Annotated in this window: 45 protein-coding genes, 1 pseudogene and 1 riboswitch (2 of these 47 running past the window's edge); of the genes and pseudogenes, 13 read left to right on the top strand and 33 right to left on the bottom strand. The window is 48.9% G+C overall.

Annotated features, from left to right (window positions below):
* The 3 genes in view from RB297_RS03555 to RB297_RS03545 are tightly spaced (at most 34 nt apart) and all read left to right on the top strand, a layout consistent with a single transcriptional unit that may run on beyond the window.
* Positions 1–761, top strand: partial view of a spore germination protein gene (locus tag RB297_RS03555; RefSeq protein ID WP_096773614.1) — the end only. The gene continues 838 nt to the left of window position 1, outside the view; the window shows 761 of its 1,599 coding nt (coding positions 839–1,599); its start codon lies off the left edge, out of view; it ends in the stop codon at positions 759–761.
* Between the two features lie 34 nt (positions 762–795).
* The gene (locus RB297_RS03550) at positions 796–2,013 is read left to right on the top strand and encodes a Ger(x)C family spore germination protein (RefSeq protein WP_375119756.1); all 1,218 of its coding nucleotides are present in this window, start codon (positions 796–798) and stop codon (positions 2,011–2,013) included.
* A gap of 34 nt (positions 2,014–2,047) precedes the next feature.
* A complete protein-coding gene (locus tag RB297_RS03545) occupies positions 2,048–3,139 on the top strand; it encodes a GerAB/ArcD/ProY family transporter (RefSeq protein WP_375119755.1) in 1,092 nt (363 codons plus the stop codon).
* A 389-nt stretch (positions 3,140–3,528) separates the two neighbouring features.
* Here RB297_RS03545 and RB297_RS03540 read toward each other — a convergent pair whose 3' ends face one another.
* From RB297_RS03540 to RB297_RS03520, 5 genes are all read right to left on the bottom strand, one after another.
* Complete coding sequence (locus RB297_RS03540; RefSeq protein WP_375119754.1) at positions 3,529–4,143, bottom strand: DUF421 domain-containing protein; 615 nt, start codon at positions 4,141–4,143, stop codon at positions 3,529–3,531.
* A gap of 76 nt (positions 4,144–4,219) precedes the next feature.
* Positions 4,220–4,945 (bottom strand): hypothetical protein, encoded by a 726-nt coding sequence (locus RB297_RS03535; protein ID WP_096773610.1) that lies wholly within the window; start codon positions 4,943–4,945, stop codon positions 4,220–4,222.
* Positions 4,932–5,654: a fluoroquinolone export ABC transporter permease subunit gene (locus tag RB297_RS03530; RefSeq protein WP_375119753.1), complete on the bottom strand. Its 723-nt coding sequence runs from the start codon at positions 5,652–5,654 to the stop codon at positions 4,932–4,934. The genes RB297_RS03535 and RB297_RS03530 overlap by 14 nt, the downstream gene beginning before the upstream one ends.
* Positions 5,651–6,505: an ABC transporter ATP-binding protein gene (locus RB297_RS03525; protein WP_375119752.1), complete on the bottom strand. Its 855-nt coding sequence runs from the start codon at positions 6,503–6,505 to the stop codon at positions 5,651–5,653. The genes RB297_RS03530 and RB297_RS03525 overlap by 4 nt, the downstream gene beginning before the upstream one ends.
* A complete protein-coding gene (locus tag RB297_RS03520) occupies positions 6,502–7,134 on the bottom strand; it encodes a TetR/AcrR family transcriptional regulator (protein WP_096774548.1) in 633 nt (210 codons plus the stop codon). The genes RB297_RS03525 and RB297_RS03520 overlap by 4 nt, the downstream gene beginning before the upstream one ends.
* 165 nt (positions 7,135–7,299) lie before the next feature.
* Between RB297_RS03520 and RB297_RS03515 the strand changes: the two are divergent.
* Positions 7,300–8,543 (top strand): annotated as a pseudogene (locus RB297_RS03515) (cation:proton antiporter).
* A gap of 132 nt (positions 8,544–8,675) precedes the next feature.
* On the opposite strand, the gene RB297_RS03510 reads toward RB297_RS03515, so the two are convergent.
* Positions 8,676–10,040, bottom strand: coding sequence for a TrkH family potassium uptake protein (locus tag RB297_RS03510; protein WP_375119751.1), 1,365 nt, complete (start codon positions 10,038–10,040; stop codon positions 8,676–8,678).
* 174 nt (positions 10,041–10,214) lie between these two features.
* Positions 10,215–10,364, top strand: a riboswitch (cyclic di-AMP (ydaO/yuaA leader).
* Positions 10,365–10,500: 136 nt separating this feature from the next.
* On the opposite strand from RB297_RS03510, the gene RB297_RS03505 reads away from it, so the two are divergent.
* Positions 10,501–11,184, top strand: a complete 684-nt coding sequence (locus RB297_RS03505) for a universal stress protein (RefSeq protein WP_375119750.1) — start codon at positions 10,501–10,503, stop codon at positions 11,182–11,184.
* 78 nt (positions 11,185–11,262) lie between these two features.
* Positions 11,263–12,612, top strand: coding sequence for a TrkH family potassium uptake protein (locus RB297_RS03500; protein WP_255250528.1), 1,350 nt, complete (start codon positions 11,263–11,265; stop codon positions 12,610–12,612).
* 118 nt (positions 12,613–12,730) lie between these two features.
* Here the strand turns inward: RB297_RS03500 and RB297_RS03495 are convergent, their stop codons facing one another.
* Together RB297_RS03495 and RB297_RS03490 are read right to left on the bottom strand one after the other, a co-directional pair.
* A complete protein-coding gene (locus RB297_RS03495; RefSeq protein WP_375119749.1) occupies positions 12,731–14,065 on the bottom strand; it encodes a sensor histidine kinase in 1,335 nt (444 codons plus the stop codon).
* Between the two features lies 1 nt (position 14,066).
* Positions 14,067–14,753: a response regulator transcription factor gene (locus tag RB297_RS03490; protein WP_213578506.1), complete on the bottom strand. Its 687-nt coding sequence runs from the start codon at positions 14,751–14,753 to the stop codon at positions 14,067–14,069.
* Positions 14,754–14,985: 232 nt separating this feature from the next.
* Between RB297_RS03490 and RB297_RS03485 the strand changes: the two genes are divergently transcribed.
* Genes RB297_RS03485 through RB297_RS03475 form a run of 3 tightly spaced genes read left to right on the top strand, consistent with a single transcriptional unit; the run spans position 14,986 to position 17,442 of the window.
* Positions 14,986–16,023 (top strand): DJ-1/PfpI family protein, encoded by a 1,038-nt coding sequence (locus tag RB297_RS03485; protein WP_375119748.1) that lies wholly within the window; start codon positions 14,986–14,988, stop codon positions 16,021–16,023.
* A gap of 22 nt (positions 16,024–16,045) precedes the next feature.
* Complete coding sequence (locus tag RB297_RS03480) at positions 16,046–16,684, top strand: DUF2306 domain-containing protein (RefSeq protein WP_375119747.1); 639 nt, start codon at positions 16,046–16,048, stop codon at positions 16,682–16,684.
* Positions 16,681–17,442, top strand: coding sequence for a DJ-1/PfpI family protein (locus RB297_RS03475; RefSeq protein ID WP_096773600.1), 762 nt, complete (start codon positions 16,681–16,683; stop codon positions 17,440–17,442). Before RB297_RS03480 ends, RB297_RS03475 begins: the two co-directional genes overlap by 4 nt.
* Before the next feature lie 183 nt (positions 17,443–17,625).
* Here RB297_RS03475 and RB297_RS03470 read toward each other — a convergent pair whose 3' ends face one another.
* The 13 genes from RB297_RS03470 to RB297_RS03410 all read right to left on the bottom strand — a co-directional run bounded on the left by RB297_RS03470 (position 17,626) and on the right by RB297_RS03410 (position 33,149).
* Positions 17,626–17,862 (bottom strand): DUF896 domain-containing protein, encoded by a 237-nt coding sequence (locus RB297_RS03470; RefSeq protein ID WP_009590590.1) that lies wholly within the window; start codon positions 17,860–17,862, stop codon positions 17,626–17,628.
* 142 nt (positions 17,863–18,004) lie between these two features.
* A complete protein-coding gene (locus RB297_RS03465; RefSeq protein WP_375119746.1) occupies positions 18,005–18,982 on the bottom strand; it encodes a DUF1835 domain-containing protein in 978 nt (325 codons plus the stop codon).
* Positions 18,983–19,082: 100 nt separating this feature from the next.
* Positions 19,083–19,568: an RrF2 family transcriptional regulator gene (locus RB297_RS03460; RefSeq protein WP_375119789.1), complete on the bottom strand. Its 486-nt coding sequence runs from the start codon at positions 19,566–19,568 to the stop codon at positions 19,083–19,085.
* 638 nt (positions 19,569–20,206) lie between these two features.
* Positions 20,207–21,364 (bottom strand): AI-2E family transporter, encoded by a 1,158-nt coding sequence (locus tag RB297_RS03455; protein WP_096773597.1) that lies wholly within the window; start codon positions 21,362–21,364, stop codon positions 20,207–20,209.
* Between the two features lie 260 nt (positions 21,365–21,624).
* Positions 21,625–23,844 (bottom strand): AAA family ATPase, encoded by a 2,220-nt coding sequence (locus RB297_RS03450; RefSeq protein ID WP_375119745.1) that lies wholly within the window; start codon positions 23,842–23,844, stop codon positions 21,625–21,627.
* A gap of 78 nt (positions 23,845–23,922) precedes the next feature.
* Positions 23,923–24,405, bottom strand: coding sequence for a DUF6530 family protein (locus tag RB297_RS03445; protein ID WP_375119788.1), 483 nt, complete (start codon positions 24,403–24,405; stop codon positions 23,923–23,925).
* A gap of 322 nt (positions 24,406–24,727) precedes the next feature.
* Positions 24,728–26,188 carry an ABC transporter substrate-binding protein gene (locus RB297_RS03440; RefSeq protein ID WP_375119744.1) on the bottom strand — a complete coding sequence of 487 codons (1,461 nt, stop codon included), beginning with the start codon at positions 26,186–26,188 and terminating at the stop codon, positions 24,728–24,730.
* A gap of 69 nt (positions 26,189–26,257) precedes the next feature.
* Positions 26,258–27,154, bottom strand: a complete 897-nt coding sequence (locus RB297_RS03435; protein ID WP_009590583.1) for a carbohydrate ABC transporter permease — start codon at positions 27,152–27,154, stop codon at positions 26,258–26,260.
* Entirely contained in the window at positions 27,154–28,080 is a 927-nt protein-coding gene (locus RB297_RS03430) for an ABC transporter permease (RefSeq protein ID WP_009590570.1), read from the bottom strand. Before RB297_RS03430 ends, RB297_RS03435 begins: the two co-directional genes overlap by 1 nt.
* A 30-nt stretch (positions 28,081–28,110) precedes the next feature.
* On the bottom strand, positions 28,111–29,376 hold the full coding sequence (locus tag RB297_RS03425) for a Gfo/Idh/MocA family protein (RefSeq protein WP_228468935.1): 1,266 nt from the start codon (positions 29,374–29,376) through the stop codon (positions 28,111–28,113).
* 33 nt (positions 29,377–29,409) lie between these two features.
* Positions 29,410–30,501, bottom strand: a complete 1,092-nt coding sequence (locus tag RB297_RS03420) for a DUF4832 domain-containing protein (protein WP_375119743.1) — start codon at positions 30,499–30,501, stop codon at positions 29,410–29,412.
* Positions 30,482–31,807, bottom strand: coding sequence for an acyltransferase domain-containing protein (locus tag RB297_RS03415; RefSeq protein WP_375119742.1), 1,326 nt, complete (start codon positions 31,805–31,807; stop codon positions 30,482–30,484). Before RB297_RS03415 ends, RB297_RS03420 begins: the two co-directional genes overlap by 20 nt.
* Complete coding sequence (locus RB297_RS03410) at positions 31,785–33,149, bottom strand: DUF4832 domain-containing protein (protein WP_375119741.1); 1,365 nt, start codon at positions 33,147–33,149, stop codon at positions 31,785–31,787. Before RB297_RS03410 ends, RB297_RS03415 begins: the two co-directional genes overlap by 23 nt.
* 351 nt (positions 33,150–33,500) lie before the next feature.
* On the opposite strand from RB297_RS03410, the gene RB297_RS03405 reads away from it, so the two are divergent.
* Both RB297_RS03405 and RB297_RS03400 read left to right on the top strand, forming a co-directional pair.
* Complete coding sequence (locus RB297_RS03405) at positions 33,501–34,523, top strand: LacI family DNA-binding transcriptional regulator (protein ID WP_096773590.1); 1,023 nt, start codon at positions 33,501–33,503, stop codon at positions 34,521–34,523.
* Positions 34,524–34,689: 166 nt separating this feature from the next.
* Positions 34,690–36,678: a DUF4832 domain-containing protein gene (locus RB297_RS03400; RefSeq protein ID WP_375119740.1), complete on the top strand. Its 1,989-nt coding sequence runs from the start codon at positions 34,690–34,692 to the stop codon at positions 36,676–36,678.
* 122 nt (positions 36,679–36,800) lie between these two features.
* Here the strand turns inward: RB297_RS03400 and RB297_RS03395 are convergent, their stop codons facing one another.
* From RB297_RS03395 to RB297_RS03355, 9 genes are all read right to left on the bottom strand, one after another.
* Positions 36,801–38,093, bottom strand: a complete 1,293-nt coding sequence (locus RB297_RS03395) for a class II aldolase/adducin family protein (protein WP_192572016.1) — start codon at positions 38,091–38,093, stop codon at positions 36,801–36,803.
* Positions 38,094–38,310: 217 nt separating this feature from the next.
* The gene (locus tag RB297_RS03390) at positions 38,311–42,021 is read right to left on the bottom strand and encodes a cobaltochelatase subunit CobN (protein WP_192572017.1); all 3,711 of its coding nucleotides are present in this window, start codon (positions 42,019–42,021) and stop codon (positions 38,311–38,313) included.
* 34 nt (positions 42,022–42,055) lie between these two features.
* A complete protein-coding gene (locus RB297_RS03385) occupies positions 42,056–44,020 on the bottom strand; it encodes a VWA domain-containing protein (RefSeq protein WP_375119739.1) in 1,965 nt (654 codons plus the stop codon).
* Positions 44,017–44,946, bottom strand: a complete 930-nt coding sequence (locus tag RB297_RS03380; protein ID WP_375119738.1) for a magnesium chelatase ATPase subunit I — start codon at positions 44,944–44,946, stop codon at positions 44,017–44,019. Before RB297_RS03380 ends, RB297_RS03385 begins: the two co-directional genes overlap by 4 nt.
* Positions 44,947–44,959: 13 nt before the next feature.
* Entirely contained in the window at positions 44,960–45,745 is a 786-nt protein-coding gene (locus tag RB297_RS03375; RefSeq protein ID WP_375119737.1) for an ABC transporter ATP-binding protein, read from the bottom strand.
* The gene (locus RB297_RS03370) at positions 45,742–46,731 is read right to left on the bottom strand and encodes a FecCD family ABC transporter permease (RefSeq protein WP_375119736.1); all 990 of its coding nucleotides are present in this window, start codon (positions 46,729–46,731) and stop codon (positions 45,742–45,744) included. Before RB297_RS03370 ends, RB297_RS03375 begins: the two co-directional genes overlap by 4 nt.
* Complete coding sequence (locus tag RB297_RS03365) at positions 46,721–47,755, bottom strand: ABC transporter substrate-binding protein (RefSeq protein ID WP_375119735.1); 1,035 nt, start codon at positions 47,753–47,755, stop codon at positions 46,721–46,723. The genes RB297_RS03370 and RB297_RS03365 overlap by 11 nt, the downstream gene beginning before the upstream one ends.
* 333 nt (positions 47,756–48,088) lie before the next feature.
* Positions 48,089–51,280 (bottom strand): FtsX-like permease family protein, encoded by a 3,192-nt coding sequence (locus tag RB297_RS03360; RefSeq protein WP_375119734.1) that lies wholly within the window; start codon positions 51,278–51,280, stop codon positions 48,089–48,091.
* Entirely contained in the window at positions 51,261–52,028 is a 768-nt protein-coding gene (locus RB297_RS03355) for an ABC transporter ATP-binding protein (protein ID WP_096773581.1), read from the bottom strand. Before RB297_RS03355 ends, RB297_RS03360 begins: the two co-directional genes overlap by 20 nt.
* A 241-nt stretch (positions 52,029–52,269) precedes the next feature.
* Between RB297_RS03355 and RB297_RS03350 the strand changes: the two genes are divergently transcribed.
* Both RB297_RS03350 and RB297_RS03345 read left to right on the top strand, forming a co-directional pair.
* Positions 52,270–52,941, top strand: coding sequence for a response regulator transcription factor (locus RB297_RS03350; RefSeq protein WP_375119733.1), 672 nt, complete (start codon positions 52,270–52,272; stop codon positions 52,939–52,941).
* Positions 52,938–53,963, top strand: a complete 1,026-nt coding sequence (locus tag RB297_RS03345; RefSeq protein WP_375119732.1) for a sensor histidine kinase — start codon at positions 52,938–52,940, stop codon at positions 53,961–53,963. Before RB297_RS03350 ends, RB297_RS03345 begins: the two co-directional genes overlap by 4 nt.
* 130 nt (positions 53,964–54,093) lie before the next feature.
* Here the strand turns inward: RB297_RS03345 and bahA are convergent, their stop codons facing one another.
* The 3 genes from bahA to RB297_RS03330 form a co-directional block, all read right to left on the bottom strand.
* Positions 54,094–56,352: a bacitracin amidohydrolase BahA gene (gene bahA / locus RB297_RS03340; RefSeq protein WP_375119731.1), complete on the bottom strand. Its 2,259-nt coding sequence runs from the start codon at positions 56,350–56,352 to the stop codon at positions 54,094–54,096.
* 97 nt (positions 56,353–56,449) lie between these two features.
* Positions 56,450–57,607, bottom strand: a complete 1,158-nt coding sequence (locus tag RB297_RS03335) for a HAMP domain-containing sensor histidine kinase (protein ID WP_375119730.1) — start codon at positions 57,605–57,607, stop codon at positions 56,450–56,452.
* Positions 57,604–57,671: the 3' portion of a response regulator transcription factor gene (locus RB297_RS03330; protein WP_192572026.1), read on the bottom strand. It continues 646 nt past the right edge of the window; 68 of the gene's 714 nt are visible here — the last part of the coding sequence; its start codon lies beyond the right edge, outside the window — the gene reads right to left on this strand; its stop codon occupies positions 57,604–57,606. Before RB297_RS03330 ends, RB297_RS03335 begins: the two co-directional genes overlap by 4 nt.

The following is a 57,671-nucleotide window of genomic DNA, read 5'->3' as shown; positions in this document are numbered from 1 at the left end:
AAATCGCCATTTTGGTTGACGGGACACCGTTTGCGCTGATTGCTCCCATCACCATATTCAAATTGTTTCAATCGAGCGAAGACTACTACCAAAAGTTCGATATCGCCACTTTTTTGCGCCTGTTGCGCATCATTTCCTTTGTGGTGTCGATGCTTCTTCCTTCGCTTTATATTGCCATCTCCACATTCCATCAAGAAATGCTGCCAACGACCCTGCTAATCAGCCTTGCAGCACAGCGGGAAGGCATCCCTTTTCCCGCCGTTGTCGAGGCCTTGGCGATGGAAATTACGTTCGAAGTATTAAGGGAAGCCGGTGTGCGCATGCCCAGGGCGATGGGTTCTGCGATATCCATCGTAGGCGCATTAGTACTGGGTCAAGCCGCTGTACAGGCAGGTTTAGTGTCAGCTGCCATGGTGATCATCGTTGCATTTACCGCCATCGCGAGCTTTGTTGCGCCTTCCGTGAGCATAGCCAACTCCGCCAGACTGCTCCGATTCGGTTTTATGATATTGGCGGCAACTTTAGGGCTCTTTGGGATTATGGCAGGATTACTCGCCATGCTGATCCACCTAGCCGGCTTGCGATCATTCGGTTTGCCGTATCTTACGCCGTTCGCTCCATTTATCCCGTTAGACCAAAAAGACGTGCTGGTGCGAGTTCCATGGTGGGCCATGGTGACAAGACCCACCTTAATCAATCGTAAAAACGCGAAACGGCAAAAAATGAACCAGCGCCCATCGCCTTCCGATGGTAACAAATAGTATACAAACGGTATAAGTCGGAGGTGAAGAACAGATGAACCGGAAGCTTAAACTCCTGATTCTCATGATGACCGCCTCGTTGCTTCTCAACGGTTGCTGGGACAGTAAAGAGTTAAACTCGCTTAGCATTGTCTCGGCGACGTCCATAGACCGCAGCGAAGACGAATGGATCATCTCCTTCCAAGTCGTCATTCCGCAGTCCATCGCCACCCAGACCGGTGGTGGATCCGGGGGAAGTCAATCACCGATCACCATCTTCTCCACCAGGGGCAAGACCATTCGCGAAGCCATGCAGAACGCGAATTTAGAAGCGCCGCGCGCGTTGTTTTTCGCCCATAACTCCATATTGATTATTAATGAACAAGTCGTTCGGAACACAGGCGTACAACAAATCCTTGATTTTTTCCTCCGCCCCATGGAAAGCCGGGAAACCATGTCGGTTCTACTGACCAAGGACAAAGCCTCCAATCTGTTGGAAGTGCTTATTCCGTTGGAGAAAATATCGGGCAATGCGATTCAACGGGTCATTACGCAAGGGCAAGAAAATCTGTCCCAGGTGAAAAATATTAAATTGATCGATTTTGCATCCATGGTCGCCAATCCGTACCAAAGCGCCATGGCACCCGAGTTGAGAGTGTCCGGCAATCAAGAGGAGCAATCCACCTTGGATGCCTTAAAGTCGACCCGCAATCAAGCGGTACTCAAACTTGGGGATTTAGGCGTATTTCGGGGAGACAGACTGGTCGGATGGATGAAGCGAAGAGAAAGCAGAGGCGTCGCTTGGCTTTCGAACAGCGTCAAAAACCTGATCATTGTTACCCCGTGCAGCGATCAAGACGCAACCCGGTTATCGAGTTACCGCGTCACCCATTCCTCGACTCGGGTAGATCCCAGATTGGTCAACGGTTCAGTCAACATGATGGTCCATATTCAAACCAAGGGGGCTCTTGATGAAACCAGCTGTACGATGGATTTGACGAAACCGGAAGTCATTTCGAAACTCGAGGAAGCGATAGCCGAGCAGATCAAGGAAGAAGTCTTGGCTACGTGGAAAAGGATGAAGGATTTGAATGTGGATGTGGTTGGTTTTTTGGATATGATTCACAGAAGATATACGCCGGCCAGCAAACGCCTTTCAAAGTTGGAGCATCCGCTTCAGGAGCTGGAACTCGACCTGAATCTTGAAGTCAACGTGGAGCACACGAATATGATCAATAAACCCTTCTCGAATCTAATTGAACCCAATAAATAGACCGCAATCGATACCTATAACAAGGAGGTCCCCAATGGAGAAGATCGGTAAATACCAAATCATAGCCATGACCATCTTGTTTATGATCGGCAGCACCCCATTGTATGAGCTGGGGATTGAAGCTAAACAAGATGCTTGGCTGGTCGTGCTGGTTGCCATGCTCGCGGGATTGCTGCTGTTGTGCGTCTACCTCTATATCCAGAACAAAAATTCGGAGCATGCACTTCCCCAAATTCTAAATCGGCATTTGGGGAAATATTTGGGCTCCCTTATTACTGCATCCTATATCGTTTATTTTGCGTATGAATCCATGCGAAATACCCGCGAATTCGCGGACATCATCAATATCTCCTTTCTCCCCAGCACACCGCTGTTCATCCTGATTCTCTTGATGGTCTTGCTGTCCGGTTATGCCGTTTGGAAAGGCATTGAGGTATTCTTTCGCGTCACGGAATTTCTGCTTCCTTTTACGATGATCGGATATATCTTGATCGTTCTTATGTTCATCGGTTCGAATATCATTCACCTTGACCGCCTTATGCCCATGCTTGAAAACGGAATCCGGCCGGTGCTGCAAGCAGCTTTGCCGGAGGTGATCAGTTTTCCGTTCGGTCAAATTGTGGTCTTTCTCATGTTTTGGAATCATTTCGATGATAAGAAAACGCTGTCCAAGACATCCTTGTCTTCCTACATATTCGTGGGCATCTTTTTAATGATATTCAACATATTAAACCTTGCGATATTGGATCCCTCCATAACGAGCATATCGACTTTTCCGCTGCTCCGGTCGGTTCGTCTCATCGAAATCGCCGATTTTCTGGAGCGTTTGGACCCGTTGATCATCTTGCTGATCTATATCGGCATTTTCGTAAAAATGACCGCATTCTACCTCGGTGCCGTACTCGGTCTCTCCAGTCTGGTCAAAATCAGCCATAAAAAAACCACCGTGATCGTGGGTGCTATCATCTTTACCATATCGTTCGTTTCCCCGAACTTTATTTATCATATCTGGATCGGGTTCGCTCAAAATTTGAAATACCACTTTCCCATCTTTCAGATCGGACTGCCATTGCTACTTGCTTTGATTATATTAATCAAAGGAGGTCGTTCATCCAAATCCGGCTGATCGGAGGCTCTTAGAATTGCCAGTTAGAGCTTTGAAGCGGTCATCCACACAGTCGACAAACATAAATTTTTCCGGAAGTGGAGTAGTGGCAACACCTAACACATACATTCGTTTGCCCTGAAAGACTGATCAACCGTGAACGGTGATATGGCCAGCCGCTTAGATTTTTCTCGTATAACCAGCGATTTCTCTGAAGAAGAACGAAAGAATGGGATTCGTTATATTTCCTGACGGTGCGATGAAGCGGATATGGATGCATGCAAAACTGGGATATTCTAGCACGATCATCGGATGAATGAGCCTTGATTTTGTGCTTTTTGACAACAGCTTTAGTAATAAAAAAGACCGGCTTCAGCGCCAGTCTCAAACAAATTTATTAAGATCCAATTTTATTGCAGCTGCTTATCTTGAACATGCTTTTCTCCCATTTTGATCTCATCGAAAAAATTTGTATCCGAGGTAGGATGAATTGCGCCATGAACTTCATCTTGGATTCCTGGTTCTTTAAAATATTGGGATAACAATTGCTCAAGTTGATTAATAGTAACAGGCTTGGCGTGATTTTGAAGTTCGTATCCAAGTTGACCGTTGGGTTCGATCGTTGCGGTCTTAACATCGCTAAGTTTTGATATTCCTTGTTGTCTCAGTTTCATTTCAAGCGCGTCAACCGTTAATCTTAATTTTTTCATGTTTTGCAATTCAAATTGGCCGTTCTCGATCACAATTATAGCAGGTCCTTTAATCCATTTTTCAAGTGTATTCCAGCGCACCTGCATGAATTCAACAAGGATCAATACGATTATGAAAACAACGGCTGCTATCATGGTAATGAGTATATTTTCATCTGCAATGGGCTGTACAATAATGGTACCAATCGATATCATCGCTATTGTCGTTGGAACTGTCATTTGAGATATTGATTTACGACCAGATACTCGAAGCACCAACATGCCAAACATGATTAATACAAGGGACTTCCAAACCTCGGACCAAACCTCACTCATACGCTTAACTCCTTATTTGTAATTGCTTGTGTATCCCTTACCCTTTACTATATTTCCAAACATTATTCATATTCAATTATGATTTCCGGTTAACGAAGACAGTTGCCATAAGGTATAAATAGATGAAATGCAAAAGCAAGCCAACCAATAAGAAAACCAATACCAAGAAAGGCTCATTGTTCGTCATCAAAAGGGGAGTCTTAGCCGGCCAATACGTTGGCAGCCACCCACCTAGCACTTGCCAACCCCCTGGCACGAAAGTGGCCACTACAGGTCCTGCTATGAACAGCCCTCCTATTTTAGAAAAGGCTAACCCTTCCACCTTATTCGCTGAGAAAGCGACAAGAATCAACGAAAACAATGGCGCTTCCAGTGCCAGCAGAAGTATAACAAATAAACTGTCTACACCAATCTCTGACAAGTTGGAAAGAGACAAGTATGCGATAGACAAAACGGTACACAGCAGAAAAGGAAGCGCTAATCTATAAAGCAAGTAGCCTTTATTCGATAAAGGGGTCACCGCATAATAAGCAATCATATTCTCGTCGCGTTCGTCAAGCATCAGCAGACCCGTAAGCATTCCTGTTAACATAGGAATGGTAGTGACCAATAACGATGCAGTGAAGCCGCGGTAAGGTTCCAGTTGAAACGAATAGTTAACATCCAACCAATTATCAGCGACGGGATATCCCCATCTCGATAGTAAGAGAAGCATCAACGGGCCGATCAGGACTGCCATAAGAACGGGATCCTTCCACGCAAGACGTAGGTCCTTTAACATAAGGAATTTATATTTGTACATTCTTGGCTCCTCCCTCTCCAATCCGCATCAGCACATGTCGACTGTAGGAATGGTGTGCCCAGAGGTACACCGCAACGTTCCATATCAATAGGATAGTAACAGAATATAGAACGCTTCCCATGGATAGGCCGCCACTAGGAGATACAAGTAACCGGAGTGTTCCTTCGGTCGGAAGGGCGAAAAACAGGCCAGCCTCCCACAATTGAAGGAAACCGAGCAATGGAAGGACGAATGGCAGCCCATAAGCTTGCACCATCAGTATAAACCCGTTAATCGTCCGCTGGCGTGCCGCCACCCCAATCGACAGCAAGGTCATGAAGGATGATGTTAAGACAATGCCGGCAGAAAAAGCAAGCGGATATTTCGGAAGACTGCCGGTCGCCATATGAATCACCCAGCCTGCCGCAAGGGATAACACCGACAAAGAGGCCGCCTTCGCCAGCAGATAATCCCGAATGTGCACCGGCGATACAAACAACGGGTCGTGGACGCCTTGGTCTCTCTCCAGCAGAACCATACCGCCAGCCATGATAAGCCCCAGTGCGGCCGGATCGCTGAAGGTCAGCACAATCGCTGTTGTCTCCTGGTAAGCTTCGGGTACGAAACGAAGCAGAATCCAATAACAGGTACAGACGAATGCATAAACCCAATAGAAACCGTGACGCCACTGAAAACGCAGATCAAAGACAAAAAGGGATAAGCCCTTCATACAAGTTGCCTCCCCGTCACCTCAATAAAAATTTGTTCAAGCGATGCTTCTTGAGAATGTATGGTCTCAGGGCGAAAATCCTGTATAAGCCTAAGAAATTGGCCGTTCTCACCGATGCCATCGAGACAAAATACGGCATCCACTAACTCTACGCCCTTGCGGTATTCGACTCGCACCGTCCTTCTTCCCTTCCGGAGTTTCAATTCCTTTGGCGAATCGACCAGCTTAATTTCGCCGTCGGCGATGAAGGCTACCCGATCACAAAGCTCTTCGGCCGCTTGCATATTATGCGTTGTGATTAGAATTGTCTTGCCGGCAGCCTTTTTGGCAAGAATCAACTCCTTCATTCGTTGGGCATTCATCGGGTCTAATCCGGACGTAGGTTCATCCAGAAATAATATATCCGGGTCATGCTGTAACGCCCGACAGAAATTCAGCCTCATCTTCATGCCCTTGGAAAGCTGGGAAACCTTCATATTCGCGGCTTCCTTCAGATCGACTTGTTCCAGCAGCCTCATTGGATCCTCTGTCTCCCCCTGATAAAGGGAACGAAAGAGTTTTAGATTATCAAGAACTGAAAATTTACTGTAGAAGTTCGGGAATTCAAAAGCCACTCCGATTCGCTCGTAATATTCGGGACCCGTATCCCTGATCTCGTTCCCCAGGACTTTAATACTTCCCTGGTATCCTTTCAAAGCACCGATCAGCAGTTTTTGCGTCGTGCTTTTCCCAGCGCCGGAGGGGCCGAGAAATCCAAAGATTTCTCCAGGCGAAACGACAAAATCAAGCCCCTTCAGGATCGGCTTTTTATGATTGGGATACGTATAATGAAGCCCTTTTACTTCGATCACGACGCCCCCTCCCCCTTCACCGCTTTAGACACTGCAAGCATGCCCGCAGATAATAACTCGACTAACAATTCGATGGTTGATGAAAATTGCTCTTCTCCAATCTCTTTTTTGTGCAGCGTAAGTAGTGCCAAGGATCTGATCATTCCCACGATGGATTCGGGTGCCGTGCCAGATAAAATGCCGGCCTTCTGCCAAGCTGTGATCACAGGCAATAGCGCGTCTTGGTCCTCCATAAAGTTACGCTCGAGCAAGTCTTTCGGCAATTTTCTAAACAATAGCTCCATCTCCCCACGATCCATCATCTGCCGAAGCAGCGGGCTCTCATCCATCATCCCCAATGAATACAAGAGAAACCGTTTAATGCTATCCTTGCTGCTTACCTCTTCAGGAGGGAATAAATCCAGGACGGCATTGCGGATTCGCTGCTCCTCCTCCAGGATCAGTTCATAATATATTTCCTCCTTCGATCCAAAAAACATGTAAAACGAGCCTTGAGCAATGCCGGCAGCTTTCGTTAAATCTTCAACGCTTGTTTTGCGGAGGCCCGACGTTTCAAAATGGTGGCGTCCCTCCGTCAGCAGTTTTTGACGAATCCATTCACGCTCTTCATCCGAGAATTTTTTGGGCATGTGGCATTTCACAACCTTATCCATGTGATTTATGACTCTGTGAATTTTTTTATTTTATATTCATAAAAATACTCCCTCAAAGTCCCGTATGTCAACATATTTGGTGTTATGGGGTCTTTAGGTTACAATAAATGGAGATTTTATCCTTTGGCGAGGGGTGCCGGTATGCATCATTTTAATGAGGTTTTCGTTCAACTGCTGATTTTGCTTGGGATATCGATGGGTGTTATTGCGATAGCCAAAAAAATGAATCAACCTTACTCGATTGCACTGTTATTGTAGGCCTGCTGCTTGGCCTGGTCCATATACCGGTGTTGGATGAGGCCGAATCGTTCATAACCCAATCGAATGTGTTTCAAGCGACCATTATCTCCTTATTTCTGCCTATCCTTCTTGGAGACGCCACGTTAAAGCTTCCGTTCTCGCAGCTTCGTAAACAAGGAAAGCCGGTGATTGCCCTCGCTTTTGGCGGAACCTTGCTCTCTTTCCTTCTTATTGCTCTTGCCATGTATGGTTTTATGGGATTGCCTCTGATTGTTGCATTTACTTTTGCTGCTTTGATGAGCGCCACGGATCCGATCAGTGTCATCTCCATCTTCAAATCTTTAGGGGTACCGAAGAAAATTGTGACGATCATCGAGGGCGAGTCGCTGTTTAATGACGGAATTGCCGTTGTGTTATTTCAAATTTCCTCTGTTTATTTGCTCACGTATATGGAAATGGGTTGGGCGGGAATAGGAAGTGGTGTATTGCTCTTTTTAAAATTTAGTATTGGCGGAATTGCGGTTGGAGGCCTGTTAGGGTACCTGTTCTCGCAGCTCATTCGCTTCTATGATGACTATCCGCTGGAAATAGCCTTCTCTATGCTCCTGTTCTTCGGAAGTTTCTTTATCGCCGAGCATTTCCACGTATCCGGCGTAATTGCCGTTGTCGTGGGCGGCTTGATTTTTGGCAGTTACGGAGCGCGCATCGGGATGTCGGATACAACCAAAATGAACATTAATTCGTTCTGGGACGTCATCACGTTAATCGCGAATTCGTTGATTTTCTTAATGATCGGCCTAGAAATCAAGCATATTAACTTCGCGGAGAAATGGGCGTTAATCGGGACAGCCATTCTCATCGTTCTAATCGGAAGAACATTGGCCGTTTACGTAAGCCTGTACTTCCTGAAATCCTTCCCTTCTTCATGGAAGGTGGTTTTGAATTGGGGAGGGTTAAAGGGCAGCTTGTCGATCGCACTCGCCTTGAGCTTGCCCACAACCTTTGACGGCCGTGACGATATACTCGTACTCACCTTCAGCGTCGTTCTTTTCTCGCTTCTCGTTCAAGGGTTAACCATCAAACTTATGGTTAAGAAGTTTGGATTAGCCAGCCCAGGGAAGGAAACGGACGGGGCGGATAGGTAAGAAACCTCAGTGAAAGCATAACAGAACATAGAACGCGTAAGGTTCAGTTCCGGAGTACTAATTAGACTACTCCAGCTGAACCTTATTTTTCGTATTGACGGTATCGATCCCCTACGTTTATGTACGTTCTTCTTAGCCAATAAGCACTTTCTCTTCAGGCAACCGATATTTTTGTTTGACGACTCTTTGTGACAGCGCAAAGGCCAGAGTTAAGGGGCCGAGTCTGCCGATATACATGGTCAAAATGATGACTCCTTTTCCAAACGGAGACAGCTCGGGCGTCAATCCCATTGATAGACCCACTGTGCCGAATGCAGAGGTCACTTCGAACAGAACCTCCATAAAATCCTTTTGCAAGCTATGTTCGCTTATGGTCAGCAAGAAAGTAGCGCCAATCACAACGCTCACCGAAATCACCATGACTGCTATAGATCGGAGGATAATGGATTGGGGGATGCGTCGGTTCAATAACTGCACGTCCTCCTTCCCCTTAATGATACTAATCAAGGTGAATAAAAGCACGGCAAATGTATTGGTTTTGATCCCGCCTCCCGTAGATCCGGAGGAGGCACCGATAAACATAAGGAAAATCATGAAAAATTGAGAAGTTGTCATCATCGCAGATATATCAATGGTATTAAACCCGGCCGTACGAGTTACCACGCCTTGAAAATACCCCGCCCATATCCGCTCTCCCCAGGTCAAAGGGCCGAATGTACGGGAATTGAACAACTCAATAATGAAAATAACGATAAACCCGGCTAAACATAGAAATGCTGAAGTCGACAAAACGATTCTGGAATGAAGGGACAGCTTGTTCCATCTTCTATGCTTCCATACGTCCAACACTACAGTAAATCCAAGGCCGCCAATGATAAAAAGCAAGGTGATAACGAGGTTGACTAGCGGGTCACCCACATACCGGCTCAAACTGTCCGACCAGAGGCCGAAGCCGGCGTTATTAAACGAAGAGACGGAGTGGAACATCCCGTAATAAATAGCTTGGCCTAAGCCCAGTTCCGCTTCCCACCGAACGATTAACAAGGCTGCACCTATGAACTCGATAATAAGCGCAATCAGAAAAATACCTAGAGAAAGCCTCACTACGCCTTGCGTTGATAATGCATTAGTAGATTCTTGGAGGAGCAGTCGATTTTTCAGTCCAATTTTCTTACCGAGTACAACGGCGATCAAAACTCCGAACGTCATGAAACCAAGACCGCCGACCTGAATCAGGCACATGATAATAATTTGACCAAAAATGGAGAAGTCCGCTCCTGTATCCACTACGGCCAATCCGGTTACGCACACTGCAGATGTCGAGGTGAACAAAGCGTTTATCCAACCTATACTTTCACCTGATGACGAAGATAAAGGCAACGCCAACAAGATTGCGCCGATTACAATCGGTACGGCGAAACCAAGAAGGATCAGGCGTGATGATGATAGCTTGAACTGTTTTAATGACTTTAACTGCTCGGATTTACCATTAGCCATCCTATATGCCCCTTTCAATAATGACAGACCATGAAACCCCGTAGACTTCACTGCGTAGTATATACCATAGCAAAGCATTAGTTCTACTGAATTTCAATGATATGATATGGTTTACTCCGTCGCTAACTGTTTACTTTTAGCATGTTTTAGCATAATATGAATTACGATCAATTTTATACGCATTCGCTTAGTCCTCTATGAGGAACGGGGGAACCAACAAAGCTGCTAAAGCTTTAGGGGTGAATTCTTTCTGATGAAGAAAGAACGGGGACTCTCAATCCCGAATCCGACAGCTAACCTCGTTTGCGTCTTGGGAGAGAACACTCTTCTACTTTGACTTGTCCATGATCCGTACAGCCAAGGCCTGGAAGCAGACATATCTCTGCTTCCAGGCCTTTTTTAGTTTAAGCTGCTGTGGTGTGTAACGTCTTCTGAAAAATTAAGAAGGGATTGATTACTAATGCTGAATAACGAAAGAATACTAGTATGTGTATATTACGGTCCAAACGGAGAACGCCTTATTCGCCGAGGTGGTGAATTAGCCCGTCTGCTTCAGTGTCCCCTGTTTGTGTTAAGCGTTATACCAAAACGTGAAAATGAGCTCGATCAAGCACAAGAAAGGTATATGGCCGAGTGGCAAACGAAATGTGATGAATATGGGGCAACCTTTATCGTCAAAACGAATGAAGATCGAAAAGCTTCGGAAATTATAGCGGAAACCGCCAAGAATCTTCATATAACTCAACTAATTATCGGACAATCCGGACAAACACGATGGCAAGAAATAACACGCGGCTCGATTGTCAACGAGCTCTTAAACCAGATCGGCGAAACGGATCTGCACATTGTAGCGGTTCAAAGGATGGACGAGCAAATGGATGACACCCATGAGCGCGGAATTCGAGTCATGGTTTTCAAGGATGGTCCTCATTTTCTCATCGATAATAAGAAATCCGGGAGTGATTCCAGTAACTCTATAGCCGAGGGACTATTTTTCAAAGAATTGAATACCGATTTTGACACAGGTTTGTTGAAGTTAAAAAAAGATCACGAAGTCCACTATTTGAAAATTAGTCACGGAAAAGTAGTAGATTCGTCTTTTTTCCAAAACAGAGAAATTCATGAAAAATCCAGCAATCACTGAAGAAAGGGAGTGGAACTTGTGAGTAAATCCATTATGAAATTGAACGATCGAAATACACAACATTCCGCTCCTGCTAAAATGGAGTTGTTCATCAACAAACTTAAAAAAAATATGAGCCCCCCTCAGCTCATTATGCTTGTTTTTTTCACACTGATATTAATCGGAGCTGCATTGCTTGCGCTACCACTTTCTTCCTCCACAGGCAGATCCGTTGGTCTGCTGGATGCTTTTTTTACAGCCACCTCGGCAATATGCGTAAACGGACTTGTTGTCTTGGACACCGGGAGTGTTTTTTCGACGTTTGGTCAAGTCGTTATTATGATTTTGATCCAAATTGGCGGACTCGGCTTTATGACTTTTGGCGTCATGGTTGCCATTGTGTTGGGCAAAAGAATCGGATTAAAACAACGTCTCATTATTCAGCAAACCACTCATTCGACTTCGGCACAAGGTTTGGTTAAATTGTCGATGTACATGGTGCTTATAGCCTTCGCGTTTGAAGCATTGGCTTCGATTGTTCTTACGCTTCGCTGGCAACAGGATTTCGGTTGGGGTCAGGCAGCCTATTACGCCATTTTCCATTCCGTTTCCGCATTCAATAATGCCGGATTTGCCCTGTGGTCTGACAGCCTGACGCCCTTCGTTGGCGATCCGATCGTCAACATTACGATTGTGGTGCTGTTTATCATTGGGGGTCTCGGTTATATCGTCATTGTGGATGTATTCCAAAAACGTTCATGGAAGAAGTTTTCGCTTCACTCTAAGGTTGTTCTTGTCGGGACAGGAACGCTATCTCTGCTCGGTTTTCTATTTATATACTTTATGGAGAGCTGGAATCCGTCGACTTTTGGCCAATTGAACGATAGCGAACAGGTCCTGGCTGCATTTTTCCAAGGAATAACGCCCCGAAGCTCGGGATTCAACACGATTGACATCAGCAGCATGCTGGCAGCTTCTCAATTTTTCATTATCATTCTGATGTTCATCGGTGCTGCTTCCGGAGGCACAGGCGGAGGCATTAAAATCAATACGCTTATTGTACTTATATTAGCCACAATCCAAACCTTTCGCGGTGGCGGTCAAATCCATGCCTTCAAACGCAAGATTGCAGGAGAAACCGTTATGCGTGCGTTAGCCGTTGTCATGGGTTCTTTGGTGGTTGTGCTGGGAGTCTCCTTGCTGCTGACCATATCTGAAGGAATGCTCGAAGAGCATTTCTTGGAAGTGCTGTTTGAAGCGACATCGGCATTTAGCACTACGGGATTGTCGATGGGATTGACAAGCGAATTGTCCTCCGTGGGGAAAATCATTGTGACGATAACGATGTTTGCCGGACGACTGGGTCCATTAACGCTGGCTTTCGCATTGGCTCAGAAAAAGCGTGCCTCCAAAATCGGCTATGCTGAAGATCATGTCTTGATTGGGTAAGACGAACTTAATGGCACGAAAGCTATTCATGGATCCTTTAAATACAAATAAGCCGCGTTATTCGCGGCTTTTTAAGTGCGTCTCACTGAGAGGGATAAGACTAACAACCATCCATATCCTATTGTTCGGGGGTTGCGGCAGGTAACCATCCTTCCAGCAGCGCTCCTCCCTCCGGATGGTTGCTGACGGTTATTTCACCTCCGTGCCGCCTTATGATTCTTTGTGAAATGGTCAACCCTAAACCGCTGCCTCCAGTTGATCGGCTTCGAGACGCTTCCCCACGGTACAAGGGTTCAAAAACGCGCTCCAGGTCTGCCGAGGAGAAGCCCGGTCCGTTATCGCGTATCGTAAACCTGATCCGGTTGTCGTCCTTGCTGCATCGCACAGCAATTTCACCACCCAAGGGTGTATGTCTGACGGCATTGTCCAGGAGATTATTCATGGCGCGCTCCAATAAATGCGTATCGCCTCTTAGTAGACAATCGCCCATGAATTGTGCGGTAAAGGTAATATGCTTGTCAGCCGCAAGCGGCCGCAGGCTGTCCATCGAATTCTGGATAACATCTCTCAAATCAACGAGGCTGCGGCTAAGTTCCGCCTCCAAATATTCCATCCTCGTAAATGTGAAAAGATCCTCCACAAGACGATCCAACTGCACCGATTTTTCCTTGCATACCGCTACGTATTTGGCGACCATTTGCGGGGATTGAGCGATTCCTTGTTCCAAGCCATCCAAATAACCCCGCAACGCAAACAACGGCGTCCGCAAATCATGCGCAACGGCAGCAATCACGAATCGGCGTTCCTGTTCCAATTCGGCTTGTTTTTGATAGGATTTCTCAAGCCCCTTCACCATCACTTCGAATCCATCGCGTACTTCGGCGATTTCGGTGATCCTGGATGAGGGCAACCGCGCCTTCCAATCGCCTGTCGCGATTTGCCTGGCTGCATTTCCCATCTTCTCAAGCGGTTTGAGCACGAACCGTCTCATTCCCATTCCGACAATCAAGATAGCAAGCAGCAGTCCTGCAAAAGCCGACATGACCTGTTTTTCATTGGTTCTTGGCAAATACAGAGTTACCCTACCCAGCAATTGACCATCCTTGATGACGGAGAATCGTTCCGTTGACAACGACGTACCGCTGCGTTCCGGATTAGACCGATACAGCTCCCGCGCTTCCGCGGATTGAATAAGAACATCCATTTTCGCTTCATGGAGTGCCGTTTTCAATTGATTTTGCCAAGCCGGTTCCGTCCATTGGCCGGAGCCTGCTTCAATGAAGTGTATCATTTCAGATAAATTACTTTGCAGCGTCTCATTTTGCAGACGCCCTTTTTCGAAGCTGAGCGTCTTGGTCTCCATAAAATGGGCAGTGACAAAAAAGATCCACGGTAACAGAAGGATAAAGAAAAAGCAAAGCATGGTAAAGGTTCGAATGCGCAGCTTCTTCATGTCAACGACCCTCAAAGCGATAGCCTACTCCCCACACGTTAACGAGGAATTGCGGCTGGTTCGGATCAGCTTCGATTTTCTCGCGCAGCCGGCTGAGATGGACGCGGATCGTATGCCTGTCGCCCACCCCGTCCCAAAATTTCGCAAGCAGCTGGTCATAGGTGAAAACATGTCTAGGATGCTCTGCGAATACTCGCAGCAGTTCGAACTCCTTCGGCGTGAGCACGACGTTATTGCCATCCACGACTACTTCTCTTGTGGACAAATTTAACCGGAGGCGGCCGTAATCCAACACCCGCTCTTCCATTGGCCGCCGGATCGCGGAGCGTCGCAGTACGGCTTTCACGCGGGCAACGATCTCCGCCGGAGAAGCCGTTTTGACGATATAATCGTCGCCGCCGAGCGTCAGCCCCCGGATTTTGTCCACGTCGTCGCTGCGGGCACTCAAAAAGAGAATCGGAACAGGGCTTTCCGCCCGAATCCTGCGGCACAGCTCAAATCCATTTTGTCCCGGCATCATGATGTCCAGAACCATGCACTGAATGGGATGCTGTTGGAATATGGCCCACGCCTCCTCCGCATCACAAGCAGTCTTCACGTGAAAGCTGTCATTCTCAAGAAAGTCCCTTAATAGTTCGACGATGCTTTGGTCATCGTCTACAACGAGTATCGTATTGTCTCCGCTCATGCAAATCCCACCTTTGCCATCTAGTTTATCATTTTTTTTGCAGGAACCGACGAGAGGCCATGAATTGTGATGGTTTGTTTATACTTTTGTGACCTTTTTACGACTTCGTTTGAGATATTCGTTTGTTAAACTTCTATTTGCGAACACGGACGGGGCTTCATTCGGGAGGTCGTCCGGGCAATGCAGTCGAATCTACGCGATTCGTCATCGCACCTAAGACGGGAGGATTTATATGCTAACTGTACAAATCGTGTTATTTGATGGTTTCGACCTACTGGATGCCATTGCGCCTTACGAGGTTTTTTGCGCGGCAGCGTCGTTTGCAGAACATGAGTTAAGCGTGGAATTGGTCACGGCCGAAGGGTCAAGGGCTGTGGCTAGCGGCGTTAACGGATTAAAAATTGAAGCGAACAGCCGATTGAATCCGGAATGCGCGGGCATCATTCTCGTACCGGGAGCGTCGGGCGAGGTCGACGGTGATGGCCCCGATTCGATCCCAGCTATTTTGGGCCGGGCAATGAATACCGAATTAACCGGTATGATCGGGCAGGCGCTCGACCGGCAGGACATCGTAGTCGCTACCGTTTGCGGCGGCTCTCTGCTGCTGGCCATGGGCGGGCTATTGGAAGGGAGAACTGCGGTAACGCATCACCTTGGCATGGGCTTGCTTGGTGCAACCGGGGCAGTCCCGATCAAGGCACGGGTCGTGGACGACGGCAGCCTCGTTACCGGGGGCGGTGTCACATCCGGGCTTGATGTGGCACTGTACTTGGTGGAACGGGAACTCGGACCGCGCATCGCGCACGCGGTAGAGCAGTTATTCGAGTACGAACGAAGAGGAACAGTTTGGAAGGGGATCGGTCTGGCACCAAGCACGCAGAAGTCTTTGCCGGACGACAGCGAACCGAACGCAGCAGCGAACCATGGGGCGTTAACTAACTCATCCTCGGGTCACCAACTCACGCAGGCATCTATATTCGAAGGGGATTGGGATACAATGATCGCTACGCCTGTCGGGAAAATGGAAGTCAGGCTCTCCATATCGGCAAGGAACGACATCATCGAAGGTACGGCAACGCAAGGAGATGAAACCATCCGATTCAGGAGCCCTGTGCTTCAGAACGGCAAGCTGGCCTGGTCGCTTCCCATCACGAAGCCCATGCGCCTGAACCTGAAATTCGAAGTTACCGCGGACGGAGATGTTATGACCGGAACCGCCAAGGCCGGCATGCTGCCGGCATCCAAATTAACCGGAACACGGGTTTCTTAAGATTCGGAGGTTGTGGAACTGCATGAAGAAACGGAAATCATTATACCGGCTCCTGGCCTGTGTCAGCCTTGTGTTTATTCTATACGCCCTGGTCAAAAACTATTGGATCGATCCCGGTGCCGCTGGTTTTTTAAGCCGTAAAACCGGGCTGAAGCGGGAGCTGAATCTTCCGGTCTGGTTGAATGTCATGTACGTTCATGTTGGATTTGCATGTCTGGCCATGGCGTCGGGCTTGATCAACTTTTCCAATCGAATGTTTGAAAAAAGCCGCAGGTTCCATCGTTTCAACGGCTACGTTTATCTCGTGTCCGTACTGCTGGTTGTCCTGACCTCCGGATATATGGCGCCTTACGCCACCGGCGGAAAAATCAGCAGCATGGGATTCAACGCGCTCAATCTGATCTGGCTGTTTGTCACCATTACGGCGCTCATCCAGATCAAGAGGAAACGAATCGATCGGCACCGGAACTGGATGATCCGGAGTTACGCCTTCTGCTTCACGAACCTGTTGATTCATCTTATCACCTCTCTTGTTCATCAGGGTTTCGGCATGGTTTACGCCACAAGCTACACCATTGGCCTTTACGGCTCTATTGCACTGCTGATTGTTATTCCTGAAATCATCATCAGATCGAAACGAAAGGAATGGGTAATCGAATGAAAAAAATGATTAGTTTACTTATGTCGTTAACACTGATACTTAGTTTGTTTGCTCCGGCTGCAAGCGCGAAAGCGAATAAGAATCAAGATGAGTTCAAAAACAGAAATCTGCATGTTCAAATCGTATTGTTTGATGGGTTTGATCTGCTGGATGCACTGGCCCCATATGAAGTATTCGCTGCAGCTGGAATGTACTCTGGAGGAAAAGTTACCGTGGAATTGGTATCCGCAGAAGGCAAGCGCTCGGTCCCGAGCGGTTTGAATGGCCCTTCCCTCAAAGCCGAAGCCGTCTTAGACCCTAATCGCTCCGGAATTATCTTGGTTCCTGGAGCTTCGGGTAAACCAGCAGGCAATTCGGAAGATGCCATTCCGAATGTGTTAAAAGGAGCCCTGCAAACCCGTCTCCCTGCGATGTTAAAAATGTCCATGGATAATAAGGATGTTACGGTTGCCACCGTTTGTGGAGGTTCATTGCTGCTTGCTATGGGCGGCATGTTGAAGGATCGACACGCCGTTACCAATCAGATCGGAATGACTGCACTGAAAGCTCTCGGTGCAAATCCGATTGATGCAAGAGTCGTTGAAGATGGTCCTCGCCTGGTGACTGGTGGCGGTGTGACATCTGGACTTGATGTTTCCCTATATTTGGTTGAGCGTGAATTGGGACCTCAAATCGCAAATGCTGTTGAACAGTTATTCGAGTACGAACGAAGAGGTACAGTTTGGCAAGCTGAGGGCATTGCACCGATCAACTTTTAAACTGGTAGTTTACAAAGCAAAAATCAACCGTAACTCGTTCTTTAGCTCTAACTATCTGGTGATATATAAAAGTTCATTCCGCACAAAAAAAACTCCACACCATACACAGGGTAAACGTTTGCCTATCCCTGTGCGGGTGCGGAGACCAATGAATCCAAAACAGAAACTAACCAAGCACGAAGCTTAATGGAGCTTTGACGTATTCTGTTTTTGCGTAATTTTCAGTTTCTCCGGGGTAACGTCCTCGCCATTCGGGTCCACAACTTTCAACGTAGACATGGTCGAGAGAACCTGCCCTCGGATGGCTTGCAAATATTCCTGACGAAGCTGCTGCTGTTCAGTGTATTCTTCTTGGCTCAGACCTTCGGTCTTCTGCTTGCGGCTCAGTTCATTAATTCTATGCAATGAAGGTATGGTCATGGTTATCTTTCATCCTTCCGTATAACAAGTTGTAACAGACAGTTTACTGTAAATAACCTGTGGTTGCAACTAATCCAAGGAAACCATGCCAATGCGAATGGATTTTCCAGTCAAATCAAAAAAGCCGCCATTTGGCGGCTCCTTAAGCTTTAGGCAAACCTATCGAAAATTGATGGGGAAAGCCCGGTAACCCCTTGAACATGAGGACCCCCTCACTGACTAAGAACCAGATTCTGTGCACGATATAAGAATAACTTACGAATTGGCGTGAAATTTCGAATATACGATCTAAGACGTCCCCTGCTTTAACCAGATCACCAGAATGGTGCTGCTCTTGCAGTTCAGCGACCGATTGTAAGATTAGCGCATCCATTCGATCCTCTTCGCAGCCGATGACCCTGTCCTCTTCCCAGAATCGAAGAACATGATCCTGTCCTGCCAGCTCCAGCCATTCGGATTCGTACCGTCTCCTTAGATCCGAGTCCAGCGGAATCCCATCACCATAAGTTTTAACGATTTCAATGTAAATCTCCCGCTCGATCCTGGATTGATAGACTGGAGTCTCGCCCTTGTTCTGCTGCAAACTCGATTCTTTGAGAATTTGCGTCACATTCACCACATGAACGGGGCGTTTCCGCTCCCTCAGCAAGTACGATGCAAAGCGAAGCCCGGTTTGATCATGGGCGTTATCCGCGCACCATATGACTACGGTCTTGCTCTCCGGTATGGTTTTTAGCGTTTCTATCATGCGCTCGATTTGGTGTTCCAGATTGCTCGTGTAAGAAGAGTAGTAATCTCTGTCATGTTCCATCAACCAGATTAGCCTGCGCTGCTGCCCTTCCGCTGTGCTTAAATCCCTGATAGGGCCGGTGGAAAAGCATTCATTAAATGCTAATACGCGGGATTTCTCCCGATTCCCCACTTGACTGAGCGCCACTTTTAATGAACCGGCATTCGAAAGACTGAAAATGATATGAACATGCGTTTGGAGATTCTCCTCCTGAAGCCGCTCATGGTGAACGATCTCTGCATGATGTTCGATCAGCTTGTACAATCGCTCAGCAGCCCTTTTCTCTTCATGCCCGACGTTCGTGGCATCCTGGATCGCTGTGTTCAGCAACCTACGGAGTAAAAGCCAATTCTCTCTTTCCCCAAACCCTTGCAATTTCTCGTATAGCTTATCGATAAGGATCCCTCCGAAGCGAAGTTCAACTGTTTCGTCACCTCTTGTTAGTCGAGCAGCTGCCGCGTTTGGAAGCAGCATCCAATACCGATTGGATCGTTTGCTCCTCCAAGTATTGATTCAACTGCCGTTCCGCACCGTCCATCACCTGTTTGACCAGACATACGCAAGCACCCGGCTTGTCTTCGTTCCTGTCGCTAGGCTTCTCTTCGGTCAGCAATCGATGCTGCTGCGAATTGAGATTGGAGCATTCAAACAGCTGCTGCCTGCCTTCGATCACTTGGATCACTTCTAAAAATGTAATCTGCCGGGCCGGCTTTGCCAGCTCATAGCCACCGTTTACCCCCGGCACGGCACGCACGATTCCGTCCTGTCTCAGCTTGGACATGATTTTGGACAAATAGCTTTCCGAAACGCCTAGTGTCGCAGACAGCTCCTTGATTCCGATGTTGTGGTCACGCTCCGATTGAGCCAGATGTATTAAGGCGTGCAGAGCATAGTCAACGCTTTTGGAAAACTGTATGGCGGTTTCCTCCTTTGCTTTATTTCATTTACCATAGACCCATGATATCCATTATATTGTTTCAGTTTCTTATTTGCAATGAATCCGCGAAGACGGGATAAACCATGGCGACTTCCTCAAACAACAAAGACCAGGACCAAGCAAGAATCATTAAAAGATATTACCTTCAAGAACCGCCATATTTTATGCTTAGGGCGGCTCTCCTACCCCCCACCACCCTTGTGGGAGATGTGCTCTTCTCCAGTGACCTGGCAATCCATTAGCTTCGAAGCAGTGAAGAGGACGAATCGATTCCGGAAAAGCGGAGCGGTCGCCTTTGGAGCCGAATTTCAACCCCTATTTCAACCCCTATCATACAATCCAGAAATTCGGCGACAACAGCGATTGGAGGAACGATACGTACGCGGAGCTTCAAACGTTAACTCTTCGAAGCTCTCGCGTAAAGCAGCTCTCTTTAAAGCCGCTTTCACATAATTCACCCATGTTTAAAGCGTCCACGATTAAGCTTTACTCCGGAACCTCGAACATGAAAAAGCCGCCAAAACGGCGGCTTCGCAAGCGCAGCTTCATACGCTTCTATAGATCTCGGTTAAAGTTTATCAAGGTTACGCCTCCTATTCATCAATAGGCACGCCTTGTTATTTGGACATATGGCCATCATTCGAAGGATCGTATAATCCCGATGTGTTCTTGAACCATTCGAATATATGGGTAACGCAAACCTTGAGAACAGCGTAGCCGGGTACGGCCAACAGAATGCCAACCACGCCGAACAGATTGCCGGCAGTCAGTATGACAAAGATAATCGTAATCGGATGAATTTTCAGCGTTTTGCCCATAATTTGCGGAGAGATGAATTTGCCCTCGATCAGCTGCACGATCGTCCATACCGCCACCATCTTCAGCAGCATCACCGGCGAAGTGACCAGAGCCACAATCAACGCGGGCGTGATCGCAATGGCAGGCCCCAAATAGGGGACTACGCTGGTGAACGAGGCGATGATGGCAAGAATAAGCGCGTAATCCAGGCCGATGATCATGTACCCGATGTACAGCAGAATACCGATGCAGACACTGACAATAATCTGACCGCGGATGAACGAACTGATCTGGTGATTGATATCCTGAAGCACATGCAGGATCCCCGAACGACTCTGGGTCGGCAGGAACGACAAGATTTTCCGAGGCAGCTTTTTGCCGTCTTTCAGCATATAGAACAGGACAAAAGGAACCGTAATGATCGACAACACGATCTCCGTAAACGCGCCGAGGAAACCGCCTACCTTGCTCCATGTCGAGTTCAGGATTTCGGTTGCTTTCTGCGTTATCGTGCCCCACCATTCCTGGGAGTTGATGTTCACGGCTTCTTGCAGCTGACTATACAACTGGCTGCCGGTCAGCTCTTCAAACTGCTGCCTGACTTTCTCGCTGTACGTCGGGAAATTGTCTATCAGACTCATAATCTGGGTGCGGAGCACCGGAATGACCGCCAGCACCACAACCGTCAAAATTCCGGCAATCAACAGATATAATATCAGGATGGACCATCCGCGTTTGATTTTCCTTTTTTCCATCATATCCACCAAGGGATTCAGCAAATAATACAGGATTCCGGATAAAATGATCGGCAGCACGATCGTCTTGATCAGAACCGCGATCGGATGCAGAACAAACGAGATTTTGCTTAATACCATGACGTTTAAACCGACCAGCAACAGAACAAGCAAAAGCAGCACAAACTTATTGTTTAGAAAAAAGCGCTTGAACCGATCCGGCCAAATGCGAGGTTGCTCCATATATGTCCTCCCTAATTTAGGTTTATCGATTCCAGACACAAAACTTGCATCGATGCAAGCCCCTATGGCGTCAAGATAATCGAGCACAGCTTCGCTAACTCCATTCTTTTAACTATAATGTTTCTTCAGGGCACATGTCCAGTCAACCAAGGGCCAGCATGAGGGTTCGTATTTATGGTCGGTCATCTCATGATGGAATAAGCCTGCGTGTCATGAAGACACACAGGCTTAAGCTGTACGAACACGCTTCACCCACGGTTTTATAAGTACCGAGAAATGATGCGCACTAATTTTGCGGGCAGCTCATTCAGGTTGGTAATGTCCAGAAACCTCTCGGCACCATAAATCCCGTTAATGACATCCTTGTCTTGTCCGATGGCGGCAGCCAGAAATTTGACTCCTTTTCTTTCATATTCGGATAAGGTCTGCTGCATGTCTTGAATGGCAAGACTTCCGGTATAGTCTTCCATCGCCTTAGGCTGCCCGTCGCTGATGCTGATCAACAGCTTGGTCTGCTTCGGTGAAGCTGCCAGCCGTTCCGCCATGATCCTTAACGCCATACCATCCCGATTGTTGCTTCTCGCGCGGATTCCCATCAACCTGAAGCGATCGCGAACATCCGGATGATCGTAGTCGGCATAAGCGAAGATCGACATCTGCTCCAAGCGGGACGCATCGGCCGTATCGCCGTAGATCAGAACAGGAATATGGCAAATCTGACAAAATTCATAGACCGCAATGACCGCACGCTTGGCTGCCTCCAATCTACCGAACGCAGCCATCGATGCGGATTCATCGACCCTCAGTCCGACCACAAGACCAGGGGATTCCGTCGGAGGACGTCTCTTGGCAAATAACCTGAAGTCCCGGTAGGCTACGCTGTCTGCCTGAAATTTTGATCCATAGTATTGATTTTTGGCATACTCCGCGGTGATTTCGTGCTCCAAGAGCGGCAGCGTTTTTCTGGCGATCTCCCGTACAACCGGCATAAGCCCCTGACTTAACCGCCCATATTCCTCCTGTAGGTTCGGATCATAATCAGGGCGATGAACGATCAGCTTTACCGACCGATGAAGGGAATCGGACACGATTTCTCTGGAAACCCGATTCAGCTTCTTGCGGAAATCCCGTTCCTTCTGCTTCTCCTCTTCCGACATGGGCTCAGGATTAGCCTGGTGATAATTCGGCGTGCCGTCCTCGCCCGAATCCGTGCTCTCCATCTCCGCTGATTCATCCGATGAAACGGATGTGCTGCCTTCGCTTTCAGCGGATTTTTTTAAGCTGACCCCTTCTTCCCCGGCTTGCTGATCCGGATTGGAGTCAACATCCATATCGATTTCCCAGGTTGAGATCTCCACGGCATCCCCTCTTCGTTTGCTTGGGGGTTCAACCGGAATTTCGTCCAGCAACCCCAACAGGCCTTGGCCTTCCAGCGCATCTTCCAGCAGTTTGATTTCTTCCGGATCGGTCGTAATCTTGTAGATCACTTTGTGATAAAGGGATTCTCTTGCAGAAGATCCCTGAGCCACGGCATCCGCCCAATAGAAATAGGAACGCATGCCGGCAACCCCCTTAATGGCATTGGCCCGGGCTGTTTTGTCCAACAGAATGATGACCCTTGCGAGGATGTCCAGCATTTCATCGTCCTCGCAGCCGATTTTGGCCTTTGCGCGCTCCATCATCATATCCTTGGTTGGCAGATCCATTTTCTCCGAATGCTGTATCCTGTCTCGCAATGCTTCATTTAGCGGCCTGGATCCCGCATAACTGCGGTTGGCCGTGATCACCGCAATGAAATCCGGATGCCTGTGCACGATACCCATCGGCAAATTCAGCGTGCCGCCTGGCTCAAGCGCGGAATTCAGCGCCATTAATACGGCAGCATCACGTATCACGTTCGGTTCCTGTATTTCCAGCAGATAGCCGTTCTGAAAGGCTCTGACGATCTCGGAAGCGTAAAATCGATATTCTACCGCCTTATTCTCTGCGGCATTCGCGGCCAGCTTCAATACATGCTTCATCTTCGCCGAAGCATGCTCCCGCGAAATTCCCAAAGCCTCCATTAGAATCTCCGTCGAACTTCGAAAGCCGTCACTATCGTATAGGGCTTTCAAGGCAGCCTGATCGGCAGGTTCCAAGTACTCTATTTGATCGGAAGTAATGACCGGTAAAATGGCTCCGATAATATCCGATTTATCCATATCGGCAAAACATGTGACTTTGGTGTAGGGGAGCCTGAAGTTCGCGGATAAAGCTTTGGCGAGCTGCGTCTTTCCGGATCCGGCATCCCCCTCTAACAAAACATTGGCGATTTTCATCTCGCCCCGATCCCAATTCCGCTTAATTTCATTCGAGATTCGCCGTTCTTCCTCACTTCCTTTATGCGTTAACGGTTTTGTCCAGACAAGGCTCTTTTCTTCTTCGGTCAATGCTCTCCCGGGAGACAGCACGTAATATTCATTGTCATTCTGTTCTAGCATAACCTATCTCCTCCAAGCTTTTCCCAGCGTGGAAGGATACTCTCGCTCCATTCCCCCGCTATCCGGGATGCCTCCTCATTATTCGTACCCCAATTCTCTCAATGCTCTGGTTAATGTCCGCAGCCTTTCACCAATCATCTCGCCGTTGTCGCTCAAAGCCTCGTTAAACAGCCTGATATCCTCTTGGATCTGTTCATTGTCCGTGCATACGGCTACCGTCATGGCGCTTCCCTGCAGCCCGATCCGGTCGATCACGGGATTCTGCGGATCATAGAGCTGCTCGTATCGATAGGCTTCGCTAAAATGCGCCAGCGCGCTGCAAACGAGAATAGACAAATCCAGAATGCGATGAATCGGAAGCTCTAACGATGGTTCGGTCGCTTGCTCGTCCGCATCTCTCCATACTCTGACGGCAACATTTGCCTGGCCTTCCTCGTTTCCTTGAGAAAGACCGAGGGATAGCGCCCTAACTTCTGTGGCGCCGGCAAACCGCCCATCGACCTCCCCGTAATTTTCCGATACAATAACGGGCTTATGATTCATAGAAGCGTGTATGTTCATCATTTCTCCTCTTTTCTCAAAAATGGATCTTACATAAACATTTCAAGCGCATCGTTTGCCATAGAACATATAAGTAATGATAATGATCATTATTTTGATAAACCTTTTAATTATTCATCTATATATATAATAGACATATTTTATTTTGTTGTAAATACCTGACCGGTAACGCCCAGCAAAGCGTGAATTTATGAATTGAACAAAGAAGAAAAGAAGCATCCCCATGTTCAGGAGATACTTCTTCGGAATTCATGATGGTATGGTCTGTTTCACCGACAGCTTTCAATTTCAGCCGCTTCGTTGCTGGAACACGGAGAAACCCCTATTGTTTAGCTGCCAAGAATTCATCCAGCTGACGCTGTATCTCGGCGACATACTCGTCAATCCCAGCCGCCTTCAGCTTCTGGATCGCTTTGGGATACTCTGTCTCAAAATCGACAAATCCGGAACGGATCGCAGCTAGATCTTTGCCTGCGACTTCTTTCAAGGATGTCTCGATCAACTTAACCTTTTCGTTATTGAATCGGAATCCCAAGGATTCGGATCGAACAGCCTGATCATCCCAGCTCTTATATTGATCGATGGATTCCTGGGCCACGTTCGGCCCGAACAATTGGTAATTCTGGTTTCTGAACATCCATTCATAGAAAAATTCACTCGGGGTGAGCTTATTGATTCTTCCGTCCACGATCTCGTAGTCCTTGCCTTCGACGCCATAGAGAGCAAACTGGTAATTTTCCTTGGATTTATAAATCCAGTTCACAAACTTCATGGCTCCTTCCGGATTCGGAGCATTGACTGGAATGCCCAGAACTTCCCCGCCTGTGGCGGTCACATAACGCGGCTTATCCTCGGCTAGCAGATAGGTATTAACTTCGGCATCCGGGGCATTGGCTTTGATGGCATCGACGATTTCCATTTCCTTGCCCAGTGATCCTTCCACCCATAAATATAGGCCGGTCTGCATGCGGGAGTCTCTCTCGTTGTATTTGATGGTCAAATCCTCTGTGTATAAACCTGCTTCATACATTCCTCGGTTAAATTTCGCCACTTCCTGGAATGCTTCCGTTTCATAATAGCTGTATGCTTTCTTGCTGTCTTCCCCGAATACAACCAAATCTTCGACGGCGATCCAGTTATATTGTTCATCGGTAAAGTATCGAGTCAACGGTTTGAAGATAATGTCGGCGGGTCCTTTCATTTCAGGAAACTTCTCTTTCGCCTTGGTCGCGAATTCTTTTAAATCGTCGGGTGTCTTCACGTCGGTCATCCCCACGGCTTCCAGTATATCCTGGCGGACGGCAACCAGCTGGTACATGGCCGAGGACGGTGCATAGGCCGACGGAATGCCGTGAATTTTCCCATCGATGGTTGCGCCTTGAAGCTGTTCCATCGGCAAAACTTTCAACATATCCTGACCATATTCCTGGATTAAATCATCCAGAACCATGGCTTGTTTCTTGTTGACGATCGTGGAAAGGTCCGGAAGACCATCCCAATACAAATCGATCGGTTCGTTCGCGGCCAGCATGATATCTTTCTGTTCCCAATACTGGGCCCACGGCACATATATGACTTCGACCTTTAGACCGAGATCGGCAGCCATTTTCTCTGCGAATTCGTTGTTTAAAAATTCGTTCATGCGATCGCTTCGTTCCCCCGGATACAAAATCGTGACGGTTTCGAGCGCGGCTGCCCCCTCTTTTTTGCCGCTGCATCCTGCCATTACCGAAACGGATGCGATCAATAAAACCAACAAGATCAGCATTTTTTTTGCTTTCATGAAAGACCCTCCCTATGAAATGGTTAATCTATGTTAAAAGCCTGAATCGGCCAATAACCACGCAGGTGTCTATTCTTTTACCGCTCCGGCCATAATCCCGTGCACGAAGTATTTTTGAATGTAAGGATACAGGAAAATGATCGGACCGATCGTAATGACCGTTATGGCCATCTTCACGGTTTCGGCAGGCAATGTGATGTTGCCCGATGCCCCTGACGGAATTCGTCCGGAACTTATCGCATTGACGTTCGACAGAATGTTGTAGAGGAAATACTGCAGCGGAAACAAATCGCGTTCGTTAATGAAGATCAGCGCGTGCCACCAATCGTTCCAATATTGAAGCGCATACATTAAACCAACCGTCAGCAGTGCGGTTTTGCTTAACGGAAGGGCTATTTTGACATAGATCGTAAAATAATTGGCGCCGTCCATCTCGGCCGCTTCATATAAAGATGGAGAAATGCTTGCAAAGTACGTTCGCATCAGAAACATGTTCCATACGCTGAATATGGACGGCAGGATCAAAGCCAGAATGCTGTTCTTCAACCCGTAATAATTGACGCTGACCATGTACCACGGTATCAAGCCGGCCGAGAAGATGATCGTAAAGTTGCTAATGAAAGCGAGCACGTTGCGGTATTTCAGCTTTTTGATAGATAGGGAAAATGCAATCATGCTGGTAATCAACAGAGCCCCGAACGTCCCCACAGTGGTTACAAACAGGGTAACGCCGTAGGATTTGAGCAGTTTCATCCCACTATTAACAAAGATATATTTATATGTATCCAAGCTCGGGCTCAGAGGGATGATCGAATATCCGTTTCTTGCAACGGCCTGTTCCGAAGAAAAGGACACGCTTAACGTTAATACAAGAGGATACAGACAAACGAGTGCGAATAAGCCAATGAATGCATAGGCAAAGCCAATCACCAATTTATCGCCAAGCAATCTATTCTTTTCCATCATCAAAATAGACCCTCTCCGTCGTTTATTTTCTTAGCGGATTTGTTAGCAGCCGTAATCAGGATCAAGCCCATCAATGACTGGAATAGCCCGATGGCCGTCGAGTAAGAAAAGCCCAGCGTACGCATCGACTGATAAACGTAGGTATCGATGACCGTTACTTCTTCAGCCAGGACCGGGTTGTTGCCAACGATACCGTAAATCATCCCAAAGTCCCCGTAGAAGATTCGTCCGACGCTCAGCAAGCTTAAAACGATGATCGTTGGCTTCAGCATGGGCACGGTCAAGTAAAGAATTTGCTGCAATTTGTTGGCGCCATCCACCTTGGCCGCTTCGTATAGGCTCCCGTCAAAATTGGACATCGCCGCCATGTAGACAATGGAGCTGTATCCGCTCCATTTCCAGACGCTCGACAGAATGATGATCCACTTCCAATACTTTGGCTCCGAGTACCAGGAGATCGGCTCTGCACCGAAGAACTTCAAAATATGATTCGCTACGCCCACATCCGTGGAGAAGATTCCGTACAGAATCGCACCGACAACGACCCAAGATATGAAATACGGAAAAAACATCATGCTTTGCGCGATCTTTTTGTAGGCTTTATGCCGGATTTCATTGATCAGAATGGCAATGCTGACAGGAATGATAATGCCTAAGATGAGACCGAAAAAGTTGATATACAGCGTGTTATAGGTAACCTTCCATCCCATGCTGTTTTCCGAAAAAAAGTATTTGAAGTTGTCCAGACCCACAAATTTGCTGCCGAAGATGCCGTCGACCACATTGAAGTCGGTAAACGCCATCCATATCCCGGCAAACGGGATATAGGAGAACATGATCAGCACGATCAGCGCGGGCACGCACATGAGATACAGGATCCTGTGTTTTTTTATTTCATAGAGAAATCCCTTGACAGCCGAACTCATTCCATCACCCCTTTGCATGTGATTACACGACTATGCTGTAATGCCTTGCTGCAGCTTCATCTTTAGTTCATCCAGATCGATCACGGTACCGGTAATTCTCGCCTCTTCCGCGGCATAGGCCATCATATGGCTTTCAACGGACATGTCGATGGAGGATCTGCTGCTGAAGTCGGCATTCCCCAGATTCTCCAAGAAGTCATTCATCAGACCGGTGTCGCCGCCGTTATGTCCGCCGCTCACCGTTGCCGGCCGAATGACGGTTTGCTGTACGGGTTCTGCCATATTGGAGTTAAAGCGGGTGACTTCGATAATGTTCAAGTTATCGTCGCCTCGGATTTCCCCATGCTCGCACATGATTTTGAGCGTACGGTACATTTTGTTTGTGAATCCGCTTAAATTAAACGTTGCCGTTACCCCGTTTTTGAATTCGATTAGGGTGACTTGATGGTCGCATACATCATTGTCAAGCCGATATACGCAGCGTCCGTAAGGACTCGTTGCTAGCGCTTGGAGCAGTCCCTCTTCGCTCTGATCCGCCGAAATGACGGTAGCGGGCCATTGGCCCCTTATCGGCAAATAGGCTTTTCTTGCGTCGAATCGGCAGTTCGCGGCTGCCTTACAATCGAGGCATCGTTCCGCACTGCCTGCCGGTGCATTCTCCTCTTTGAAATACGTAAGGCTTCCATACGATGAGATACGCTTCGCCCCGCTGTCCACAAGCCAGGATAGAATATCCATGTCATGACAGGATTTCTGCATGATGATCGGGCTCGCCAGATCGCTTCTTCTCCAATTGCCTCTTACGAAGGAGTGTGCCATATGGAAATTGCCGATGTTCTCGTTGTGCTGTATGGTCACGATTTTCCCGAGTTCATTGCTATCGATGATTTTCTTAATTTCCGCAAAGAAGTTCGTATATCTGAGTACATGGCATACAATCACTTTGCGTCCTTTTTCATTGGCTTTCTCCTGAATTCTCATGCATTCTACCGGACTTGGTGAAATGGGCTTCTCGAGTAAAATATCATAGCCAAGATCAAGCGCCATCATCGTTTGCTCGTAATGGTCCTTGTCCATGGAAGAGATGATGACGGCATCGCAAATTTTCCCCATTGCATAAAACGCATCCACGGATGCAAATTGTTTCTCCAGCGGAATCTGAAACTCATCCGCCGCTGCCTTTCTTCTGCCGGCATCCGGCTCGATGACCGCCACGATTTCCTCGCTTTGGTAAGCGTGCCTTGAATAGATCATGCCTCTTTGTCCTGCACCAATTAATGCTAGTTTCAACTCCATAACCTCCAGCGAGCTCGTATTTGTCTAGATGGATTATTCTTGTCCCGGCATCTGGGGATCTTCCAAGGGATAATATCCTTCCGGATAATAGGTGTCCCATATATTCTTGAGCGGATCCTCGCGGGCGGCTTCAACTTGTATCGTACCCATCTCATAAAAACCATCCTGTTGCCGGTTCTGTATATTCAGCGTGAGTGAAGAACGGTCTTCGAAACAGAGCGCTATGCCAAGCGAATAGGTTCCCGCCGCGATGTCCTGCAAGTGTACGATCTCGTTATGGACAAGGTCGCCGGTTAACCAGGAATGCGTTGCCGTGTGCAGCGGAAATTCATGGGACACGTTTTCCTGCTTTAGCTGCAGCCGCAGCTGAAATTTTCGATAGATTCTTGAGCTTCCCGAGTTTACGAACCAGAATCGCAGCGGCAGGCTCCCGCTGCCGGACACCGTTTCCGGGTAAGTTAGCCGACGTAAAGCAAGGTTGTAACCAAGCCCTAGGTTTACGTTGGACATCCCGGCATGCCAGCGAAAGGCCTCCCGTCTGATATGGGAACCGCCAGCTTCATCGGTCGCATGGAGGAACACCGGGTAGCTCTTCCATACCCGCTGCAAATGATGTTTGGCAAAGGCTTCGCAGCATTCGATCCAATTCTCCTCGCCGCACTTCACCAGCAGGCCAAAGCCGCGGCCGCGCTCCTTTAAATATCGAATCAGTGGTTCATTCTGCAAATCTGCAAGCAGTACCTGGGATCCAAAGGAATCGATATAGGCGTTCCATTCTTCCTTGCTGTTTGCCAAGGTCGAGATCATGACGGCCGCAAGGCGTTTATCCGAATCGATCATACTCCCGACTTTTCGGATCAATGCCGCATAACATGCTTCGTGGTTATCCTTCGTCCATTCTGGCAGGTCCGGCGTCAGGAAAAGAACAGGATTCGTAATCGCTTTCAATACCTTGTCGATCCCTCCGAGCTTATACTCTCCTCGCGCAGGTTCTAGTTCCTTCCATGCAAAAGCCGCATATTCGAATCGACCGTGGCTTGTATCATACTCCTTGACCGATAAGGGCTTCGGCCTGATTTTGACGGTTTTGTACTTCTCGTAGCTCTCAAGCGAATATTTCCCCATCCTCTTCGCTCCTTTGTAAATGGCTGTCAACGGTTCCGCGGAACAATTCTATATCTGCGTCGGTTATATAAGGCATGCTGCCAATCCGGCCGATATCTTCCTTCAGCACGATCATGCTTAACGTATTGAATCTGGCCCCGGTCCGCATATACTCAGCTGCCGCTCTTTGCAGCGAGGTCGTATATTCGCCGGTGTTCAACGCCGGATCAGCATTCCGGTCTCCAAAGACTTCATAGCGCAGCATGCCGTCCCCTTCATGAGTGGGATAATTATAAAACTGCCGTTGAACGTGGACGATATTGCTTTTATCATTGTCCAAAACGAGCGAGAGCCTGGAATCATAAAGCCAGCTTGAACTCCAGAAGCCTCTGATGGGCAATTCCGGAAAATATCGATCATAGAACCCGATGGCCATCGCCATGGAATTCCTCAGCCTGTCCGGCGTGTACCCGGGCCCGGAAGGAATGTGAAGCGCCAACAGGGTATCCCCTTTTTGAAGCACGGTATCCCAGTCCTTCTTTAAGATCGGCGTTGTTTCTCTTTCGACGAATCCCATGGGATTGATCCGATTCGCTATGATGAATTCGGCATTCTCCTGCCATTCCGATGTGAAGCGGCCTTGCGGATCATAAACATCGTTGATTCCGTTCCGCTGTCCATCGCTGCGGAAATCCTCTCCGGGATGGCGAAGGGCAAGCACTTCCTGCGTATCCCTATGGCGGAACATGGTGAAGGAATCCTCGAATCGGTACGGAATAAAATAGAAGCGGTCCAACAGAAAGATGGAGCAGGTATAGAAATTCATCACCCACGGGAAATCATGAACCTTGGCATCGCCCTGCAGTGCCAATTTTTCCATTTGCAGCTTCAGCGGTTGATGCGGAATGTCCTCATAATAGGTTAGGGGTACGGAACGCTTCTCCAGCATCTTCATGGAAGGCACCACGCAGGCTAGCAGCAACAAAAATGAATATAATTCGCCGTACTTCTTCATGCATGCGGGCGTCATATTGGTATAATGGGCTTCATCACAGCGATTGCGCGCCGAGCACAGATCCTCCACCAAAAATTTGGTGAAATGAAACAATACGGCGTCTTCCTCTATCGCTAAAATCCCCTGTTTAATCCATTGCCGAGTCTCCTCGGGAGTCTGATATCGCTCAAAGATTCCATTCAAGAAGCCCCTTGGTATGAGATAGGGCTCGCCATCCGGTAGATAGCGATCATATTTTGCTTCCAATCCATCAGGCAGATAATCAAATTCACAGATCGCTGTTACTTCTTTATAATTCATCGGCCTTTCCATTAGCCTGCCTCCCCCTTTCGACGAATAGCTTACCCATCGGGTAAAAGCCGTCTTGATATCCCGTGATTGCCAGCTGGATATTCCCGATTTCCTTCACGCCGGTTTCGATGCCAATCTCCAGCGCATACTCGCCCGCCGGCATATCGTCCGGCAGCGAAAAGCTTTCTGTCCAAGCAATATCCTCATCCGGGAGCCATTCCCTGATGTCTTCACTGCTATGAAGCGTATACGATCGACATTGGCCGGTTAACCTCACCGCCAGCGGATAACGATGATAAATCGGAGCGACGCCGACATTAGCCCACAACGCATCGATGTTTAGCTCTCCGCCAACGAACGCTATCGAATCGTACGCGAATTTCCTTAATTCGAAGCGGTAGCCCATCTTGTTAATCCAAGCCTTGACCTTCTCTTTCCACGGTTCCGGTACTACCGTCCCTTTGTTGTTAAAGGATGAAATATGCCACTTGAGCGTTTCCTGTATGATATAGTCGATATCCCAGCCCTGCAGATACCAGTCATTCATATGCCAGCATGCTTCGAACAGGATCGGCGCTTTCTCCCAGGCATCGCCCATCTCAAAATTCTGAATATTTTGCGGATAGAAATCGGTCATATGCGACCACTGATCGCCATGAAAGCCTCCCATATCCCCCAAGCAATCCACGCGAAATCCGACTTTGGCTTTGCGTTCATTTATGATCCGGATCGACAGCGGATCATGCAGCAGTGCCTGGAGAGGCGTTATTTTAAAACCGTCCAAGTAAGCATCCGTTATCTGCTTAACCGCGCCAGGCGTTAGAAATTCTGTTCCGCCGCCTTCCCCCCAGGCTCCGACTATGGTCAAATCGATCGAGCTGATAAGCGGGTGGCCGTCAAAGCGGGCGGCAAACGCCTTGATGAAATCAGACCAATACTCGGCATATGGGGTGGTCAGAGGGTCTACTCTCCAGAACGGAAACTCGGGCTCCTCCGGATATTCGGCCCGGAACCAAGACGGAATATCGTCTTCTTCGCTTAATGCATATGGCGAACAGCGCACCACGGCAGTACAGCCTAATGATTTGGCGTAATCCAGCTTTTCCTCCAGTACGCTCCAGTCATAACTCCCTTTATCCGTTTCGACGTCACGCCAACGAACGCTGAAGAAATATACTTTGCTGTCCGGATGATTGTACGTCCTGCTGTCTTCCGCAAACTTGTATTTGCGCTGCGCTTCCCCCCGGTTATCAACAATCCGTTCCGGATCTCCCATCAAGCCCGGCGCCGTGGTAAAGCCAATACCCGGATTGGTCAACATTTCATCCGATATCATAGGGTAAACCGTAACTCTCTTGTTCATATCCCAACTCCCCCATGTACTAAACAGAACTCTCTGTTTGTTACGTTGTTTGTTACGTTGAATCTGTTTCATTACACAATTTGTTTAGTGATTTCATGTTATATCATTCGCATGTTATCTGGCAATATCAATTTTGAAATACTTCGAAATTTCTAGTGACAACGCATGGAATATACATGTTACTCTTGATTTTGATTAAGGAGGAATGTAAAATGAAGTAACGTAACAATATTGCGCAACAAACAACGTAACATAATCTATAATAAAAGCAAATCATTGTTAACAATGTAACATTCCTATAAACTCTAAAATGGCGATTATTAGTAACTTAAAAGGAGAATGTGTTTATACATGAGTACGATTCGGGATGTTGCTAAACTTGCAAATGTATCCACAGCCACCGTGTCCAGAGTGTTAAACAATGATACGAAGTATAAAATCACTGACGAAACCCGGGAAAGGGTTTGGCAAGCTGTTACGCAGCTGAACTATAAAATCGCATCAGGGCCCAAGCGGAAGGTTTCTGCTCAGGATCCGGCCGAAAGCAAATCGCATATCAAAATCGGATGCGTCTTAAGCGTCACCAAGGATAAATACAACGATCCCTACTTCATGTCGATCTTATCCGGCGTGGAAGAACGCTTGCTTGGCGCCGGTTACAACATGTCCTTTATCCGGACGGGAATTGAATTGAACGACAGCAAGATCCTATTTAATACATTCAGCGAACCGATTACCGGCCTCATTCTCATGGAATCGCTCGATCACGAGACCTACGAATATATTCGCAAGCAGGTCCCGTACATCGTAGGTATCGATACGGAACGCGGGGATATCGACAATGTCGGCTACGATCATTACAATGTCGCTTCGATGGCCGTCAGCCATCTTATTGAAAAAGGCCATACCCGAATCGGATATATCGGGGGCAGCGGATTATCGAGCAACCTCAAAGACAGCCGTCGTTATCGGGGCTACTACGCAACCATGCATGCTGCCGGATTGTCGGTCAATCCCGATTGGGTTATTGATTGCATGTGGGATGAGGCGGTCTGCATCGAAAAAATCAATCATCTATGTACAAACCGAAATTTCCCGACTGCCTTCTTTGCCGGCAGCGATTTAATGGCTATGGCCGCCCTCAACGGCCTGTATAACAACGGTATTTCCGTTCCTGACGAAGTAGCGGTTATTGGGCTATCCAACATTGAGGTATCCAAGTATTCCAATCCGCCGCTGTCTACGATCGATGTGCCGATGAAAGAAATCGGCATGGTAGCTGTCGATAACTTAATCGACCGAATCAACGGAAACAAGCTGCTGCCCAAAAAAGTGATTTTGCCTACACGCTTGGTGGTACGCAGCTCAACTTAAACGGCTTTTTTGGCAAGAAGAAACTTAACGGCGTTTCCATGCTTTTTCAGAACAAGCGCCTGGAACCGTTGCACGTATTCACGTATTGTTAATTGCCTGGCTCGGAAAGGAGGTGAAGGATTCGATTTCTTGAGAGTAAAAGAACAATTCTGTGAGGAGGTTTGACATGAAAGCACGGGGTATCCATTGGAAGCAGCCGTTTGCCCTAATTATCATGACGGCCATTCTACTTGCCTTATTCCCTTTTCCCCGCTTTACTTGGTCTGCGGAAGCTGCCTCTGCCTCTATCGTTGTAGACGGCGATCCGAGCGACTGGGAGGGCATTCCGGCCCTATCCACGAATACGGGAACGGCTCAAAGCTTAAAGGCTTCCCATGACGACAAGAATCTTTATCTGCTTGTACAAGGCTCCGGCCTTAGCACTACGATGGGAAGCTTCTGGTTGAATACGGACGGGAATGCTTCTACCGGATATCAAGCTTTTGGCTGGGGCACGACAGGCGTTGAGTGGCTTCTCGAGAACCAAACCTTATACCGCTACTCAGGCAATGGAAGCAGTTGGAGCTGGAATTTTTCATCGTCTCTGACTTCTTCTCAATATGTACGTTCCTCATCCGTGATTGAAGCAGCGATCCCTCTTTCTACGCTTGGACTTGGAGAAGGCAGCAGCGTGAGCATCGGGTATCTGGATAACAATTCGGATATGCACCGCCTGCCGGCTCAGAACCAGCCGCTTCCGGTCTATACCTTACAAGCACATCATCCGGGAGGCAATATGATCGAATTCTATCCAACCGAGCTGAATGATCCGTTGAATAACCCGTTTAAAGGCTGGGCTCCATCCGCGAAATCTACCAATTATCCTCAACCTCATCGGCTGGTATATGCCGGCGTGACTTGGAAGGAGTTTGAGCCGACGAAGGGCAATTATGATTTCAGTGCGATTGAAGCCTCCAATCATTTCGACTATTGGAAAAGCCGCGGCGTCAAGGTAATCCTTCGCTTTATTCTGGACAGTCCTTCCGGCGTGGCTCACCGGGATATCCCGGATTGGCTGTACAACGACATGGCAAGCCTGGGACAATCGCCGGGCAAGGCCTATCGCGACGATACTGGAGGCATGGGAGACGGCAACAACACGGGCTTCTCTCCTAATTACAGTTCCGACTATCTGATCGCCAGGCACAAACTTGCAATCGAGGCGATTGCGGACCATTACGACTCCCCGGATAGCCCGATCGCTTTTGTGCAAATCGGTTCGCTCGGACATTGGGCCGAATTCCATACCTGGCCTTATGTCGGACCGAACGGGGAAAGCAACTATACGGGGGCATTTCCCCCGAACAGCATATCCAACCAATATATTCAGCATTATATCGATGCCTTTGCCGATCAGGAGGATCACACGCAGCTATTGATTAGACGCAGCGTAGAGCTGGCCAAGAATAACAACAAGGGTTTGATTCTGGGAATGTACAATGACGTCTTCGGCGATCAGCCGAGCTTCGATTCCGATTGGGGCTGGTATACAGGCACCCAGAACGGATATTGGGATGACATCGGCCAGCAGCAACCCGCACATGCAAACTTTTGGGATACTCGCGTCTCCGGCGGCGAATTTTATGGCGGTGCTTATGGCATGAATGCTGCGCTTACGTCAGGCAGCGGCTTCAATGAGACCCTTCGGCAAACCGAGCTCAGCAAGCCAAGCTGGCTGGGACCGAATTCTCCGGCTTCCCTGGCGGTTGGGAATCCATTGCAAGGCAACATCGATACGCTCAAGAAACGAATGGGTTATCACTTTGTCTTAAACAAGGCTGCATACCCGCAAGTAAATAGCGGAAGCACGCTCGAGGTATCCGTCACGGTGGAGAATAAGGGGGTTCAACACTTCCCGTTCAATTGGCCTCTTGAAATCCAGCTGCGCAGCGGCGGCCAGATCGTGGCACGCCAAACCACATCGGCTGACTTAACGACCTGGAGAACAGGGCAGCACACGGTCACAGGCTCTCTTCCTACGAATACACTGCCGAGCGGTACTTATGAATTAGCCATTGCGATTCTCGATCCATCGACGAACCAGCCGGCGATTGATTTCGCTAACACAAACCGGCTTTCAGACGGAGCTTATAAGGTCGGTTCATGGACCAAATAGCATGATAACCGGATTTCAACTAGCATAATAAAAAGAGCAGCAGATGGCCGCGTATCATTCACGGCAACTCTGCTGCTCTTCCTTCATTTAAAGGCTATAGATCATGAACGCCAGGTTCTTGCTCATGATTCCAGATGAAATGCTGCTTCAAGCTCGCGGATTCGCTCATCATCGATGTGGATGACATCGCCTAGCGTTCTCGCCGACAAAATGGATTTCGCGCTGTACTCCGCAACTTCCAATCGATCAAAAGCGTTGAGCAGGCTTTGACCGGCAACGATTACGCAGTTATTGTTCACAATGGCAATCGGCGTATTGGCTTTAAACAGCGAAGCGGTACGCTCAGGCTCGTTATACACCGCATGAAAGGGGAGCTTCGGCGTTCCGCGAAGCAATATATAGCTTTCCGGAATCGTCCTCGAATCGAAGGCCGTGTCGGTGACCGCAAATGCCATAATGTTGGGAGGATGCGCGATGATGACCGAATGGACATGCGGCTGCGTGTTATAGATCGCTTCATGGAGGAAAACGGATTTGCTCGGCTGTTTGCCCGCTTCCGCTTTGCCGTTCTCTATGCGGACGAGGTCTTCCGGTTCCAGATCATTGCGGTCTTTGCCATAGGGCGTGATGACAAAATCGTTTCCTTGCAATCGATGGGAGAAGGTGCCCTGCGTGCTGGTGAACAATCCCTGTTTATACGCGCGTTTCATCAATCCGCACATATCGCGGCGCAGCTCTTTTTCTTCCGACGTGCAGGAATCGCGGATGAACGTATCCATCTGCAGCGTGCTTTTGTTGCGCACGGTTTCGTAATCCTCATCGTTAAGCAGGACCGGTTTACCGATTCGACGTGCCTCAATCTCAAGGCGTGCACAGAAGTCGAGGGTTTCGAACCGACGAAACGCTTGAAATAGGTCCTCTCCCCCGACCACGACCCCGTGATTCTCCAGCATGACCGTGTCGATCCCTTGCTTGAAGACGGCTGCGATGTTCTCCCCAAGCTGCTTGCTTCCGGGCAGCGCATAAGGCGCGATTCCGATCTCGCCGCAGATTTGCCTTTCGTTCGGAAGCAGCCTTGTATCCGGAATGCGCCTTACTATGCTGAACGAAACCAGTGCAGGCGGATGGGCATGAATGATCGACTTCAAATCCGGGCGGGCTTGATAGATGAGCCGGTGAAAGGGAAATTCGCTGGAAGGCTTGTGAATTCCCTCTACCCTGCCGTCCTCCTTCACGCATACCATATCCGACCGGTTAAGCGACCCTTTGTCCACTCCCGCTGGCGTAATCCATATATCCCCGTTTTGGTCCCTGATCGACAAATTGCCTCCCGACGTGGTTGTCATCCCATGGTTGTAAATGCGATTGATAAAGAGAAGAAGCTGATCTGCCGGATGCACAAAATCCTGATTCATTCCTGCCACCGCCCTATCCGAATGTTTTTGTTTAATTTTGTTTGTTTTTATTATACTGTTTTTTCTGTTGATGTTCGAGGAGAATTGTGGCAAAAACAATAACAATAGCCGTAAATAATAATGATAATGATCCTGAACCGGAACATAAAAAAACAGGGATGATTATGATATCATTCCTGTTTTCCCCGTTTGGCATAGTGGATCTTCACTTTACGACCTAGGTATTACGGCCTTCCAGATCCCCTTCAAGCTCCAAATAACGATCACGCAACATTCCCAATTCATCCTCCGACGCGTCCCAATAATTCCGTTGATGACTCTCCAGCAGAGTTTCCAGCATACTGTGATATGCAGAACGGTTATTGTCCCGCATTTGCTTGCTGCGCTGTTCGTCCGCAACATATTCCTTGTGAACCGAAGAGAAGATCCAGGAATCCACCTGGTTCGTTGTCGCTGCCAGACCGAGCAAGTTTTCCGTTCGGTCGGCTATGTTCTGTGCCCCGTGAAAGTCGTGCTTCAGCAATCCGTCCATCCACTTGGGATTAAGCAAGCGGGTTCGAACGCCTCGCTGAATCGATTTGCGTACTTCTTCCGTTAATGCCTGCTCGCGCGTTGTATCGGTGATATACATTTCCGCTCGACTGCCCTTAACGATTTCTACCGATTTCGCCAACCCCCCGAAAAATTCGTAATAATGGTCCAAATCCGTAATTTCGTGCTCATGATTGCTCCGAATTTGCGAAACGATATCCACGGCCGCCAAGTTGGCCTGATACAGCTCAAGCATTTCCTTGCCTCTGTAGTTGGCGCTATATACATGCTTCAGGCTGTTCATAAATGACGCGCCTATTTGGCTTTCCTCTTCCCACTGTTTGGTCTCGATCAGCTTGGTTACGGACGTTCCATATTCTCCTTCGGCAGGTCCGTAAATGCGGGCGCACGCCAAATCCCAAGCCTCGTCGTGCCCGGCGCCGGCATTGCGCAGCTGTCGGTACAGCAACTCCGAGTGCTGTTTGAACCAATTTTGATCCATCGGCTCATCCAGCTCGGATACTTCTCTAAAAATGCGATAAAGCATGAATAGCTGGTCCGGAAACATATCGCGGAAAAAACCGCAGATATGCACGACGACATTGATTCGCGGTCTGTTCAGTTCGGAAAGTGGAATGATTTCATATCCCATATGCATGGAATGTCCCCTTTCCTTGATTCTGACGCCGAGATAAGCCAGAATCTGGCCTAACGTCTCTCCCTGGGTCCGCGAAGTTTCCAGCCCCCACATCACGAGTGCCGTCGTTTCAGGATATTTTTGATGGGCCTCGTAGTACAGCTTCAAGGTATTCTCGGCAATTTTCAACCCGGTCGCAGCTGCCGTCCGGCTTGGAATGGATCGCGGATCGAACTGAACCAGGTTATTTCCGGACGGCAAAACCTCCGGATTACGAACGCTGTCCCCGGCTAGGCTAACCGGCAAATACGCCCCATCCAGCGCCCGCAGCAGGTTCTTAAGCTCCATATCCGCTTTGGTGGAGTGATATGCCGTTAACCCGTGATTCCAGATGTCGTTCCAGCGTGCCTTCATTTCATCCGGCAACTGTGGAGGCTCAGGGATGGCTTCATTATGAATAAAGGATAACACGGCTTTTCCTACACACTCATCCAGCAGTTGCAGTCTTTCAATGTCCCGGTTTTCCAGCAGGCTGTCATAATCCCAAGCCATGGATGCCGCAAATACACTTTGCAGCGATCCAAGTTTTCCCTGCTCATGGCTCAAAATCATTTTCATATGCCCTGCCGCTTCTTCATGGTTGTAGCCCTCGCCGACGACATGCAGACCGTTCGGGATCACGGATCTTCGAATCCGATACAGCTCGATTTCGAGCTCTTCCAAATCGTCCGTTTCCATAGAAAGCGATGCCGCCTGGTCCCGTATCCTCTTCCTTACGTCGGGAACACGCGTTGGATTCAGCCGTTCCGTTTCCCGGTACTCGTGCAGCATCGCTTCAAGCTCGACATATTCACCATATAATCCGCTTGACGTGAAGGGCGGGGATTGGTAACCGATCAAGGCAGCATGCGACCTTCGCTTCGCGATCATTGCCTCGGACGGATTTCCAACGTAATACATATAGAAATGCGGAAGATCTTGGATCAGGGCATCCGGCAAACAATCACCGGACATTCCGCTCTCTTTTCCCTCCAGAAACTCAAGGGTTCCGTGGGTTCCTACGTGCAGGATGGCATCCGCCTTGAATTCGTCCCGAATGTATTGATAAAAGGCTAAATACTGATGGTGCGGAAGAAGGCTCTTGTCATGGTAAGCAGCCTCGGGATGCTCGTGAACGCCCCGGCTGGGCTGAACCCCGATAAACAGGTTTCCACTTAGCAAACCGGGGATTTTGAATGCTCCCTCCTCCGTCGTCATAATATTGCCCGGCGCCTCTCCCCACTGCTGAATAAGCTCATCCCTGCGATTGGCAAACACTTTATTATTCTGCTCATAAGCCTTATTGTCGTACGTTGGAAGTTCAACGGACCAACGCTCGTCCGTCCAGACTCCGGAATTGACCGCTCCTTCCCGAAGGAAGCGTTCCCTTAATTCAGCTCCGGTAAATGCCTCTGTCGTGTAGCCGTGATCTTTCATCGCTGTCGCGATTCGGGATATGGATTCGAACGTATCCAGAAACGATGCCTGAAATAAATGCCCCTCTCCGGGAGGATAGTTATAGCCGATGATGGCGATACGCTTTTCCGACGGCTGCTTGGTTCGAAGGTCCAAATATCGACGAACTCTGCTGATCAACCGCCGCGCTCGCTCCTCGATGACCCGCAGTTCCTTCGTGTGAAGCTGCATTTCCTCATCGTATTCACGACCGGATAATGCGGCAACCGGAAGCATGTCAATGCTCCCGTCGAGCTCGGGCAGCATCATTTGGACCAAAAATTCGGAAGGCGATAAACCTTGCAGCGAGCCTTCCCATTCTTCCCGTTCCCTTCGCGTTAAGAAGAACGGATGGAACATCGGCGCTTCAACTTCCTTTATTAAGGATAGGATCTCATCGCTTTTCCCTCCGGTAGGCCCCGCGCCAAGCCGGAACGGAACAAAATTTACGATTAGATCGATCTTACCGCCCTGGGAGCCTCCTTGCATCAGCAAACTTCGCAGCCTTTGGGGATCGACGCGTACCAATGAAGTGAGTGCGATGGGTAGGACATTCGCAAATTTCCGAAGGTCCTGAATGATACCGCCTACGATTTCACCGGTATGGAGCGGATAGCTGTATCCCATAAATAGCACGGCTACCGTCGGCAAATCGGTCCGAACGGGCGTCACGCTCTGATAGGCCTTTAAAGATTCATACGGTCGCTTCAAGAGTGGGTCGTAAATACCCAACGTCTCTAGAACAGAAGGCGGTTCCACCGGCGGCCAATCCGTTATTTGGCCAAATGTTGTAGCGATATAGCCCAGCATATGCTCCAAATTGTCGATACTTGAATGTCTCCAGTAATCAAGTAAGGTTCGATAATGCTCGAGATCTTGATTTATATCAATCCGTGCGGAAGAACCCGTCGGATCCCCTCGTTGACCGCTTCCGGCAATATCTTCATAACGCAGCGATCCCAATCGGAACAAATCTTGAATCCCATCCGCATTCCCTCCTAAAATCACCTGCTGCGCCTCATGACCTTGGCAAAGATCATAAATGCGGGAAAGGGTCTGAGCCGGCGTACCGTGCGGATCATGAATAATAAACTCCGCTTCCTCTACCTTTGCCTTCAGCCGCTTCCATTCTTCATCCGACAATGTTCCTTCTACATTTAACACGGATAACGCTAGACGACTGCGAAAAGATGCGTCCCATTTCTTATATAGCTGCGACAAATCCCTCATCGCTGCATGCGATGTCGTCAGAACGGCGATTTTCACTCTTGTCGCCTCCCCTCTATAATCATTCGATAGGTCATTTCATGGTGGTGCGGACAGCCCGTGCAATACCTTCGTCATCTACGTGGTCAAGTAATCTGTATTCAGCGCCTAAAGCGTCAGCCAGCTCCCTCGAACGTCCCAATTTGACAAATCCCTGCTCCGTATCTAATACCAGGGACCAAATTCCGGCAGCGCGGATCAGCTTAGCCGCTTCCAGACATTCGTTCCAAATGTCAGCATACGCGCTTAATCCGATGGAGCTTTCATTGGCACGGCCATCTGTTACGATGATCATGACCGGAAGCGTATCGTTATTTCTGCGTTTCTCCGAATGGAGCACCTTGTACGCTTTGGCCAGCCCGTCTGCCAGAGGCGTCTTTCCCCCTGTGGGAATGTCCCGAAGCTGCTTGGACGCGGCTTCGATGCTGCGCGTCACCGGAAGGATCAGCTCGGCTTCGTTGTTTCTGAAGGCGATCATCCCAATTCGGTCTCTTTTCTCATAAGCATCCTGCAGCAGTGACAGAATCGCGCCTTTGACGGCGGTCATTCGCTTTCGAGCCGCCATAGACCCGCTGGCGTCAACGACGAACAGCAAGGTTGCCCCTACCCGGTTCTCTCTTTTCTTTAGACGCAAATCATCAAACTCAATGGCAAACGCCACCTCGTCTTTTTTTGTTCTGATTGTTTGATAGGGAGCCGCTGCGCGGATCGTGGCATCCAAAGCCACGTCGGTTCGCAGGTTCCTGCCCGGGTACATATACCCCATAGCTCTCCCTTTCTTCTGGTTAGCCCGGGATTTATTTCGTTTTCCCGATCCCTCGTGTTCAATCTTGCGCTTCCCCTCGAGCTGCAACGGCTTCATTGTAAACGTTTCGTCTGGCAGCAGCACCCGTTCCTCCAAACCTTCTGATACGTGCTGTCGATCATCCGCATGCTGCTCTACCGTACGGCTGGCCACATCTTGTTTGTCAGAAGAAGCGTTGCTCGGATGATGGGGATTCCGTTTCGGTTCGGAACTTTTCTGTAGAGGAATTGGATAGGAGCGGGTATGATCCTCAAAAGAACGTTCCGGCTGTTTACTGTTATCCTGTTCAGGTGAGCCGCTGCTAGAAGCACGGGGCTTCTCCATTACATGTGTCATTCTGTGGGGCAGCACAAATTCAGCTATCTCCCGGATGTCGGCGGCGGTAACCGCGGAACGCCCATCCCAAGCGGCGGCAGCTTTGGCCCCTTCAATCAGACTGAGATCGCCCCTGGAGCTGCTGATCCCGGCTTCTCTGGCGATGGAGGCTGACAATTGAATCATGTCCGCGCTCACCTGAACTTGGGGAAGAGCTTGTACGGAGACTTCGACGCGAAGACGCAGCGTTTCATCCTGCGGCTCATATCGGTTCTGGAATGCGAACGGATCATGCTCAAACTGCAGGTTTCGGCGTATAATTTCTGCTCTTGATACGGAATCGTGAACATCGTCCAACGTAACGCAAAAACCAAAATGGTCCAGAAGGGGAGGCGATACCCGGCCTTCATTGGGATCCATTGCTGCAAGCAGCATAAAACGGCTTCTCCGAACCGTGGATATCCCCTCTCTTTGCACAGAGATCGAGCCCGTAGACAGCGTGCTGACGATCTCCTTCAAGATCGCTTCAGATAGTAGATTCATATGGTCTACAAGCAGGAGCTGTCCATTGGCTTCTTCCAGCAATCCCGGAGCTAGCGCTAGCTTTCCGCCTTTCATGGCGGCTGCCATATCCAAAGCGCCGAGCAGCCTGTCAGCCGTAACGTTGACGGGTACGGATAGGATTCGGCGCGGCTTGACCAAAGAAGAGGCCGCATGCAGCAGGGCGCTTTTTCCTGACCCGGGATTGCCGTTAACAAGTATGCCTCCAATCGCTGGATTGACAAGATAGAGAAGTAAAGCTCGTTTGGCCTTCTCTTGGCCCAGAATCGCACTGAATGGATATACCGGGACAGCGCTCTTCCATTCTTCCGTTATCATGACGGTACCCATTCGACTGAAGTCAGTATCGTCTGTAATCGCTGCTCAATGCCGCCGGTGGCTTCAAACGGCTGCCGTCTCATGCGATGAGGCAAGACCAAGTGCGCCGCTTCTTGCATATGATCTAGGCTTACAGTCTCCTTCCCATGCCAGGCAGCCAGGGCAACCGCCGTTTTGATGAGGGTGATATCGGAACGGTGTCCCTCCACCTCCAGTGCAATCCCGATTTTCGCTGCCAGCTCAAGCATATCGTCCGAAATCGGGATATGGTCCAGACGGTCTCGGGCCTGCAGGATCTGGTTCAATACTCTCTTCTGCTCCGTCTCATATCGCGCTGCAAATGAAGCAGGGTCCCGTTCATATTCCAATCGTCTACGGATGACAAGCGTGCGCTCTTGAACGTCCCTTTCCCCGCCGATCTCCACCGACAGTGCAAACCGGTCCAATAGCTGCGGTCGCAGGTCCCCTTCTTCGGGGTTCATCGTCCCTACCAAAAGGAACCGTGACGGATGGGAATAGGAAATGCCTTCTCTCTCAACGGTATTAACCCCCATCGCAGCCGCATCCAGAAGGACATCTACGATATGATCATCGAGCAGATTAATCTCATCGACGTATAAGATATGGCCGTGGGCCGCAGCCAGCAATCCGGGTTCGAATTTCTTTTCTCCTTTCTTGATCGCATGCTCGATGTCTAAAGCACCGACAATCCGGTCTTCCGTCGCACTAACCGGCAAATTGACAACGTTCAGATCAGGCACAAGCCCCGATAAGGCACGTACCGTCGTTGATTTCGCCGTTCCTTTTTCCCCTCGTATCAGAACGCCCCCGAGTTTCGGATTCACGACATTCAGAATGAGAGCCAACTTCATTCGGGATTGGCCGACAATGGCTGTAAAAGGATATTGATGATCTATAGGTTCCAATGCGTTCGACTCCTTATTTCTTGATTAATCCGGTAATCCGGCAAATCGGCTTGTCGCGAACCGGATCGGTTTCCACAGAAGCTTCAACACCGAACACCCTGCCCAGCAGATCCGGCGTCAAAACCTCGGATGGTGAGCCATAGCCTTCCACCTTCCCTGATTTCATCGCCAGGATATAGTCGGAATAGATTGAAGCGTGGTTAATGTCATGCAGAACCATGATAACGGTCATATTTAATTGTTGATTCAATCCCCGAACCAGCTCCAAAACCTCCAGCTGATGGGCAATGTCCAGGTATGTGGTCGGCTCGTCCAGAAGCAGCACGCCTGGCTGCTGAGCCAGAGCCATGGCAATCCACGCTCTCTGTCTTTCTCCGCCAGACAGCGTATGCAGAAGTCTGTCCTCATAAGGCGTAAGAGCGGTTGCCTCCAATGCCCAATCCGTGATCTCGCGGTCCTTGGCGCTGACATGATTCCAGTAAGGCTGATGGGGCGTTCTTCCATATCCGACCAATTCCTTCACCGTGATTTCTATGGGCTCTTGCGATTGGGCCATATAGGACAGCTGCCGGGCCACGTCCTTCCCGTATAAATCGGATAACGGCTTGCTGTCAAGCAGAACCTGCCCTCCTGCGGGCTTCAGCTGGCGCGCAAGCGCTTTAAGCAATGTGCTCTTCCCGCAGCCGTTCGGACCGATAATGCTGTACACGGATCCTTTCTCGAAGGAGATGCCCAGATGTTGAATAACAAACTTATCCTGGTATTTCAGCGAAAGATCGCGAGTCTCCAAACGTGTCATGCTTTCCTCCTCCTTAATAGATAAAGGAAAAAGGGTGCTCCCAATGCCCCCATGATGATTCCGACTGGAAGCTCAATCGGTGTAAACATCATTCTAGCCAGCGTGTCGCAGAACGTCAGAACGGCAGCGCCCAGCAAAGCAGAGGACGGGATGAGAATCCGGTAATCTCCGCCAACAAGCAGCTTGGCGATGTGCGGAACGATCAGACCGACGAACCCCAGCAAACCGGCGATACTGACGGCGCTGGCTGCGAGCAGCGTGGCGATTGCGGTTATCATGAAACGGGACAGCTCAACCCGCGTCCCCAAATTCCGAGCATTGGCGTCACCCAGCATCATAATATTCATCTGCTTGGAGAAGATCATCGCCAGAAGAAGACCGATAAGCGAGTAAGGCAGTATGGTCGAGAGATCCGGCCAGCTTTTGGCTGCAAGCCCGCCGACCATGAAGATTAAAGCGCCATGCACACGGTCGCTGTAAAAGGTAAGCATCGCCGATATCCCGGACCCCAAGAATGCGGAGACAGCGACCCCGGACAGAACGATCCGCAGAGGGCTAACGCCATCCTTCCAAGACAAAAGATAGATAATGAACGCAGCGAGAGTCGCTCCGAGAAATGCTGCAGGCGTCAGTAAGTAATCATATTGCGGTACAACCACCAGCAGGAAAATCCCGAATAGTCCGGCGCCGCTGGAGACTCCGATAATGTGGGGATCAGCGAGCGGATTGCGCATGACGCCTTGCAAAAGCGCCCCGGATACCGCGAGGTTCGCGCCTACAAGCATCGCGACAAGCGTCCGCGGAAGCCGGATATTCCAGATAATATCCCGGTTCATCCCAGGCAGCTCATGATGCAGGATACCCGTGACAATGTCCCGAAGCGGAATCATAACGGCACCGGTAGCTATACTGATCAAGCATGCCGAAACTGCAGCGATCGTGAAAATAATGATCAGAAATGCATGACGGACCGATCTATTCAACATCACCATAGATCTCCGGATACACCAGCTTGGCTAAATACGCCAGGGATTCATCATAGTGAAGCCCCGGGTTGGTAAGAAACAGATCGGATGGTACGACAATGACATGCTGTTCCTTGACGGCTCCGATGGAGGCCCATGCCGGATTGTTCTCAAGCTCCTCTTTAATCTTCTTCTCGCCAACGGTCTTTTGTCCGTGGATAATCAAAAAGATATAATCCGGATCCTGTTTCACAAGCACCTCCATGCTGTAAGGCGTCGTGGTTGGACTGTTAGGCGACGATTCCAGATTCTCGGCAGCGTTGGTCAGACCCAACATCTTCGCTATTTCCAGACCCGATGTGCCGTTCTTTTGTATCGAGATCCCGCCCGGCGTGACGTTCATATTGATAAAGGTACGTTCCTCATCCGGTAATTTTTCCACGATTTCGTTTACTCGAACCTCCAGAGCTTCGAGCTTTTCCGGGAGCTGCGCTTCCGTACCCGCTATCTTCGCCATCCATTCGGCTTTTGTTTTCATATCCTCATAGCTGGTCAGACTCATCAAGGCGACAGGAATCCCGCTGCTCTCCAGCGATTGCACAAGCTCTTTATGAAACCGCGCCTGCCCGATAACCAGATCGGGTCTGAGCGATACAACCTGTTCCAGGTTGATCTGGCTGACGCTGCCGACGGACGATATCGCTTCAGCCTCTTCAGGAATCGAAACCCCGGTAGCTTCCATCCGTCCCACGGCCTCTCCGCCGACCGCGTATAATAGATCAAGGAATTCGGGCGATAGCACAACGATGCGTTCAGGCTGCTGCTGAAGCGTTATGGTGCGATCCGTTGCGTCCTGGAATGTTATGTAATTTTCCTGAGGATCAGACCGTACCGGTAACGATGCATTGTCACTCGGCTTGGTTTCCGGATTGCTGGAAGTCTCACTCCCCCCACAAGCTGACATGATGAATCCCAATAATAAGAGAAATGAACTGACGGCTGCGATATAAGATGTTTTCTTGCGTTGCTTGAATCTAAAGTACATAGATTGACTCGCCCTCCCGATGATAAGTTTGTCTCTGAGCCACCGATCTTTCGTTTGTTTTCAGTGACCTGTTTATTCGTAATTATTACGATTAACAAAATATACTTTATCCCGATTATACGTCAATGTCAATCGTTTTCAGAAAAACATCTATCGATGTAAATTCTAAGTAGAAAGACCGGCTTAAGCTGAAGTTTTCTTGCGAGCTAAGGATGGTTAAGGCTCCGAAGTTTATACTTTCTTATCTCATAAAAAAGCCGCCAATATGGCGGCTTCGAAAGTGTATTGTTTTTATTGCGGCATGATGCTCCATCGCGGTTCACGCCTCTGACATTAAGGAATAAAATCAACCATGGGATAGTCTGCGGACGGGGAGTTCAGCAGCGGCTGTGGTGCACCCTTTAGATGATAATCGAAAAAAGCAGCGACATACTCTCGATGGGCGGCGATCGTCCGTTCGGGCTCAGCTGTCCCGATAAATTGTTGGACGACTCGCGGCGAAAGGCTCAGCCTCTCCTGAAGCTGTGGAAGGAGCGACTGATAATCTGTAAACGTATAATGTGCTCCCTCGGGTATGCTTAAATCGAGCTTCCAGCCGGTCGAATGCTGCCAGAACGATTGACGGTCCATCGCGGTTAGATGGGAATCAACCTCGCCCTCTTTATTGTAGCCTGAATTCATGAGCATGAAAGGACGATCCAAACCGTGCTGCGCCACCGGGAGCGGGTTATCGGGCATGTGCCCCAGCGTTCCATCCATATCGATGCCGGCGTCGACCCGGTCATCCTCATACATCACCTGAGCAGCGGTAGCCCCGCCTGCGGAATGTCCGAATATTCCGATCTTTGACAGGTCCCATGCTTCTTGAAATCCAGCGGGTAAAAGATCGCCTGAATAACGGCCTTTCTTTATGAATTCGAGTTGATCCAATACATATTGGATGTCATCCACTCGTACCTCTAGCATCTTCAGTACCGTTTCTGCACTAAATGGCGGTAACGACTCCGTGGCCACACGACCATCGGGAAACTGGACCGCAGAGGCTTCATACGTATGATCGACTGCAACCACCACATAACCTCTGCTGGCCAAGTCTTCGACTACAGCCGTCCCGAAGTTTCTTGGAACAGATCCGCCAGGTGTGTAGATGAGGATCGGCCACCCATCGCCGTTGTTCAGTGGAGGAGCATTCACCCAAGAGTGTGTGCCGATACCGGATAGATCGACGCTGCCGGGATCCAACCCGATCGTGGAGATCGTGTTTTCGTCGTAATACTTTGCTGCTCCGGGCTGCATGTACAAAGCCTTCTGCTCGCTTTTTCCCGTGGCCGGGTACCATATGCTGACCATCAGCTCCCTGTCTCTGTCCTGTTTCCATGGGTCCACCCGGTTGTCATCCTTGAAGTGCATTTCCATCGACCCCACAGCGTATTCTCCAGTAGGATTTGGAAGGTGTAACTGGATTTTCTCTGCCGGGCCCCTTTCATCTTGCGTTGCAGGGGTTTCCGTGCCGAAGAATATGCCAATCAGAACCAGAAGACAGACCGTAATGGCGATAACTGCAATTCTTGCCACGGGGGCAGACTTTCCATGGACGATCCTGCTGATGGAGTTGACCGTGAGCACATAATAAACCGTATAGATCAGGATAAACACAGCGACGCAGATCAGGATGGGCAGCAAGAGACTGGCGCCTGCCATATTGCTGAATAACCTTTTCAACAATTGCAGGATGACCATGTAGTGGGCAAGCCCGATCGCGAGCGGCAAAGCAAAAATGAAGGCGTTCTGCTTGATGATGGCCATATTGATTTCTTTTCCGCTTACGCCGACTTTTTTAAGAATATCGAATCGAGGTTTGTCTGTCGCCGCTTCTGTCAATTGCTTGAAATAGATCATGCTTCCTGTTGCCATGACAAAAACGAGCCCCAAAAATCCCAATATAAACACATTAAAAGCCGCTTCTTCGATTCCAAGCCGGTATTCGGAATAAAAAGAAGACAAGTTCGATTCCGGTGTCTTCAGCGCCGCCAGCGCATCGGCCGTGTGCTTCGTCGTCTTCTGTTCCTGCACGGCATACCCGACATAGCGGGTCGGCGAAACTTGAGCCTCGATGTTGTCGTAGGTGCCGTTACTTACAACAATCATCACATCCGGATAACTCCAATTGATGATTCGTTCTACGGTCATCCCCGCAAAAGCAAGGGTTATCCGTTGATCAGGCAGTTCGATGTCGACCGTTTCGCCTTCGTAATCAGACCACTCATAGTCCGTATACATAGGCCGGATCGCAACGGCTTCATCCTGTTCGATCGGATCAAGAACGGGGAAGCGCAACACCTTTGCCACCTGGTTGTATTGATCGATCGAAACCACTTTGAGCGGGGTTTTATCGGCTTCGATCATTCTCTCCGGAAGGATCTCTGGATCGGAAGCCTCCCCTTTTGTCTCCAGCACCGGAATCGTCATTTGCGCTATAATCGGATGCGCTTCATCCCCGCGTATGATATCGTCTACATTCTGATTAAAGGCTTTGTCCTGGGCAATATACATGTAGCTAAACGGTGCCGTGAGCTTCGATGTTTTGTCAAACGTGAAATACGCACCTAATCCGACACTGAAAGCGCACAAAGCTGCTGCGGATAACAGGGAAATGACGCTTAACAAACGAGCGTTTCCTCTAATCCGGTACACCAAATTAGAGGTGATGACCAGATTCATGCCTTTATAATAACTTCGCTTTCTCTTCTTGGCGGTTCTCAACAAGACAATGACCAAGGAGGAGAAGAGCAGAAGCGTTCCAGCGATAATACCGACGGTCATCACGCTCAGGTTGACAAGAATTTCTTCGGTGACGGAAAAATCGCGGAAAGCGAATCCGTACCCCGCAGCCAGACAGAGAACTGCACCCACCGCCGATAGAAACGACGCTTTCGGTTCCTGCTCCCCTTTCTGCTCCGCGCGAAACAATTCGATGAGTTTAAAGCTGTAGATCAATCGATAGCCCTGGATCGATGTCGCCAAAATAATCATCATGAACACGATGAGCGTATGAACCAGCGCGCGAAGGGAGAAAGCCATGCCTACCTGTACAGGCGTCCCCAGCAGTTTGATTAATATCATGGCGAACAGCTTGGATAACAATGTGCCGATCATGATTCCTATGATTAAAACCGTCACCCCAATGATCAGGTTTTCATAAAACAGCATTTTTCCAATCTTTTTTTTGGGCAAACCAAATAGCGCGTACAAGCCTACTTCCTTTTTACGCTGTCTCGAAAAAAAACGGTTGGAGTACATGATAAAGACGGCAACAAACACGATCAATAGGATGGACGCCATCATAAAAACGGATTGCATGCTCTGCGACGATTCGATTGAACTCGCAATTTCTTGGCTGTACTGCAAAGAAAGGAAAGTATAATAGATGATGACGCTGAACAGGATGGAAATGAAATAGAGGGCGTAGTTTTTGAAGTTCCCTTTCATGTTCTTTTTCACGATGTCAAACAAGGTCACTTGCATTCCCCCCCAGTACGGTCAATACATCCAGTATTTTTTTGAAAAAGTGTTTGCGGGATGCCTCGCCTTTCGTCAGTTCCGTGAAAATGCGACCGTCCTTAATAAACAGCACGCGCTTGCAGTAACTTGCCGCAAACGTGTCATGGGTGACCATCAGAATCGTTGCCTGATCATATTCATTCAAGTCCTTCAGGCTCTCCAGTAGGTCGGTCGCCGATTTCGAATCCAGAGCGCCGGTCGGCTCATCGGCCAGCAGCAGGCTGGGGCCGGAAATCATGGCGCGTGAAGCCGCAGTCCGCTGTTTTTGCCCTCCGGAAATCTGATACGGGTATTTGTCCAGAATCGGGGTGATGCCGAATTTATCCGCGATCTCCCCCACTCTAAACTCCAGTTCTTTGACATTCATCTTGGCCAGCGCCAAGGGCAGCAAGATGTTCTCCTTCACGGTTAAAGTGTCCAGCAAATTGTAATCTTGAAAAATGAATCCCAGTTTATCCCGGCGAAAAGCGGATAGCTGTTCCTCATCCATCTTCAGCACGTCCATCCCGTCTATCACAACGTCTCCGGAGGTAGGCTGATCGATCGTCGCCAGCACATGGAGCAACGTCGATTTGCCTGCGCCCGACGGCCCCATGATCCCTACGAACTCTCCCTCCTGCACGGTCAAATCGATATCATCCAAGGCGGTATAGACATTTCCTTTTACGCCATAAACCTTTCGAACCTGAGCCGCGTTCACTACCATTTTCATGTTGATCTTTCCTTCCTGGTTATCAATATAGAAACAATGTCAGCACGATTTCGAAATCATGTATTTCTTATCCTGATCTTAATACAGGTCACCTTTACTTTAGCTTACAACTTCCCCCCTCAACCTTACATTCCTGTCACATTGGACAAAGGAAGCAGTCCCGGAAACTTGCTTGTCTGCCTCGGGAAGATCGTATACAATGTGTTTAATTTGCCGCTAGTAACGCCCGGGAGGATCGTTTATGAAAATCATGATCGTAGAGGATGACCCGACCATTCGGGGGATGATCCAGTTAGCTTTAACCAAATGGAGCCTGGAAACGGTCAGCGTCGATAACTTTGACCAGGTCGCGTTATGCTTTATTCATGACCAGCCTCATCTTGTGATCATGGATATCAACTTGCCGTCGTATGATGGATTTTACTGGTGTCAAAAGATCAGGGAAATCTCCAATGTACCGGTGCTCTTTCTTTCTTCCCGCGATTCGCCCATGGATGTTGTCATGTCGGTGAATATGGGCGGAGACGATTATATTCAGAAGCCGTTCCATATGGATGTTTTGACCGCTAAAGTCAATGCGCTGCTGCGCCGAACGTACTCCTATTCGGACATGCAATCCAACGTGTTCGAGCATGAGGGGGTCGTGTTCCTTCCGGACAAAGGGACGCTCACGAATGAAAGCGAACAAGCGGAGCTTACCAAAACCGAAGTCAGTATATTGAAGATCCTGATGCAGCAGAAGGGAACCGTTGTAGACCGCAAGAAAATCATGCGTCATCTTTGGCAGGATGAAAGCTTTGTGGACGAAAACACGTTAACCGTCAACATCGTCCGCTTGCGCAAAAAACTGGCCGGCATCGGCAAGGAAAACTGGATTGTAACCAAGAAAGGGCAAGGTTATATGATCCCATGAGTTTCTTTCAATACATTAAGGACAAACGTTATTTTTTGTTGCTGTACGCCGGGATAATGGGCTTTATTTCGATGATTGTTGCCCTATCCGTCAACACGGGCCACGCCTTAGGCAGCGTTCTTTATATTCAAATCGTTTGTTTGGCCTTCACCGCAGCCTACTTACTGATTGGCTATGTTTATCGCAAATCCTATTACCGCAAGCTGCAGGAGCTGATCGATCTTGACCGGGAAGATTGGCCTGTCGCTGCCCCTGAACCGCAAAATTCGCAGCAGCGGCTGTATCTCGAGCTTTTTGCCAAATTGCACCGGCATCATGAACGGGACCTCCGGAAACTCAATGAAGAGAAAATAGATCACCAGGAATTTATCATGTCCTGGATTCATGAGGTAAAGCTACCGATTGCAGCAAGTCGTTTGCTCATGGAACACAGCATGGAGGAAACGGTAGATTCCCTGGCCGATAAACTTGAGGATGAACTGGATAAAATCGAAAATTACGTGGAGCAGGCACTGTACTATTCTCGAATCGATTCTTTTTCCAAGGATTATTTCATCACGGAAGAACCGTTGGAAGCGATCATTAAAACCTGCGCGAAAAAATTCGCCAAGACGTTTATCAATAAACAGATTCGGTTCCATATGGAGGACATTCGGCAAACCATCCATACCGACCGCAAATGGCTCGGATTTATCCTTGATCAAATCGTTGCAAATGCGTTGAAATATACGGACGAAGGCGGGAACATTACTTTCACGGTCGAAGAAGACCGTAAAGAAAAGCGGTTGAACATTGTAGATACGGGGATCGGGATCCAGCCGGAGGACCTTCATCGAGTCTTTGAGAAAGGATTTACCGGATCTACCGGAAGAAGCCATCCCAAATCGACCGGCATGGGACTTTATCTCGCAAAACAATTGGCGCATAAGCTGGGACATCATTTGTCTATCCGATCGGAGGCTGGGAGGTATACAACAGTCACGATTCATTTTCCGAAAACGGACACGTATTACCGCTTATAAGCGATAACGGTTGGAGCCCGCTGCTCAATCTAAAGCTAAAGAAGCCGCCAATATGGCGGCTTCTTTAGCGTATCTAGTTCTTGTCGAGTGGCAGTCATCAAAGTCATCCTATCAGACCATATCAAGCATGTTACGATCGGATCCCCATGTCGCTCAGAAGCACGGTTCCCCGCTTGGTCAGGTTGAATTGAATGCGGACCTTGCTCAGCTGCTGCGGGTTGAAGTCCGGATTCATTTGTTCAAAATCGCTTAACGGGAAATCATAGCTTTGAAATACGGGCTCCGAAATGTTCCCGGAATTCGAGAACGGCCATTTCAGAAGTTTACCTTCGATAACAGGCGGCAATTTGGATATGTGGCTGAGGGGAAGACTTGCCTGATTGCCTTTCTTGTCTTCAACGGAAACCGTTGCATTGATCAGTTCATTCGGGTCGCCGCTCGCGTCTTTTCCACGGGCGTCCGCCATCGAAAATACGACAGAGCTTTCCGTTCCCGTTTCCATGCCGCGTTCCGGCAGCGTGACCGTGAAGGATGCAGGTTCGGATTCTCCTCTCGTGTCCCAGCCTAAGCGAACCGCGCTGTAATCGGCCAAGCCATGCTTGGTCCTTACCTTCTCCTCCTTCCATACCCGGAGATGTTCGCCCATCAGGCTGCCGCCAGGCAGCGTCGTGCTCTGCAGATCGATGTCTTCTTCAAAATCGGCAATCATGGTCGTCCCCGAATCGTAAACATTGCCCACGTACAGGTTGTCGGGAATCCATTCCTTGGCGTAACCCAAATCCGTGAACATCTCCCGATATTGACGTTGGTCCTTAAGCGTTGCATCGAGAAAACCGGAAATAAACACCTTGGCAATCGTTTCCTGCTCTTCCCGCGGCATGATTTGACGAAGGTTAAAGAGACGATTCGCAAGACCTGCCCCATCCCCTCTGTTCCAGCCTCCGTTGAACTGGCCATGGTTGGCTCCATAGACATAAATCATCGACTTCATGTAATCTTTGCCTTCGGTATAACGGATCCGATGATATTGTTTGGCAGCGTCCAGGCTGTTGACGTCCATATCATGAGCTCCATGCAAAGAGAGATAATTCACGTCCTGCAGCGGCAGCGGTTTGCCTTGCGGCTGATACTGCCCGTCCGTTCCCGCAATGGAAATGAGAGAGCGGATCGAGAAGTTATAGTCGAACTTGATATGGCCGTGATCCGGGTGACGTCCGAGCTTGTTATAGGCTGCGGCGATCGCGACCGCTTCGCCTCCCCTGGAATGACCGACGAGGGCGATTCGTTCCATATCGACCTTTTGATAAAACGGGTTGTCCGGATCGCTGTTCCAGCCCTTCCATGTCTTTAAGTGCTCCAGCAGCAGCAGACCTCTTGCCGGATTTTCGCGTTGGAGGGCGCTAACCAGAAAAAGGTCCTCGTACGGGGCGGCATTCAGGAAATTTTCATCCACGGAGACGAAAATATACCCTTTGCTCGCGAGCAGTTTGCCGAGGTATTCGTAACCGGGATCGGAGTAATCGTTCATTAAGTGGTTTCCATGCACAATCAGGACCAGCGGAAATGCCCCCTCCCCTTCGGGATACCATACTTTTCCGTTTAACGGCAGGGCATCCGGTCCGAATCCAAGCGACTTCGTTCGCCCTGAGGACCATTTCTCGACAAACTCGGCTGCATCCACCGTTTTGGTCGTCAGCGAACCGCTTTGATTAAACTCTTTCCGGTAGTTGTCAGGACTTCCGTATAACAGGCTTTGGACGGGATATGGGCCTTGTTCTGCCGGATTGTTCATCGTCGAATCTTCATACCGGCTTGAGGTTTTCAGCTGTTGTAACGTGATGGCCGGAGCTGCTTCATCTCCCTCCCGAATCAACCAGAAGCTGCCCGCTCCGATCACAATGGTGATTAAGGACAAGCAGGCCATGGCGCCGATTCTCCTTGCTTTTGAGACTTGCCTGTAGCTTCCGGCTGCAATTTTATAAAGCAATGCCCCAAATAAAGAAAAAACAAAGGCCAAACATGCAATGAACAAGGCCGATACTTTCGGCGGCACGATGAAGCAGAATACAAGCAAGGTCAGTGAGCCTGTCAACGTCCAAATATAACGGCTTGGCAGTTTCTTGACTCCGTGCAGCAGCAATGCGGTCAAGCCGCTTATCAAGGCAATCGCTAGGACAAACAAAAACGTGCCCGCGATATATTTTATGAAACCGTGCCCCGTCAATAAATAATCGGCCTGGATCAGGATTAGAATGAAGGCGATGCCTCCTAGTCCAAGCGACGCTCCCTTCCATCCAGGAGTTAATGGCTGCATACGTTTCCGGTTTGCAACGATTCTTTTTATAATGGCAATGCCCTTCTCGTTCTCTTTCTCTTTTTGTATCTCCACTCTTCCCAGTCCTCCTGCACTCTATTTAGTAGATCGTTCTACATCTGAGGATACCGGATCACTCTTTCTGTGCACTTTCTCAATTCTTTCAGAAATCTTACATATTGCTCGGCAGAAACAGAATGAATGTCGTCTGCCCGTTTGTTGTTGTAAGCCTGATCTTTCCTCCATGCTTCTCTGCCACTTGTTTGGCAATCGCCAAACCGAGTCCCGTGCCGCCATCGCTTGTCCGTGCCCTGTCTCCGCGAACGAAAGCTTCGAACACCCTATCCTTTAGGGCATCCGGGATACCGGCGCCATCATCCGCAACGTGAATCTCAACCCCGTTCTCTGCGATTACCAATTTCAATTCCACGGTTGTGCCGGGAGGGTTGTATTTCCATGCATTGGACAGCATATTGGAAACCGCCCGGTATAACCAGATCGCGTTGAACGGGACCCTCATTTCCCGATCGGGAATATCGTAACGGAAAACAAGCTGTTTATCTTCGAAAACCTCATAATATTCGGCCGCGATTTCCCTCGTAAATTCCGTAATGTCGGAGAATTCAACGGAAAAAGAAACATCGGCACTGTCCAGCTTGGACAGGTCAAAGATATCGTCAATCAGCTCCGACATCAGACTGGCTTTGTCGGATATCAAACGCAACACCTGTCGTCTTCTCTCTTCCGTATCCACGAGTCCCGCCTCCAGTGCTTCGATATAGCCCCGTATGGTAGTCAACGGTGTCTTCAAGTCATGGGAGATGTCGATCAGCATGCGCTGCTTGCTTTCTTCCAGCTCCTGCTTTTCACGCTCCATCCGCTCGAGACGCTCTGCCATATCATTGAAATCGTCTTGGATCTGCGCGAGCTCATAGCTTGCTTTGAAGTTTAGCCTTTTACGGTATTGACCTTGGGCAATGTTTCGAATGCCGTCGGCTATGGAGCTGAGCGGAGTCGTGAGCCTCGAAGCGGTCCTTCTTCCGAACGCATACACGGTGATCGCAAACAAAACGAGAAACAGAAGCAGGGTCTGAAGAGCCATTTTATAAAATACGCGCTTTTGTTGATCGCTGTAGCTCTCCTCTGGCGTAGCGGGCGAATGGCCCTTCTGAGTCTCCTCCACCTTTATCTGACCGGTTGAATCGAGAAAATAATTCATGATTTGCGCATTCAATATAAACAACGATAACGCCGCAATGATGGCAATCGTAACAAAGAAATACAAGTATTGTCCGATCAGCGAACGCTGTAAACGATTAGGCGTTTTCATGTGTCTAACTCATCTTTCTTGGCAAACCGGTAGCCGAGGCCGCGGATGGTTTTGATATAAACGG

The organism is Paenibacillus sp. CR_12 (assembly GCF_041953985.1).
Classification (GTDB): Bacteria; Bacillota; Bacilli; order Paenibacillales; family Paenibacillaceae; genus Paenibacillus_AQ; species Paenibacillus_AQ lautus_A.
The sequence above is the reverse complement of the archived record's forward strand: the minus strand, read 5'-3'. Positions and strand labels throughout refer to the sequence as shown.

Bases quoted from the DNA above. Each gene is read 5' to 3' on its own strand.
- RB297_RS03355 (WP_096773581.1), bottom strand. From the start codon at position 52,028: ATGAAAATGGTAGTGAACGCGGCTCAGGTTCGAAAGGTTTATGGCGTA.
- RB297_RS03520 (WP_096774548.1), bottom strand. From the start codon at position 7,134: ATGCCCAAAAAATTCTCGGATGAAGAGCGTGAATGGATTCGTCAAAAA.
- RB297_RS03400 (WP_375119740.1), top strand. From the start codon at position 34,690: ATGAAAGCACGGGGTATCCATTGGAAGCAGCCGTTTGCCCTAATTATC.
- RB297_RS03345 (WP_375119732.1), top strand. From the start codon at position 52,938: ATGAGTTTCTTTCAATACATTAAGGACAAACGTTATTTTTTGTTGCTG.
- RB297_RS03410 (WP_375119741.1), bottom strand. From the start codon at position 33,149: ATGAACAAGAGAGTTACGGTTTACCCTATGATATCGGATGAAATGTTG.
- RB297_RS03535 (WP_096773610.1), bottom strand. From the start codon at position 4,945: ATGTACAAATATAAATTCCTTATGTTAAAGGACCTACGTCTTGCGTGG.
- RB297_RS03335 (WP_375119730.1), bottom strand. From the start codon at position 57,607: ATGAAAACGCCTAATCGTTTACAGCGTTCGCTGATCGGACAATACTTG.
- RB297_RS03415 (WP_375119742.1), bottom strand. From the start codon at position 31,807: ATGGAAAGGCCGATGAATTATAAAGAAGTAACAGCGATCTGTGAATTT.
- RB297_RS03495 (WP_375119749.1), bottom strand. From the start codon at position 14,065: ATGAAGAAGCTGCGCATTCGAACCTTTACCATGCTTTGCTTTTTCTTT.
- RB297_RS03490 (WP_213578506.1), bottom strand. From the start codon at position 14,753: ATGAGCGGAGACAATACGATACTCGTTGTAGACGATGACCAAAGCATC.
- RB297_RS03430 (WP_009590570.1), bottom strand. From the start codon at position 28,080: ATGAGTTCGGCTGTCAAGGGATTTCTCTATGAAATAAAAAAACACAGG.
- RB297_RS03475 (WP_096773600.1), top strand. From the start codon at position 16,681: ATGAAAAAAATGATTAGTTTACTTATGTCGTTAACACTGATACTTAGT.
- RB297_RS03530 (WP_375119753.1), bottom strand. From the start codon at position 5,654: ATGAAGGGCTTATCCCTTTTTGTCTTTGATCTGCGTTTTCAGTGGCGT.
- RB297_RS03545 (WP_375119755.1), top strand. From the start codon at position 2,048: ATGGAGAAGATCGGTAAATACCAAATCATAGCCATGACCATCTTGTTT.
- RB297_RS03365 (WP_375119735.1), bottom strand. From the start codon at position 47,755: ATGTACTTTAGATTCAAGCAACGCAAGAAAACATCTTATATCGCAGCC.
- RB297_RS03485 (WP_375119748.1), top strand. From the start codon at position 14,986: ATGCTAACTGTACAAATCGTGTTATTTGATGGTTTCGACCTACTGGAT.
- RB297_RS03370 (WP_375119736.1), bottom strand. From the start codon at position 46,731: ATGTTGAATAGATCGGTCCGTCATGCATTTCTGATCATTATTTTCACG.
- RB297_RS03455 (WP_096773597.1), bottom strand. From the start codon at position 21,364: ATGGAGCAACCTCGCATTTGGCCGGATCGGTTCAAGCGCTTTTTTCTA.
- RB297_RS03405 (WP_096773590.1), top strand. From the start codon at position 33,501: ATGAGTACGATTCGGGATGTTGCTAAACTTGCAAATGTATCCACAGCC.
- RB297_RS03470 (WP_009590590.1), bottom strand. From the start codon at position 17,862: ATGACCATACCTTCATTGCATAGAATTAATGAACTGAGCCGCAAGCAG.
- RB297_RS03350 (WP_375119733.1), top strand. From the start codon at position 52,270: ATGAAAATCATGATCGTAGAGGATGACCCGACCATTCGGGGGATGATC.
- RB297_RS03375 (WP_375119737.1), bottom strand. From the start codon at position 45,745: ATGACACGTTTGGAGACTCGCGATCTTTCGCTGAAATACCAGGATAAG.
- RB297_RS03510 (WP_375119751.1), bottom strand. From the start codon at position 10,040: ATGGCTAATGGTAAATCCGAGCAGTTAAAGTCATTAAAACAGTTCAAG.
- RB297_RS03550 (WP_375119756.1), top strand. From the start codon at position 796: ATGAACCGGAAGCTTAAACTCCTGATTCTCATGATGACCGCCTCGTTG.
- RB297_RS03500 (WP_255250528.1), top strand. From the start codon at position 11,263: ATGGAGTTGTTCATCAACAAACTTAAAAAAAATATGAGCCCCCCTCAG.
- RB297_RS03425 (WP_228468935.1), bottom strand. From the start codon at position 29,376: ATGGAGTTGAAACTAGCATTAATTGGTGCAGGACAAAGAGGCATGATC.
- RB297_RS03435 (WP_009590583.1), bottom strand. From the start codon at position 27,154: ATGATGGAAAAGAATAGATTGCTTGGCGATAAATTGGTGATTGGCTTT.
- RB297_RS03420 (WP_375119743.1), bottom strand. From the start codon at position 30,501: ATGGGGAAATATTCGCTTGAGAGCTACGAGAAGTACAAAACCGTCAAA.
- RB297_RS03450 (WP_375119745.1), bottom strand. From the start codon at position 23,844: ATGCTAGAACAGAATGACAATGAATATTACGTGCTGTCTCCCGGGAGA.
- RB297_RS03445 (WP_375119788.1), bottom strand. From the start codon at position 24,405: ATGAACATACACGCTTCTATGAATCATAAGCCCGTTATTGTATCGGAA.
- RB297_RS03395 (WP_192572016.1), bottom strand. From the start codon at position 38,093: ATGAATCAGGATTTTGTGCATCCGGCAGATCAGCTTCTTCTCTTTATC.
- RB297_RS03385 (WP_375119739.1), bottom strand. From the start codon at position 44,020: ATGATAACGGAAGAATGGAAGAGCGCTGTCCCGGTATATCCATTCAGT.
- RB297_RS03360 (WP_375119734.1), bottom strand. From the start codon at position 51,280: ATGCAAGTGACCTTGTTTGACATCGTGAAAAAGAACATGAAAGGGAAC.
- RB297_RS03480 (WP_375119747.1), top strand. From the start codon at position 16,046: ATGAAGAAACGGAAATCATTATACCGGCTCCTGGCCTGTGTCAGCCTT.
- RB297_RS03540 (WP_375119754.1), bottom strand. From the start codon at position 4,143: ATGAGTGAGGTTTGGTCCGAGGTTTGGAAGTCCCTTGTATTAATCATG.
- RB297_RS03505 (WP_375119750.1), top strand. From the start codon at position 10,501: ATGCTGAATAACGAAAGAATACTAGTATGTGTATATTACGGTCCAAAC.
- RB297_RS03440 (WP_375119744.1), bottom strand. From the start codon at position 26,188: ATGAAAGCAAAAAAAATGCTGATCTTGTTGGTTTTATTGATCGCATCC.